Annotated in this window: 51 protein-coding genes, 1 tRNA gene and 3 riboswitches (2 of these 55 running past the window's edge); of the genes, 32 read left to right on the top strand and 20 right to left on the bottom strand. The window is 66.1% G+C overall.

Going from position 1 to position 56222, the window contains the following annotated elements; translation table 11 throughout:
- Positions 1-703, bottom strand: the 5' portion of a protein-coding gene (locus ARTSIC4J27_RS16410) for a nitrilase-related carbon-nitrogen hydrolase (protein ID WP_050056274.1). 326 nt of this gene lie to the left of the window's left edge; 703 of the gene's 1029 nt are visible here — the first part of the coding sequence; the start codon lies at positions 701-703; its stop codon lies off the left edge, out of view.
- A 214-nt stretch (positions 704-917) separates the two neighbouring features.
- On the opposite strand from ARTSIC4J27_RS16410, the gene ARTSIC4J27_RS16405 reads away from it, so the two are divergent.
- Positions 918-1397: a Dps family protein gene (locus ARTSIC4J27_RS16405; RefSeq protein WP_050056273.1), complete on the top strand. Its 480-nt coding sequence runs from the start codon at positions 918-920 to the stop codon at positions 1395-1397.
- A gap of 101 nt (positions 1398-1498) precedes the next feature.
- On the opposite strand, the gene ARTSIC4J27_RS16400 is transcribed toward ARTSIC4J27_RS16405, so the two are convergent.
- On the bottom strand, positions 1499-3079 hold the full coding sequence (locus ARTSIC4J27_RS16400; RefSeq protein ID WP_050056272.1) for an MFS transporter: 1581 nt from the start codon (positions 3077-3079) through the stop codon (positions 1499-1501).
- A 66-nt stretch (positions 3080-3145) separates the two neighbouring features.
- On the opposite strand from ARTSIC4J27_RS16400, the gene ARTSIC4J27_RS16395 reads away from it, so the two are divergent.
- The 5 genes from ARTSIC4J27_RS16395 to ARTSIC4J27_RS16375 all read left to right on the top strand — a co-directional run bounded on the left by ARTSIC4J27_RS16395 (position 3146) and on the right by ARTSIC4J27_RS16375 (position 10581).
- Entirely contained in the window at positions 3146-3685 is a 540-nt protein-coding gene (locus ARTSIC4J27_RS16395; protein WP_050056289.1) for a TetR/AcrR family transcriptional regulator, read from the top strand.
- A 91-nt stretch (positions 3686-3776) separates the two neighbouring features.
- A riboswitch (glycine riboswitch) is annotated at positions 3777-3875 on the top strand.
- Between the two features lie 174 nt (positions 3876-4049).
- On the top strand, positions 4050-7010 hold the full coding sequence (gene gcvP / locus ARTSIC4J27_RS16390) for an aminomethyl-transferring glycine dehydrogenase (protein ID WP_235436731.1): 2961 nt from the start codon (positions 4050-4052) through the stop codon (positions 7008-7010).
- 4 nt (positions 7011-7014) lie between these two features.
- On the top strand, positions 7015-8163 hold the full coding sequence (gene gcvT, locus ARTSIC4J27_RS16385) for a glycine cleavage system aminomethyltransferase GcvT (protein WP_050056271.1): 1149 nt from the start codon (positions 7015-7017) through the stop codon (positions 8161-8163).
- 549 nt (positions 8164-8712) lie between these two features.
- The gene (gene gcvH / locus ARTSIC4J27_RS16380; protein ID WP_050056270.1) at positions 8713-9096 is read left to right on the top strand and encodes a glycine cleavage system protein GcvH; all 384 of its coding nucleotides are present in this window, start codon (positions 8713-8715) and stop codon (positions 9094-9096) included.
- Between the two features lie 42 nt (positions 9097-9138).
- Positions 9139-10581: an L-serine ammonia-lyase gene (locus ARTSIC4J27_RS16375; protein ID WP_050056269.1), complete on the top strand. Its 1443-nt coding sequence runs from the start codon at positions 9139-9141 to the stop codon at positions 10579-10581.
- A gap of 33 nt (positions 10582-10614) precedes the next feature.
- Here the strand turns inward: ARTSIC4J27_RS16375 and ARTSIC4J27_RS16370 are convergent, their stop codons facing one another.
- Entirely contained in the window at positions 10615-11172 is a 558-nt protein-coding gene (locus ARTSIC4J27_RS16370; RefSeq protein WP_050056268.1) for a TspO/MBR family protein, read from the bottom strand.
- 125 nt (positions 11173-11297) lie between these two features.
- Here ARTSIC4J27_RS16370 and ARTSIC4J27_RS16365 point away from each other — a divergent pair, with 125 nt between their 5' ends.
- From ARTSIC4J27_RS16365 to ARTSIC4J27_RS16355, 3 genes are all read left to right on the top strand, one after another.
- Positions 11298-12431 (top strand): lipid II:glycine glycyltransferase FemX, encoded by a 1134-nt coding sequence (locus ARTSIC4J27_RS16365; protein WP_050056267.1) that lies wholly within the window; start codon positions 11298-11300, stop codon positions 12429-12431.
- Between the two features lie 126 nt (positions 12432-12557).
- Positions 12558-13874 (top strand): peptidoglycan bridge formation glycyltransferase FemA/FemB family protein, encoded by a 1317-nt coding sequence (locus ARTSIC4J27_RS16360; RefSeq protein ID WP_050056266.1) that lies wholly within the window; start codon positions 12558-12560, stop codon positions 13872-13874.
- 37 nt (positions 13875-13911) lie between these two features.
- On the top strand, positions 13912-15399 hold the full coding sequence (locus ARTSIC4J27_RS16355) for a threonine/serine exporter family protein (protein ID WP_050056265.1): 1488 nt from the start codon (positions 13912-13914) through the stop codon (positions 15397-15399).
- A gap of 54 nt (positions 15400-15453) precedes the next feature.
- On the opposite strand, the gene ARTSIC4J27_RS16350 is transcribed toward ARTSIC4J27_RS16355, so the two are convergent.
- On the bottom strand, positions 15454-16293 hold the full coding sequence (locus ARTSIC4J27_RS16350; protein WP_050056264.1) for a siderophore-interacting protein: 840 nt from the start codon (positions 16291-16293) through the stop codon (positions 15454-15456).
- 14 nt (positions 16294-16307) lie between these two features.
- Positions 16308-17078, bottom strand: a complete 771-nt coding sequence (locus ARTSIC4J27_RS16345; RefSeq protein ID WP_050056263.1) for a uracil-DNA glycosylase — start codon at positions 17076-17078, stop codon at positions 16308-16310.
- Between the two features lie 129 nt (positions 17079-17207).
- Here ARTSIC4J27_RS16345 and ARTSIC4J27_RS16340 point away from each other — a divergent pair, with 129 nt between their 5' ends.
- From ARTSIC4J27_RS16340 to groL, 5 genes are all read left to right on the top strand, one after another.
- Positions 17208-17537 carry a DUF3263 domain-containing protein gene (locus tag ARTSIC4J27_RS16340; protein ID WP_050056262.1) on the top strand — a complete coding sequence of 110 codons (330 nt, stop codon included), beginning with the start codon at positions 17208-17210 and terminating at the stop codon, positions 17535-17537.
- 51 nt (positions 17538-17588) lie between these two features.
- Positions 17589-18227 carry a LytR C-terminal domain-containing protein gene (locus tag ARTSIC4J27_RS16335; RefSeq protein ID WP_050056261.1) on the top strand — a complete coding sequence of 213 codons (639 nt, stop codon included), beginning with the start codon at positions 17589-17591 and terminating at the stop codon, positions 18225-18227.
- A 190-nt stretch (positions 18228-18417) separates the two neighbouring features.
- On the top strand, positions 18418-18624 hold the full coding sequence (locus ARTSIC4J27_RS16330; RefSeq protein WP_050056287.1) for a cold-shock protein: 207 nt from the start codon (positions 18418-18420) through the stop codon (positions 18622-18624).
- The gene (locus ARTSIC4J27_RS16325) at positions 18621-19901 is read left to right on the top strand and encodes an ABC transporter substrate-binding protein (protein WP_083435511.1); all 1281 of its coding nucleotides are present in this window, start codon (positions 18621-18623) and stop codon (positions 19899-19901) included. The genes ARTSIC4J27_RS16330 and ARTSIC4J27_RS16325 overlap by 4 nt, the downstream gene beginning before the upstream one ends.
- A 280-nt stretch (positions 19902-20181) precedes the next feature.
- A complete protein-coding gene (gene groL, locus ARTSIC4J27_RS16320; protein ID WP_050056260.1) occupies positions 20182-21810 on the top strand; it encodes a chaperonin GroEL in 1629 nt (542 codons plus the stop codon).
- Between the two features lie 86 nt (positions 21811-21896).
- On the opposite strand, the gene ARTSIC4J27_RS16315 is transcribed toward groL, so the two are convergent.
- Positions 21897-23207 carry an ABC transporter substrate-binding protein gene (locus tag ARTSIC4J27_RS16315; protein ID WP_050056259.1) on the bottom strand — a complete coding sequence of 437 codons (1311 nt, stop codon included), beginning with the start codon at positions 23205-23207 and terminating at the stop codon, positions 21897-21899.
- 279 nt (positions 23208-23486) lie between these two features.
- On the opposite strand from ARTSIC4J27_RS16315, the gene ARTSIC4J27_RS16310 reads away from it, so the two are divergent.
- Complete coding sequence (locus tag ARTSIC4J27_RS16310) at positions 23487-24641, top strand: ribonuclease HI family protein (RefSeq protein ID WP_050056258.1); 1155 nt, start codon at positions 23487-23489, stop codon at positions 24639-24641.
- Positions 24642-24653: 12 nt separating this feature from the next.
- Here the strand turns inward: ARTSIC4J27_RS16310 and ARTSIC4J27_RS16305 are convergent, their stop codons facing one another.
- The 7 genes from ARTSIC4J27_RS16305 to ARTSIC4J27_RS16275 all read right to left on the bottom strand — a co-directional run bounded on the left by ARTSIC4J27_RS16305 (position 24654) and on the right by ARTSIC4J27_RS16275 (position 32264).
- Entirely contained in the window at positions 24654-24941 is a 288-nt protein-coding gene (locus ARTSIC4J27_RS16305; RefSeq protein ID WP_050056257.1) for a WXG100 family type VII secretion target, read from the bottom strand.
- Positions 24942-25048: 107 nt separating this feature from the next.
- A complete protein-coding gene (locus ARTSIC4J27_RS16300) occupies positions 25049-26524 on the bottom strand; it encodes a sensor histidine kinase (RefSeq protein ID WP_050056256.1) in 1476 nt (491 codons plus the stop codon).
- A gap of 2 nt (positions 26525-26526) precedes the next feature.
- The gene (locus ARTSIC4J27_RS16295) at positions 26527-27237 is read right to left on the bottom strand and encodes a response regulator transcription factor (RefSeq protein ID WP_050056255.1); all 711 of its coding nucleotides are present in this window, start codon (positions 27235-27237) and stop codon (positions 26527-26529) included.
- Positions 27238-27325: 88 nt separating this feature from the next.
- On the bottom strand, positions 27326-27829 hold the full coding sequence (locus ARTSIC4J27_RS16290; protein WP_050056254.1) for a DUF427 domain-containing protein: 504 nt from the start codon (positions 27827-27829) through the stop codon (positions 27326-27328).
- Positions 27830-27876: 47 nt separating this feature from the next.
- Positions 27877-29523 carry a DNA repair helicase XPB gene (locus ARTSIC4J27_RS16285; RefSeq protein ID WP_050056253.1) on the bottom strand — a complete coding sequence of 549 codons (1647 nt, stop codon included), beginning with the start codon at positions 29521-29523 and terminating at the stop codon, positions 27877-27879.
- Positions 29524-29536: 13 nt separating this feature from the next.
- Positions 29537-32020 (bottom strand): helicase-associated domain-containing protein, encoded by a 2484-nt coding sequence (locus ARTSIC4J27_RS16280; protein ID WP_050056252.1) that lies wholly within the window; start codon positions 32018-32020, stop codon positions 29537-29539.
- Positions 32021-32030: 10 nt separating this feature from the next.
- Positions 32031-32264 carry a hypothetical protein gene (locus ARTSIC4J27_RS16275; RefSeq protein WP_050056251.1) on the bottom strand — a complete coding sequence of 78 codons (234 nt, stop codon included), beginning with the start codon at positions 32262-32264 and terminating at the stop codon, positions 32031-32033.
- A gap of 229 nt (positions 32265-32493) precedes the next feature.
- Between ARTSIC4J27_RS16275 and ARTSIC4J27_RS16270 the strand changes: the two genes are divergently transcribed.
- Both ARTSIC4J27_RS16270 and ARTSIC4J27_RS16265 read left to right on the top strand, forming a co-directional pair.
- A complete protein-coding gene (locus tag ARTSIC4J27_RS16270) occupies positions 32494-32877 on the top strand; it encodes a cold-shock protein (RefSeq protein WP_050056250.1) in 384 nt (127 codons plus the stop codon).
- Between the two features lie 6 nt (positions 32878-32883).
- A complete protein-coding gene (locus ARTSIC4J27_RS16265) occupies positions 32884-33558 on the top strand; it encodes a DUF3027 domain-containing protein (RefSeq protein ID WP_050056249.1) in 675 nt (224 codons plus the stop codon).
- Positions 33559-33633: 75 nt separating this feature from the next.
- On the opposite strand, the gene serC is transcribed toward ARTSIC4J27_RS16265, so the two are convergent.
- Positions 33634-34764 carry a phosphoserine transaminase gene (serC, locus tag ARTSIC4J27_RS16260; protein ID WP_050056248.1) on the bottom strand — a complete coding sequence of 377 codons (1131 nt, stop codon included), beginning with the start codon at positions 34762-34764 and terminating at the stop codon, positions 33634-33636.
- A gap of 277 nt (positions 34765-35041) precedes the next feature.
- Between serC and ARTSIC4J27_RS16255 the strand changes: the two genes are divergently transcribed.
- The 10 genes from ARTSIC4J27_RS16255 (at position 35042) to ARTSIC4J27_RS16210 (ending at position 46192) form a co-directional block, all read left to right on the top strand.
- Positions 35042-35749 (top strand): metal-dependent transcriptional regulator, encoded by a 708-nt coding sequence (locus ARTSIC4J27_RS16255; RefSeq protein WP_050056247.1) that lies wholly within the window; start codon positions 35042-35044, stop codon positions 35747-35749.
- 114 nt (positions 35750-35863) lie between these two features.
- Positions 35864-36093: riboswitch (cyclic di-AMP (ydaO/yuaA leader) on the top strand.
- 12 nt (positions 36094-36105) lie between these two features.
- Positions 36106-36927, top strand: a complete 822-nt coding sequence (locus ARTSIC4J27_RS16250; RefSeq protein WP_050056246.1) for a M23 family metallopeptidase — start codon at positions 36106-36108, stop codon at positions 36925-36927.
- A gap of 147 nt (positions 36928-37074) precedes the next feature.
- A riboswitch (cyclic di-AMP (ydaO/yuaA leader) is annotated at positions 37075-37237 on the top strand.
- A 70-nt stretch (positions 37238-37307) separates the two neighbouring features.
- Positions 37308-37997: a C40 family peptidase gene (locus ARTSIC4J27_RS16245; RefSeq protein WP_050056245.1), complete on the top strand. Its 690-nt coding sequence runs from the start codon at positions 37308-37310 to the stop codon at positions 37995-37997.
- 161 nt (positions 37998-38158) lie between these two features.
- A complete protein-coding gene (locus ARTSIC4J27_RS16240) occupies positions 38159-38923 on the top strand; it encodes an NlpC/P60 family protein (protein ID WP_050056244.1) in 765 nt (254 codons plus the stop codon).
- A gap of 249 nt (positions 38924-39172) precedes the next feature.
- Positions 39173-39673, top strand: coding sequence for an HNH endonuclease (locus tag ARTSIC4J27_RS16235; protein WP_050056243.1), 501 nt, complete (start codon positions 39173-39175; stop codon positions 39671-39673).
- 41 nt (positions 39674-39714) lie between these two features.
- Complete coding sequence (gene mobA, locus ARTSIC4J27_RS16230; protein WP_235436730.1) at positions 39715-40362, top strand: molybdenum cofactor guanylyltransferase; 648 nt, start codon at positions 39715-39717, stop codon at positions 40360-40362.
- A 15-nt stretch (positions 40363-40377) separates the two neighbouring features.
- Positions 40378-40671, top strand: a complete 294-nt coding sequence (locus tag ARTSIC4J27_RS22960; RefSeq protein ID WP_050056242.1) for a DUF6457 domain-containing protein — start codon at positions 40378-40380, stop codon at positions 40669-40671.
- Positions 40668-42047: a molybdopterin molybdotransferase MoeA gene (locus ARTSIC4J27_RS16220; RefSeq protein ID WP_050056241.1), complete on the top strand. Its 1380-nt coding sequence runs from the start codon at positions 40668-40670 to the stop codon at positions 42045-42047. Before ARTSIC4J27_RS22960 ends, ARTSIC4J27_RS16220 begins: the two co-directional genes overlap by 4 nt.
- An 82-nt stretch (positions 42048-42129) precedes the next feature.
- On the top strand, positions 42130-43014 hold the full coding sequence (fdhD, locus tag ARTSIC4J27_RS16215; RefSeq protein ID WP_050056240.1) for a formate dehydrogenase accessory sulfurtransferase FdhD: 885 nt from the start codon (positions 42130-42132) through the stop codon (positions 43012-43014).
- A gap of 148 nt (positions 43015-43162) precedes the next feature.
- Positions 43163-46192, top strand: a complete 3030-nt coding sequence (locus tag ARTSIC4J27_RS16210; RefSeq protein WP_050056239.1) for an alpha-mannosidase — start codon at positions 43163-43165, stop codon at positions 46190-46192.
- A 237-nt stretch (positions 46193-46429) separates the two neighbouring features.
- On the opposite strand, the gene ARTSIC4J27_RS16205 is transcribed toward ARTSIC4J27_RS16210, so the two are convergent.
- Both ARTSIC4J27_RS16205 and ARTSIC4J27_RS16200 read right to left on the bottom strand, forming a co-directional pair.
- Entirely contained in the window at positions 46430-47167 is a 738-nt protein-coding gene (locus ARTSIC4J27_RS16205) for a hypothetical protein (protein WP_050056238.1), read from the bottom strand.
- Complete coding sequence (locus ARTSIC4J27_RS16200; RefSeq protein WP_050056237.1) at positions 47164-47901, bottom strand: hypothetical protein; 738 nt, start codon at positions 47899-47901, stop codon at positions 47164-47166. The genes ARTSIC4J27_RS16205 and ARTSIC4J27_RS16200 overlap by 4 nt, the downstream gene beginning before the upstream one ends.
- Positions 47902-48145: 244 nt before the next feature.
- Here ARTSIC4J27_RS16200 and ARTSIC4J27_RS16195 point away from each other — a divergent pair, with 244 nt between their 5' ends.
- Entirely contained in the window at positions 48146-49789 is a 1644-nt protein-coding gene (locus ARTSIC4J27_RS16195; protein WP_050056236.1) for an ABC-F family ATP-binding cassette domain-containing protein, read from the top strand.
- Positions 49786-51699, top strand: coding sequence for an ABC transporter ATP-binding protein (locus ARTSIC4J27_RS16190; RefSeq protein ID WP_050056235.1), 1914 nt, complete (start codon positions 49786-49788; stop codon positions 51697-51699). Before ARTSIC4J27_RS16195 ends, ARTSIC4J27_RS16190 begins: the two co-directional genes overlap by 4 nt.
- A 61-nt stretch (positions 51700-51760) precedes the next feature.
- Here ARTSIC4J27_RS16190 and ARTSIC4J27_RS16185 read toward each other — a convergent pair whose 3' ends face one another.
- The 3 genes from ARTSIC4J27_RS16185 to ARTSIC4J27_RS16175 all read right to left on the bottom strand — a co-directional run bounded on the left by ARTSIC4J27_RS16185 (position 51761) and on the right by ARTSIC4J27_RS16175 (position 52727).
- Entirely contained in the window at positions 51761-52177 is a 417-nt protein-coding gene (locus ARTSIC4J27_RS16185; RefSeq protein ID WP_050056234.1) for an NUDIX hydrolase, read from the bottom strand.
- Positions 52174-52653 carry a DUF6314 family protein gene (locus ARTSIC4J27_RS16180; RefSeq protein ID WP_200900846.1) on the bottom strand — a complete coding sequence of 160 codons (480 nt, stop codon included), beginning with the start codon at positions 52651-52653 and terminating at the stop codon, positions 52174-52176. Before ARTSIC4J27_RS16180 ends, ARTSIC4J27_RS16185 begins: the two co-directional genes overlap by 4 nt.
- 1 nt (position 52654) lies before the next feature.
- A tRNA-Arg gene (locus ARTSIC4J27_RS16175) sits at positions 52655-52727 on the bottom strand.
- Between the two features lie 83 nt (positions 52728-52810).
- Here ARTSIC4J27_RS16175 and ARTSIC4J27_RS16170 point away from each other — a divergent pair.
- Positions 52811-53581 (top strand): DUF998 domain-containing protein, encoded by a 771-nt coding sequence (locus ARTSIC4J27_RS16170; protein WP_050056233.1) that lies wholly within the window; start codon positions 52811-52813, stop codon positions 53579-53581.
- Here ARTSIC4J27_RS16170 and ARTSIC4J27_RS16165 read toward each other — a convergent pair.
- On the bottom strand, positions 53578-54213 hold the full coding sequence (locus ARTSIC4J27_RS16165; protein WP_050056232.1) for a hypothetical protein: 636 nt from the start codon (positions 54211-54213) through the stop codon (positions 53578-53580). The genes ARTSIC4J27_RS16170 and ARTSIC4J27_RS16165 overlap by 4 nt on opposite strands.
- A 32-nt stretch (positions 54214-54245) precedes the next feature.
- Here ARTSIC4J27_RS16165 and ARTSIC4J27_RS16160 point away from each other — a divergent pair, with 32 nt between their 5' ends.
- Together ARTSIC4J27_RS16160 and pcrA are read left to right on the top strand one after the other, a co-directional pair.
- On the top strand, positions 54246-55076 hold the full coding sequence (locus ARTSIC4J27_RS16160) for an inositol monophosphatase family protein (RefSeq protein ID WP_050056231.1): 831 nt from the start codon (positions 54246-54248) through the stop codon (positions 55074-55076).
- Between the two features lie 94 nt (positions 55077-55170).
- Positions 55171-56222, top strand: partial view of a DNA helicase PcrA gene (pcrA, locus tag ARTSIC4J27_RS16155; protein WP_407681136.1) — the beginning only. The gene runs 1438 nt beyond the window's last position; the window shows 1052 of its 2490 coding nt (coding positions 1-1052); its start codon is at positions 55171-55173; its stop codon lies off the right edge, out of view.

The raw sequence follows: 56222 nt of genomic DNA, 5'->3' as shown, positions 1-56222 counted from the left end.
GCTGGGTGTCGAAGTCCGGGTGGTCCGGTTCGGAGCCGATCGCGGTGGGGTAGACCAGGATTTCCGCCCCGCCCAGGGAGTACAGCCGGGCAACCTCGGGGAACCATTCGTCCCAGCAGGTGGGCATTCCCAGCCGGGCGCCGCCCAGTTCCGCGGGAGCGTGGACTTCGTAGGCGTCGGTGGCTGCGGGCCCCTGGCGGAAGAACTTGTCCTCGTAGTATCCGGCGGTGACGGGGATGTGGAGCTTGTGCGTCCGGGCCAGGAGTTCTCCTTCAGGGGAGACCAGGATGGCGGTGTTCAAGCCCAGGCCGTCGTCCGTGCCGTCCGGGTCCACGGCACGCTGGTACAGGGACGCATGCACGGACACTCCGTGGCGGCGGGCAGCATCGGCGGCGAAGCGGAAGGTGGGGCCGGTGAGCAGGTCTTCGGCGGTGTCCGAGGGCCGGGTCCGGGTGGGACCCTCGGACGGGTCGTTGTGCGGGCGGGTGTCTGCCGGGTAGCGCGAAAGCGTCAGCTCCGGCAGGAAGACCACGGAGGCTCCCAGCCGGGCGGCCCGGCCGATGCCCTCGTCCAGTTCGGCTTCGACGGCGGCGTTGTCCGCTTGCCACCGGTGCTGGACCACGCCGACGCGCAGGGCGGGCCGGGCGGACGGCGTTGTCCGGGCCAGGGAAGCGGGTGCGCCGAGGCAGGAAATTTCAATCATGTTTGCTACTCCAGTGAGACGATGGTCACTAAATGAATGACGTTCATTTAGTATGAGGGGCGACGGGTCCTGATGCAAGGGTGAATATGAATCACGTTCTTTTATGTCGGCCGATCGGGAATTAGTAAGCTCACTGAGAAATTGGCGCGCGTCCCCCTGTTGCGCCCTGAAGGGCTGGTAGCGTCGGGATTACTGGACCAATCGAGGAGGATGCATGAAAGCTTCACCGACACTGACCAACAACCTGCAGGCTGTGCTCGCGGATCTGATTGAACTGCACATCCAGGGCAAGCAGGCCCACTGGAACATTGTGGGAACCAACTTTCGTGACCTTCACCTGCAGTTGGATGAGATCGTGGAGGCCGCCCGCCAGTTCGCTGACGATGCTGCCGAGCGGATGCGGGCACTGCACGCCCTGCCGGACGGGCGCAGCTCCACCGTGGCTGAATCCACCAGCCTCGCTCCTTTTCCCGAGGGCCTCATCAGTACCAAGGACGCGATCGAGCGCATTGTTGCCGCCCTTGAAGCTGCGGTAGGAACTATGCGCAAGGTCCATGACGAGGTGGATGAGGAAGACCCCACCACCGCGGACCTCCTGCATGAGTTCATTGCCAAACTTGAGCAGTTCGCGTGGATGGTCAATGCCGAGACCATGAAGGCCACCGCGAGCGTCACCGCCCCGGACGCGAAGTAGCCCGTTCCGGCACGCGTAGCCAGCCAGCGCCCGGCTCCGGACTTCCTGTCCGGAGCCGGGCGCTGCGTTTTGGCGGGAAGCATCCTTGCCGGCTCGCAGCCCTACCTGGCCTTGGGCACTTTCCGCAGGACGACGGCGGCAAGTACTGCCGCCGTCGCCATCAGTACCAGCCCGATCGCCGCAGTGACGTGCACGCCTGAGTCAAAGGCTGAGCCGGCAGCCTGCCGGACGGCATCCGCCAGGGGAGCAGGCAGTCCCGCTGCCAGCTCCATGGCCCCGGCCAGGGTTTCGCCGGCATGGGCGGTGCCCTGGCCGCCGGCAGCTTCCGCGACGCCAGCCGGCAAGTGCAGGTTGTGCTGGTAGGAGGCCGTAAGGATCGAGCCCAGCACCGCGGTGCCCAGCAGGGCGCCCACCTCGTACCCCGTCTCGGAGATCGCCGACGCCGCACCGGATTTTTCCGCGGGCACGCTGCCCAGGATGAGGTCATTGGAGATGGTCTCCGCGGTCCCCACGCCCAGCGCCAGGACCAGCAGCGCTGCGAGCAGGAGCGCGGGCCCGTTGGAATGGCTGCCGAAAGTCACCAGACTGTACCCCGCGGCGCTCATGCCGAGTCCGGCTCCCACCACGAAACCGGGACGGATCTTCCGGACCAGCGGCACCACGGCCAGGCCGGCCGCCACGGTAGCCACCAGGGCCGGAATCATGGCCATTCCTGCCGCCGAAGGGGACATCCCCTCAAGGAGTTGCAGGTGCTGGGCCAGGAAGAGGATAAAGCCGTTGAAGGAGAACAGGGCCAGGACGTTCGCCGTGATAGCCATGCTGAACACCCGGTTGCGGAACAGGGACATGTCCAGCAGGGGGCTGTCCAGCCGGTGTTGGCGGCGGACAAAGGCGGCGCCCATGACCAGCCCAAAAGCTACGCTTCCCAGCGCCAGCGGGCCCGGGCCTTCGGTGGCGTACTCCTTGATGCCGTACACCACCGGCACCATGGTCAGGAGTGAGAGCAGGATGCTCGGCCCATCCACCCTGCCCGGTGACGGGTCGCGGGATTCCGGAATGAACGCCGGGCCGAAGGCCAGCAGCGGCAGCATGATGGGCACCGCCACCAGGAAAACCGCTCCCCACCAGAACTGTTCCACCAGCCAGCCGCCGAAGATCGGGCCCAGGGCGGCGCCGCCGGAGAACCCGGCGGCCCAGATGGCGATGGCCAGCCGGCGGCGGTTGGGGTCCGGGAAGATGTTGCGGATCAGGGACAGAGTGGAGGGCATCAGCATCGCGCCGAAGAGGCCCAGGGCTGCACGGCCGGCTATTAGCCAGCTGGAGCCGGGGGCGAATGCCGTCGCGGCTGACACTGCCGCGAAGCCGATGCTGCCGATGATCAACAGCCGGCGCCGCCCGATCCGGTCACCCAGGCTTCCCATGGCCACGAGCAGTCCCGCCAGCACCAGCGGGTAGGCGTCCACGATCCAGAGCAGCTCGACGCCCGAGGTGCCCAGTGCGCGGGCAATCGCGGGCAGCGCAAACGTCAGTGCTGTGTTGTCGACGGCGACGAGGAGGACCGGGAACATGAGCAGTCCCAGCGCGATCCAGTCACGCAGGGTACCCCTTCGTGGAGCCGCCGGCTGGCTTGGTGCGGCGTCCAGGTGGGTGCGGTCTTGCTGGGGTGCGGAGGAAGCGGTCATGAAATAACTATACCGTCCAGACGGTATAGTTAAGAATAGCCGACCCGACCATGCATGATTGGAACCATGGCCAGAAAACCCGTGGCACGGGATGCAGTGCTCGATGCCTTTGAAGAACTCCTTATCGACGTGGGGGAACGTGCCGCCACGCTGGATGCGGTGGCGAAACGGGCAGGCGTCTCCAAGGGCGGGTTGCTGTACCACTTCCCCAACAAGGAAGCACTGATAGCCGCGACCCTCGAGCGGCTGGACCGCCTGGCGGGGGAGGACCTGGCTGCCATGGCAGCGGCGCCCGAAGGGGCTGCCGCCTATTTCATCCGGTCGTCGCTCTGGTCCGACACCCCCATGGACCGGTCCTTCGTGGCTGCGACGCGCCTCGCCGAAGTGGCGCACGAGGAGGCCCGGCGCCGCTTCGCGGCCATCCAGCAGCAGTGGCTGGAGCTCATTGGCAAGGATGTAGGTCCGGCTATGGCAAAAGCTGTGCTCTACATGGGGGACGGGTTGTACTTCAACGCCATGTGGGAAAGCGGGCCGTCCGGAAACGCCGGAAACCGCGAAGCGGATGTGAACGAACTGCTGGCCGCCGTCGAGCGGTTGCGGGGCTAGCCGTTCATTTGCCCCGGGGGCGGCGGCATAGGAGAATTGGACCGTTGCGGGCCGTCTTCGGCCCGCCGGCACAATCCAAATGAATAGCCTTTGATCTGCGGCGGGAGAGTTCTGCCAGAAGGTACAAGCAGGCGCCGTAGGAGCAATACCTCCCCAGGAATCTCACAGGCCCATGTACCGCCGCGGCGAGGCACCTCTGGAAAGCAGCAGGCAGTCCGCCCCGGTATCCGTCCGGATACGTGGACTGCCGCTCACCGACGGTGCAAGCGGGGCCGGCGAAAGCCGGTACCGCGGAAACTCTCAGGTCCAGTTACAGAGCGGGGAGGACCCGAATCGATGTGGCGTACCCTGCGCCGCCTTAGTTATGGAGTTCCTCGTGACTGTTATTCCGGCCTCCGCCTCCCCAGCCTCCGCCGTTCCAGCCTCTGCAATCCCGGCCGCTGTTGCTCCGGCTGCCACCTTTGTTGACCGGCACATCGGAGCCCGCCGCCAGGCCGACGTCGACACCATGCTCAAGGCCGTGGGCTATGACACCGTGGACGCACTCGTTGACACCGCCGTGCCCAAGGACATCCGCCAGGATTCGGCCCTGGAACTTGCCGGCGCCCTCAGCGAAGTGGAGGCGCTCGCAGAACTGCGCCGGCTCGCCGCGAAGAACAAGACCGCCGTGCAGATGATCGGCCAGGGTTACTACGACACCGTGACGCCCCCGGTGATCCGCCGCAACATCCTCGAGGGCCCCGCCTGGTACACCGCGTACACGCCCTACCAGCCGGAAATCTCCCAGGGCCGCCTCGAGGCGCTGCTGAACTTCCAGACCATGGTCCAGGACCTGGTGGGTCTGCCCATCGCCAACGCTTCCCTCCTGGACGAAGCCACCGCGGTCGCCGAGGCCGTGCTTATGATGCGCCGGGCGAATAAGGCCAAAGGCCAGAACGCAGACGCCCGGGACGGCAAGACGGTGCTGGACGCCGACTGCCTGCCGCAGACCATCGCCATCGTCAGGGGCCGCGCCGAGGCGCTCGGCTTTGAGGTGGAAGTCGCCGACCTCGCCAAGGGACTGCCGGACGGCGCCATCAACGGCGTTGTCCTCCAGCAGCCCGGCGCCTCCGGCCGGGTCTTCGACCACACTGCAGTCATCGCCGAGGCCAAGGAACGCGGCGCCCTGGTCACTGTTGCCGCCGACCTCCTGGCGCTCACCCTCATCACACCTCCCGGTGAGCAGGGCGCGGACATCGCCGTCGGGTCAGCCCAGCGCTTCGGCGTCCCGCTGTTCTACGGCGGCCCGCACGCCGCCTACATGGCGGTACAGAAGGGCCTGGAACGCTCCATGCCCGGCCGCCTGGTGGGCGTCTCCAAGGACAACGTCGGAGTACCTGCCTACCGCCTGGCCCTCCAGACGCGTGAGCAGCACATCCGGCGCGAAAAGGCCACCTCCAACATCTGCACGGCCCAGGCGCTGCTGGCCATCGTGGCCTCGATGTACGCGGTGTACCACGGCCCCGAGGGCCTGAAGGCAATCGCCCGGTCCGCGCACACCCACGCCAAAACCCTCGCGGCATCCCTCAAGGCCGCCGGCTTCGACGTGCTGCACACCAGCTTCTTCGACACCGTCACTGTCTCCGTTCCAGGCAAGGCCGCGGGCATTGTCGCCGCCGCCGAGGCCAGGGGCATCAACCTGCGCAGCATCGACGCGGACACAGTGGGCTTCTCGACGGATGAAACAACGACGCTGGCAATCGTCGCCGGGGTGCTGGAAGCTTTTGGCGCCTCCGCAGTTGAAGCCGGGGGTGACGCTTTCGCCCTGGACGCCGCCGTCGAACGTTCCTCCGACTTCCTGCAGCACCCGGTGTTCAACACGCACCGCTCCGAAACGCAGCTGCTGCGCTACATCCGGAAGCTCAGCGACCGGGACCTGGCCCTGGACCGCACCATGATCCCGCTGGGTTCCTGCACCATGAAGCTGAATGCCACCGCCGAGATGGAAGCCATTTCCTGGCCCGAATTCGCCTCCATCCACCCGTTCGCCCCCGACTCGCAGACCGAAGGCTGGCGCGAGCTGATTGCGGACCTGGAAGCACAGCTGACTGAAATCACCGGGTACGACCAGGTGTCCATCCAGCCCAACGCCGGTTCCCAGGGCGAACTCGCCGGCCTGCTGGCGATCCGCGGCTACCACCACTCCCGCGGGGACGCGCAGCGCAACGTCTGCCTGATCCCCGCGTCGGCGCACGGCACCAACGCCGCGTCCGCCGTGCTGGCTGGGATGAAGGTTGTTGTGGTGGCCACAGCGCCGGACGGCACCATCGACCACACTGACCTGTACGCCAAGATCGAGGCCAACAAGGACGCCCTGTCCTGCATCATGATCACCTACCCGTCCACCCATGGCGTCTACGACGCCGACGTCCGGGAAGTCTGCGACGCCATCCACGCCGCCGGCGGCCAGGTCTACATCGACGGGGCCAACCTGAACGCGCTCGTTGGGCTGGCACAGCCAGGCAAGTTCGGCGGCGACGTGTCCCACCTGAACCTGCACAAAACCTTCTGCATCCCGCACGGCGGCGGCGGACCCGGCGTCGGCCCGGTTGCGGCCAAAGCACACCTCGCACCGTTTATGCCCGGCAATGCGGCCACCTGGACGGAAGGCAACGACGTCCCGATCTCCGCATCCAAGTACGGCTCCGCGGGCGTGCTGCCCATCTCCTGGGCCTACGTGAAGCTGATGGGCGGCCAGGGACTCACCGAAGCCACCAAGTCCGCCCTGCTCGCCGCGAACTACGTCGCCGCCCGGCTGAACGACTTCTTCCCGGTCCTGTACACCGGTGAAGGCGGACTGGTGGCGCACGAGTGCATCCTCGACCTGCGCGAGCTGACCGCCAAAACCGGCGTCACCGCAGAAGACGTGGCCAAGCGCCTCATCGACTACGGCTTCCACGCGCCCACACTGGCGTTCCCCGTTGCGGGCACCCTGATGGTGGAACCCACCGAATCCGAGGACCTCGGCGAGATTGACCGCTTCATCGAGGCAATGATCTCCATCCGCGCCGAAATCGACCAGGTGGCACACGGCGAGTTCTCCGTGGCCGACAGCCCGCTGCGCAACGCCCCGCACACCGCGGCCGCCGCCATCAGCAGCGACTGGGACCGCGCCTACCCGCGCGAACAGGCGGTGTTCCCGGTGAAGTCGCTCAAGCAGGACAAGTACTTCCCCCCGGTGGGCCGCATCGACGGCGCAGCAGGAGACCGCAACCTGATCTGCTCCTGCCCGCCGCTTTCCGAGTTCGAGGTTTCGACAAGCTCAACCAACGGCTCGGAAGGCTGACCACATGACTGAGAAGTACACCGCTCTATACGAGGAGCACAAGAAACTTGGCGCCTCCTTTACCGACTTCGGGGGCTGGCAGATGCCCCTGAAGTACAGCTCCGAGCTCGCCGAGCACCACGCTGTCCGCAAGAGTGCAGGGCTGTTCGACCTCTCCCACATGGGCGAGGTCTGGGTGACCGGGCCGGAAGCTGCTGCATTCCTGGACTACGCGCTGGTGGGAAAGATTTCCGCCATGGCAGTGGGCAAGGCGAAGTACTCGCTGATCTGCAACGAAGACGGCGGCATCATCGATGACCTCATCACGTACCGCAGGCCCGTCGCTGCCGACGGCACCGACGTCTTCCTGGTGGTCCCCAATGCCGGCAACGCCTCCGTGGTGGCGGCTGAGCTGGCCAAGCGGGCCGCCGCATTCGACGTCCAGGTCAACGACGCCTCCGCCGCCACATCGCTGATTGCTGTCCAGGGCCCCAAAGCGCAGGAGCTGCTGCTCCGCCTGGTTCCGGCCGCCCGGCACAGCCTGGTGACGGAGCTGAAGTACTACGCCGCCGTGGAGGTCCCGTTCCTCGTAGGCGGCGCCGGACTGGAGCTGCTGCTTGCCCGCACCGGCTACACCGGCGAGGACGGGTTTGAAATCTTTGTGTCCAACGACGACGCCCCCGGGCTTTGGCAGGCGCTCGTCGCGATCGCGGAGGACGGGGAGCTGACCCCAGCGGGCCTGGCCTCCCGCGACTCCCTCCGCCTCGAGGCGGGAATGCCCTTGTACGGCAACGAGCTGTCTCTGCTGGGCGACCCCTTCGCGGCAGGACTGGGTGCCGTCGTCGCGCTGTCCAAGGAAGGCAACTTCGTGGGCAAGGCCGCACTCGCCGCCAAAAAGGAAGCCGGCGCAGGCAGCACTGCCGGACGCAGGCTCGTCGGGCTCAAGGGCTTGGGCCGCCGCGCCGGCCGCGCCCACTACCCGGTCCTCAAGGACGGCGATGTCGTCGGTGAGATCACTTCCGGCCAGCCCTCGCCAACCCTTGGCTTCCCCGTGGCCATGGCATACGTCGACGTCGAGTTCACCCAACCCGGCACGGCACTGGACGTCGATCTCCGCGGCAAGGCAGAGCCCTTCGAAGTCGTCGACCTCCCGTTCTACAAGCGCTCCCGATAACCACTTTCTTGGTTCCGTCCGGTCCCGCCGGACCGGACTTTTCACGCGTGCTGCTCCTTCGTCGCTTTGACGCACGCTTTCGAAAAGCCCGGCTCCGCCGTGCCCTCGTGGCCAAGTCGCCTGCGTGCATGGGCCCACGCCGTCCGGGTTCCCTGGCCGAGCTTGCGAGGTTAGGGAGACGGTGGGGAGCACGCTGCCGGAGGCCGCACCCGAAGGGCCGATAGGTCGCCAACCTCGGCGGCTGGGCCGGTCGGAACACTCTCGAGGGACGGTCTGCTCACCAACCTGGGCGGTTCAATCCCTCGAAACTGAGGGGTTCGTCCTGCCTTGGCCGTGGTTGCGCTTGTTGGGGACTGGACCCTGCGGCGCTCTGGTGACGTGTTTGTTTTTCGGGACTGTTGGCCTCGAAAACTGAACCTGCTTTGGCGGCTGTGGGGATTCCGGAAGCGTACGTCAGAGGCGAGGAACGAGCCAGTACGCGGAGGAATCCGCACAGCCGCACCCAACCCAGCCACAAGAGTTTTAGAACAAACAAGCAAAGGAAAACACATGGCAAAAGTTGCCGCTGACTTGCAGTACTCCGACGAGCACGAGTGGGTGGCCCGGGAGGGTGGAAACCTGGTTTCGATCGGGATTTCCGCTGTCGCTACGGAGGCCCTCGGCGACATCGTGTACGTGGACCTTCCCGAGGTGGGCGCTGCCGTGACGGCGGGGGAGACGTGCGGCGAGGTGGAATCGACGAAGTCGGTCTCCGATGTGTACTCGCCAGTGACGGGTGAGGTGGTGGAGATCAATACTGGAGTTGTGGATGATCCCGCCCTGATCAACAACGATCCCTATGGAGCCGGCTGGCTCTTCAAGGTAGCTGCCGAGTCTGAAGGACCCTTGCTGTCGGCGCAGGAGTACGCGTCCAAAAACGGCGGGGACCTTTAACCCCGTCAAGCAGCACCAAACCTCTATTAAGGATTTACGCACATGGCTGTTGGCGTCTTTGATCTCTTTTCCATCGGGATCGGGCCTTCGAGTTCCCACACCGTCGGGCCGATGCGGGCTGCTGCTGTCTTCGCCGAGGAGCTGAAGTCCTCCGGAGCCCTGGACCGTGTGGCGTCGCTGCGGGTGGACCTTTATGGTTCGCTCGCGGCGACCGGCCACGGGCACGGCACCATGACCGCGGTCCTGCTGGGGCTGGAGGGCTTCCACCCGGAACTGATCCTGCCGGAGGAAGTGGAGGAACGGCTGGCCGCAATCGCCGAAACCGGGATCCTGAAACTGGCCGGTGAGGTGCCCCTGCCGTACGGGGTGAAGGACATGGTCTTGCGGCCGTTGACCATCCTCCCGCGGCACACCAACGGCATGACGTTTACCATCTTTGATGCGGAGGACGAGATTCTCCACACCGCCACTTTCTTTTCGGTGGGCGGCGGGTTCATCGTCCGCGAGGGCGAGGAGGACGCGGCACAGCAGCAGTTGGAGGAGTCCAAAAAAGAACTGCCGCTGCCCTTCCGCACGGCTGCCGAACTGCTGGAGCACTGCCGGGAAACCGGGCTGGGCATCAGCGACGTGATGCGGATCAACGAGGAGGACAGCCGCACTCCCGAGGAGATCCGCGAGGGCCTGCTGCATATCTGGTCGGTGATGGAGGAGTGCGTGGCCACCAGCCTGAAGCGTGAAGGCGTGCTGCCCGGGGGTCTGAAGGTCCGTCGTCGTGCGCCTGACTGGTATGACCGGTTGAAGAAGGAAAGCTCTCGCCTGCAGCCGGATGAACCGGACGGCGAGGGCCAGGACCAGGATTTCCATGACCAGAAGTATTGGCAGGAGTGGGTTAACCTGATCGCGCTGGCGGTCAATGAGGAGAACGCGTCCGGCGGGCGTGTTGTCACTGCCCCCACGAACGGTGCGGCCGGGATCATCCCGGCGGTGCTTTTCTACGCGCTGAATTTCGCGCCGGGGATGGAGAACGCCTCACAGGAGGACCGCGATGACGTGGTGGTGAAGTTCCTGCTGGCTGCCGGCGCGGTGGGGGTGTTGTACAAGGAGCAGGCGTCCATTTCCGGGGCCGAGGTGGGCTGCCAGGGTGAGGTGGGTTCGGCGTCGTCGATGGCGGCGGCGGGCCTGGCCGAGGTGATGGGCGGGACCCCGGCGCAGGTGGAGAACGCAGCCGAGATCGCGATGGAGCACAACCTTGGCCTGACGTGTGACCCGATCGGCGGGCTGGTGCAGGTGCCCTGCATTGAACGGAACGCGATCGCGGCGGCGAAGGCGATCAACGCCGCGAAGATGGCGCTCTGGGGCGACGGTTCGCACCGGGTATCACTGGACGAGGTCATTGTGACCATGCGCGAGACCGGCAAGGACATGAGCTCCAAATACAAGGAAACGGCCATGGGCGGCCTCGCCGTCAACGTCGCGGTCTGCTGACACGCCCGCTCAACCTGGCAGTGGTGATGGACCTCAGTTGTTAAAGGCCGCCCACCCATTCAGTGTTGCGGCGAACACCAGCCAGGACATGTACGGCAGGAGAAGCAGGCCTGCGGTGCGGCTGATGGGGCCGAAGAACACCACCGTCACCGCGACGGCCACGATCAGGGCAAGGATGATGGCCAGCGCCAGCCACAGCGCAGCCCCGCCGATGGCGGGGTAGAGGCCGAAAAACACCGGGGTCCAGGCAAGGTTCAGGGCCAGCTGGACGCCGTAAACCTTCAAGGCGCGCGGCGTACCCGGTGCCCGCTTCCGCCACACCAGCCAGGCCGCTGCGGCCATCGCCGTGTACAGGAAAGTCCACACCGGGCCGAAGACACCGTTGGGCGGTGACCAGGGCGCCTTGTCCGCAGTGGCGTACCAGCCGTCCACGTTGTTGAAGGTGGCGAGGGACCCGAGGCCCGCGACCAGAAATGATGCAGCCAGGAAGGCTCCCAACGCCAGGACCTGCCTGCCGGTGCCCGGCCGTTCCGCGCCCTTCCCCGCGCTTCCCGCCAGGGAGGGGTCCAACTGTCCGGGATACGGCTGCATTCCTCCACCCTTGCCAAGACCCTTGCAGGAGTCAAGGCAACAGGGCCGTCGGCAGCAGGGCGGAAGGGCTCCGGCGCGCCATCCTGAAAAGCCCCGGTGCTGCCAGGCTTTAGACTTGAGGCTGCATGTCCGCACGCAGCCACGAGTACAGAACCGCGCACAACCCCCGATTGGACACGGCCCCTTTGCGAGAATTCACCGCACGTTTTGCCACAGCCGAGGAAATTGAAAACTGGGACAAGCACGTCACGGCCAACCCGAACGGCGGCAACATGCTGCAGTCCGCCGCCTACGCGGCGGTAAAAAACGGCGCCGGTTGGAAAGTCCGGTTCCTGGTGCTGGAAAGCCCCGGCTCTGCCAGCTACAACCTGGTGCTGGAGAAAAAGTTCCCGGTCATGGGCCGGCTCTGGTACCTCATCAAAGGCCCGGACCTGGCAGCTGCCGAGGACCTGAAAGCCGCACTCGAAGCCTGCGCAGCCTTTGTCCGCGGCAGGAAACTCAACGTCTTCACCATCAAGATCGAACCGGACATCGTGGACTCCGCCGATGCCCAGGCGCACCTGGCCGCCGCCGGGCTGGTGAAGGCGCCCAATATCCAGTCCAACGACTCCACCGCATTGCTGGACATTTCCGGCCCCGAAGAAAGCGTCTTCAAGGCAATTTCCTCCCGGGCCCGCAACGCCGTCCGGCGGGCCGAACGGGAAGGCTGCGAGGTGCTCCGGAAAGAACCCGGCCCCGAAACCTACCGCGCGCTCTATGACCTCATGGCGGACACGGTGAAAGCTAAGGGCTCCATGCCCCTCCGCAGCTACGAGTACTACGCCGCGTTCTGGGACGAGTTCTGCAACCGCGGCCAGGGCAACTTCTTCTTCGTCTACGAGGACGGCAAACCCAGCGTGGGCGCGTTTGTTATCAACTACGGCGCCAAGGCAACGTACAAGGACGGCGGTTCCACGCAGAACCGCAAACAGTATGGCGATTCACACCTGGTCCAGTGGGCAGCCATCCGGCGGATGCAGGAACTAGGCTGCACCGAATACGATTTCTGCGGCACACCGCCCGCCGCCCGGATCAAGGACAAGAGCCACAACCTGTACGGGATGGGGATGTTCAAGACCAGCTTCACCAAAACCGTCACGGATTTTGTGGGCTGCCACGACTACATCCTTTCCCCTCTCCGCCACCGCCTCTGGGTCAACGGTGCAGAAAAGGTCTTCCGCCGGATCGAAACGGCGCGGACCGGCCAGCAGTTCTACTGACCTCAGCCCCGGCGCCGGCTTGGTCCCCGGGCTGAACTGCCGCAGTTGCACCAGAGCCGCGCCTCAACACCCGTCCCTGATCCAGCGGCTAACCAGTTGGCCGCACACCGTGAATAAGGAAATGCCTTGAATCCAGTCACCACCGGCACCGATCTTGAATTTGCCATCCTCAGCGACCCAGAGTTCGAGGCCTTTGCGGTTAAGCACCCGCAAAACAGCTTCCTCCAGTCCGTTGACTTCGCCCGCTTCCAGCGCGCCCGCGGCCAGCAGGTGGAGCTCTTCGGCATCCGGCGCAGCGGCGAACTGGTGGCTGCCGGGAAGCTGAACTACACCACCACCCGCCTGGGATACACGGTGTGTGAATGCGCCAAGGGCCCCGTGATGGACTACACGGACCTCGGGCTGGTGCGCGACGTCGTCGGCCTCCTCCGCCGGCGCGCGGCCGAACGCAAAGCCGCCGAGCTCCGGATTTCACCCAACCTCAAATACATCGCCCGGGACGCTGACGGCGCTGAACATCCCGAAGTCGAGGACAACCGCCCGCTGGTGGCCCGGCTGTCCGGGCTGGGCTTCCAGCACCAGGGACTGGACATGAACTTCGTCAACGTGAACTGGATGTTCATCAAGAGCCTGGAAGGCGTCAAGGACGCCGAAGAGCTCATCATGGGCACCAGCTACCGGACCCGGAAGGCCATCCGCAAAGCGGAGAAGAACGGCGTTTTCCTGGAACAGGCCACGCTGGAAACCCTGGACGAGTTCTACGGCGCCCTGAGCAAAGCCGGGAACGAAAAGGGGTTTGTCTACCGCGAACGCGCCTACTACGAGCACCTGCTCCGGACCACCTCCACGGAGTTCACCAAACTCATGATGGCCAAGATCGATATCCCGGCCTACCGGAAATCCATCACGGAGCGGATGGCCGCGGAATCGGCCACCGCGGCCGAGCTGCGCCGTGAGGTGGAAGAGACAGGCAGCAAGAAAAAGGCCAACCGGCTCAAGGTGGTCCAGGACCTCGTGGACAGCTACGAGCGGAGCCTGAAGGACATCGAGCGCTTCCCCGACTCCGTGGGTGTTGCCACCGTGGCCGCCATCCACTTTGTCTGCTACGGGGACGAGGTGGTGTGCGTCATCGGCGGCACCGTGCAGGACTACATCTACTTCAACGGCGCCACGTCCCTGTACTGGGGCATGATGCTGCACGCGCTGGAAAAGGGGTACCCGCGGTACAACTTCTACGGAACGTTCGGCATCTCCGGGCAGGACGAGGAAGGCCATGGCGGCTACGAGTTCAAGAAGGGCTTCGGCGGAGAAGTGGTCCAGCTGGTGGGTGACTTCGTGATGCCGGTCCGGCCCGCCGTCTTCCACGCCAACCGCCTGGCCCGGGCCGCGGTGGCCGCAGCCCGCACAGTGCTGGGCAAGCTGCCCCTGAGGCGTTCCGCCTGAAAGACTGGCCACAACACCGCACTGGGAGGAGGCAACCATGACTGACCGGCCGGAGTACCCCGGGCGCAGGCCGCAGACGGACGGCCTGCCCAAGACCGAACCACTGACCCCCTCCCAGCTGCGCCAGAATGCCGCCGCGAAAAGAATGCTGCGGCGCCTGGTGCAGGGCGAAAGCCCGCCCACCGCCCCCTTGAGCATCGTGGACCGCCTCACGGGCAGCCCGTACGCGAATCCAATGATCCAGGTGGGCGGCGTTGACACCTCTGCCCGGAAGACCCTCGACTTCGTCCTGCACCTGGCGGAGACCATGTTCCGGTATGGGGCCGGCGCGCTGGAGGTGGAAACAAGCATCATCGCCGTCACCGCGGCGCTGGGACTGAAGAACATCGAAGTGGACATCACCAACCAGTCCGTCGGCATCAACTACGCTCCCAAGGACCAGACACCCATCGCGCTGCTGCGCGTGGTCCGCTCCTGGACCAATAACTACGCGGGCCTGGCCAAGGTCCACCAGCTGGTCACGGACATCGTGGCCGGGGGAGTGGGCCGTGACGAGGCCATCCGACGGCTGGATGAGGCCATCACGAGCCCCAAGCCGTTCCCGCGGTGGCTGGTCACGGTGGCGTTCGGGACCTTCGCAGCCGTTTTTGTGGGCGTCCTGGGCGGCGGACCGGTCTCCTCGGCCATCGCCTTTGTGGCCAACATCGGCATCAGCCTGCTGGCCCGCCAACTGGGCCGGTGGCGGGTGCCGGACTTCTTCATCACCGCCAGCTGTTCATTTGTGGTGACACAGCTGGCGCTGGTGCTGTGGCAGTTCGGGCTGACAACATCGCCAGCCATCGTGGTGGTGGGCGGCATCCTCCTCCTCCTGCCCACAGGGCGCCTCGTCTCCTCGGTGCAGGATGCTATCAACGGCTTCCCCGTCACCGCTGCGGGACGGTTCCTGTCCACGCTGCTCACGTTCGGCGCCATCGTGGCGGGCATCGCCGTCGCCTTTGTCGTGGGGGAGCTGACGGGCATGCAGCGGATCGACGTCACGGAGACCTTCCCGCCCGCTTACGACCTCTGGGTCCTGGTGCTCTTCGTGGCCGTGGCCGTGATGGCCATCGGGATTACGGAACAGACCACCTGGAAGCTGCTGCTGCCCACGGCGGGGGTGGGAGTGGCCGGCTACTTCGTCCTGCTCGCAGCCAACCAGCTGGGGGTCGGAGACCGGTTCTCGCCCGCGCTCGCCGCGGTGGTGATCGGTTTGCTGGCCCGCGTGGTCGCCCTGCGGATGGGGGCGCCGCAGCTTGTGGTGGCCGTACCGGCAGCTCTGATCCTGCTGCCGGGCCTGACGATCTTCCGGTCCATGTACGTGCTCACCATCGAGGAAGCCGAGATCCTGCTCGGCGCCGGCGGCATGCTGAATGCCGGAGCGATCGTGCTCGGAACGGCCGGCGGGATTGTCCTGGGTGACACCCTTGCGCGGCCGCTGACCAGGAGCCTGGCAAGCAACGAGCGGCGCCGCGCCCGCCGCCGCTGATCGGTCCGGGCGGCCCCTGCCGGGCAGGATGCCGCCCGGCTCGAAAGTCCCCGGCTAGATCTGGCCGACCGGCAGCTTCTTCTCCGCCTGGAACACGTCCTCCACACGGCCCTTGGCCCAGTAGCCCGAGAGCGAGACCTGCTTGCGGTCCAGGCCGCGCTGCTTGAAAAAGACGTCGCGCAGGGCCTTCATGTAGCCGCGCTCGCCGTGCGCGAACACGTCCACCCGGCCGGCAGGCCACTCGGCGTCCGTCACGGCCTGGACCAGGAGGTCGCTGTCGCCGGCGGGGACGCCGTCGCGGGTGAGCCAATGGAGTTCCACTCCGGCGGGGGCCGCGATCGCCTGGATGTCGGCGTCGGAATCCACCTCAAGGAATGCCAGGCCGGCGGCTTCAGCCGGCAGCGACTCGATGACTGCCGCGATGGCCGGCAGCGCAGCCTCATCCCCGGCGAAAAGGTACCAGTCCGCATCGGGTGCGGGATTGTAGGCGCCGCCCGGGCCGGTGAACGTCAGGGTCTCGCCCGGCTGAGCCGCCGCTGCCCAGGGACCTGCCAGGCCCTCGTCGCCGTGCACCACAAAGTCGATGGCCAGTTCGCGGGCCGCTTCATCCACCCAGCGCACGGTGTAGGTCCGGGTGAAGGGCCACTGTTCCCGCGGCAGGGTCTCGCGGATGCTCCACAGATCCAGCGGGGAGGGGTACTCGACGCCCGGCTGCGGGAAAACAAGCTTGACGTACCGGTCCACAAAGTCGTTGTTGGTGAAGTCCGCGAAGCCGTCCCCGCCGGCAACGATCCGGACCATATGCGGGGACAGTTGTTCCCTGCGGACCACGGTGAGGTTGACCTGCGGACGGCTTTTTTTGGTGGCGCTGGTGGCGGCGGGCATGATGCTCATAAGGCAAGCCTAAGCTAAGGGACTGGCGGGAGTTCCCAGGTTACGTCCGGCGCACCCTGGCCGCGCAAGAGTTCGTTGACCCGGCTGAAGGGGCGGGAGCCAAAGAAACCGCGGGACGCGGACAGCGGGCTGGGGTGGGCACTCGTTACTGCGGGGGCGCCGTCCAGGAGCGGCCGGACGCTTTCCGCGTCCTTGCCCCACAGCACGGCAACGAGGGGCTGCCGTGACCCGTCCGGACGGCGCCGCCGCGCGACGGCGGTGACGGCCGCCGTCGTGATCTTCTCCCAGCCTTTGCCGCGGTGCGAGCCGGCGGAGCCCGCCCGCACCGTCATCACGCGGTTCAGGAGCAGCACGCCCTGGTCAGCCCAGGCGGACAGGTCCCCGTGCACCCGCGCCGGGACTCCGAGGTCCGCTTCCAGCTCGCGATAGATATTCGCAAGGCTGCGCGGAATGGGCCGCGTGGTCGGCGCTACCGAAAAGGACAGTCCCACCGCGTGGCCGGGGGTGGGGTAGGGGTCCTGCCCCACAATCAGCACCTTGACGTCCGCGAGCGGCTGCCGGAAGGCGCGCAGGACGTTCGACGGCGCCGGCAGGACCTGGTGACCCGCTGCCACTTCGCCGGCAAGGAAGGAGAGCACGTGGCGGAGCTCCTTTTCCACGCCCGCCAGGGCTGCAGCCCAATCGGGGGCCATCAGCTCGTCCAGCGGGAGCGCCGCCAGTTCGGCGAAACCGCGTGCGTCCACCGGTTCCTGTGCCAGGTCGAACAGGGCATCTGATTCAAACACCGTCCCATTCTTGCAGGGGCCGCCTCCGGCCAAGGAGCCTGATCCGCCCGTCGCTCCAAATGACATTGGTGTTATTCGCCCGTAGCATGGGGGTCAGACAATTTTCGCAACCAGCAGGAGGAGTGTGCAGTGGCGGAGCCAGCTCGGGAGCACCTGCCGGAGCAGGAACCACAGCACCCGCTCCTGGCCGATTTCACGCTGCGTGACTCGCCGTTGAGCGAGCGGGAGCAGCAGATGCTGGCGCTGGAGCGGCAGTGGTGGAAGTACGCCGGCGCCAAGGAACAGGCCATCCGGGAGCTCTTCGACCTGTCCGCAACCCACTATTACCAGCTGCTGAATGCCCTCATTGACACCGAGGATGCGCTGGCCCATGATCCCATGCTGGTCAAGCGATTGCGTAGACTACGTACGTCGCGCCAGCGTGCACGTACCGCACGGCGCCTGGGGTCCGACGCGTAAGACGCTCGCGCTGTCCCCTCCAGCAGCAAACCAACAAGGATGTCATCCACCATGACCAGATACGCCCGCGATGAATTCGACAAGGTCCCGGAGTCTGCTTCGCGACAAGGTGTCCACCGTACGGCTTCGGGCCCAACACGGGTGCGGCTGTGGCCGATCCTCGCTGTAGGCGTAGCCGCACTGGTCATCGGACTGGTGTCCTTCCTGATCCTTCCCAAACTCGGGTTCAACACCGCCGGCAGCCAGGCGTCAGTCAGCCAGGAGGCAACGCCGCTGGCCGGCACCGGCTCCACCCCCTCGGCGACTCCGGACGCATCCCCCTCCGCTGAGGCGCAGCCGTCCGCCCCGGCTGAACCGGAACCCAGCGCCGAGCCCGAGCCCGAACCGACCGCATCTTCCGAGGCCCCGGCAGTCATTAACAAGGCGCAGCCCGTTGCCGTCTACAACGCCGCGGGCACTGCAGGCCTGGCCAGCCGGGTGGGCGGTACGCTCCAGGCTGACGGCTGGACGCTGGGGCAGGTGGGCAACTGGGCCGGTTCACCGCAGCAAACCTCTATCATCTTCTATTCGGGTGCCGGCCAGCTCGCCAGCGCCCAGGCCCTGTCGGAGCTCCTCGGCATCCCCACGCTGGTGAACAGCACCGAATTCCAGGTGCCCCTGGTTGTGGTGCTGGGCCCCGGCTACCGGTAGAACAGCACCTGGTTTTACCGGTAAACAGCGCGCCGTCCCGGCTGTTACGCCTGAATAACTATTACTGCCCGCCCGGGAGCCGTCCCGTCCCGCCGGCGTGGAGTTGGCTAGAGTGATTTTCAGGTTCGGTCCGGGCCACCCGGAACACAGCGGTGTGGACGCCCGGACGCAACGGAAAGAGTGGTCGGACATGGCACTGGGAACCGTCAAATGGTTCAACGCGGAAAAAGGCTACGGCTTCATCACCGTGGACGGCACGGGTGATGACATCTTTGTCCACTGGTCCGCAATCCAGGGCGAAGGCTACCGTGCCCTCGACGAAGGCCAGCGCGTGGAGCTGGAAGTCGGCGAAGGCGAGAAGGGCCCGCAGGCCGAAAGCGTCCGGCCGGCCGGGTGAACAGAACTCTCCTTCGTCCCGCGGCCATCCGCCGGACGCTCATCACAGCTGCCGCCTGCTCAACCCTCGCCCTGACCGCCTGCTCCGGTGTCACCGGCAACGCCCGGGTGGAACCGGCGGAGGCGTCCGGGGACGGCACCCTGCGGGTCGGGCTGATCCTGGACAGCACCGGGGATAACGCCTTCCTGAACGCACCCCAGCTGGCTGCCGTCAAGCTCGCCTTGCAGGAGATCAACGCCGCCGGCGGCCACAAAGGCAAGCCGGTGGAACTCCTCCCTTCCCAAACCGGGCAGGATGCGGCCGGGCAGGCCCAGGCACTCGTGGCCGCAAAGGCTGACGTTGTTATCGGCCCCACGGATTCCGGCCACGCCGAGGCTGCCATCGACATCCTCTCCCGCGCCCGGACCCCGCTGATCTCACCGGCCAACACGGCTGCCGGCCTCAGCACCTCCAACAGCGGCGGCTACTACTTCCGGACCGCAGCTGCCGACGTCGCGCAGGGCCCCGTCCTCGCGAAGCTCGCCAAGGACGCCGGCGCCGCCACCGTGGCGGTGCTGCGCCAGGAAGGCTCCTATGGCACTGACGTTTCAGGCGCCGTCGCCACCGCTGCTGAACAGGCCGGAATGAAAGTGGCTGCTACCGCCGATTTCTCGCCGGGCGGGGCGGGCATTGCCGCCGCTGCCTTGGAGAAGGCCGCCGCGGATGCGGTTATTGTCATCGCCCGGGACGGTGCCCAGGGCGCCCTGGCTGAACTGGCCAATGCCGGCGTGGACGGGAAGCGGATCATCCTCAGCGACGGCGCCTTCGCGCGCTACGGTTCCCGCCTGCCCGCGAAGTTCCTCGACGGCGCCCGCGCGGTGGTTGCCGGGCAGCTTCCCGATGCCGACTTCCAGGCCAGGCTGCTCACGGTGGACCAAGGTCTGAAGGACGTATCGTTCGCCGCAGAGGCCTATGACGCCGTGACCGTTGCTGCCCTCGCCGCCGCCCGCGCGCAGGATGACGCGGGCCGCTCCATCGCCGCCAACCTCATTGCTGCCTCCGGCGGAGCGGTGGAAGGATCCGCCGGGGCACCGGCTGCCGAAGCCTGCGTTACCTATAAGGACTGCCGGGCAGGGCTGATGACCCGCCCCGATATTAATTACGACGGCGAATCCGGCCCGATTGCCTTTGACACCAACGGGGACATCACCAGCGCCACCTTCACCGTCTACACCTACGGGGCTGACAACAACCCGGCGCCCAGCGGCCGGGAGACCGCCGGACGGGCAGCGGGCTGAGCTTCGCCGTCGGCTAAACGGGGCAAAGCAGGGTCTTATTCGCTTGCACTCTCACGTGGGGAGTGCTAATTATTGAGTTAGCACTCTGACGTACCGACTGCTAAAGCAAAGCTGGTTCCGGCCCGCGGCGCGGTGCACCGGTCGAGGAGCGAAGAAACACCTAACTGGAGTGAGATCCCCAGCCGGAGGCATACAGAGGCCGAAGGTGAAGGATCGTCCGTCGCGGGCACTGCAGCGAAGGTTCATTCTTAACGACTGTCCCGAAAGGACTACTGCCGTTATGGCCAAGATCATTGCATTTGATGAAGAGGCACGCCGCGGCCTTGAGCGGGGCCTGAACATCCTCGCCGACGCCGTTAAGGTCACCCTCGGCCCGCGTGGACGCAACGTCGTCCTCGAGAAGAAGTGGGGCGCCCCCACGATCACTAACGATGGTGTTTCCATCGCCAAGGAGATCGAGCTGGACGATCCTTACGAGAAGATCGGCGCCGAGCTGGTCAAGGAAGTTGCCAAGAAGACGGACGACGTCGCCGGCGACGGTACCACCACGGCAACCGTGCTGGCACAGGCGCTGGTGAAGGAAGGCCTGCGCAACGTTGCTGCCGGCGCCGACCCGCTGTCCCTCAAGCGCGGCATCGAGAAGGCTGTTGAGGCCGTCACTGCCGAACTGCTGAACTCCGCCAAGGAAATCGAAACCAAGGAAGAGATTGCCGCTACGGCATCCATCTCCGCCGGTGACGAGGAAATCGGCGCCCTTATCGCCGAAGCCCTGGACAAGGTGGGCAAGGAAGGCGTCATCACGGTCGAAGAGTCCAACACCTTCGGCCTGGAGCTTGAGCTCACCGAGGGCATGCGCTTCGACAAGGGCTACATCTCCGCCTACTTCGTCACCGACGCCGAGCGCCAGGAAACGGTCCTCGAGGATCCGTACATCCTGATCGTCAACTCCAAGATCTCCAACGTCAAGGAACTGGTTGCTGTCCTTGAGAAGGTCATGCAGTCCAACAAGCCGCTGCTGATCATCGCCGAAGACATCGAGGGCGAGGCCCTGGCCACCCTGATCGTCAACAAGATCCGCGGCACCTTCAAGTCCGTTGCCGTCAAGGCTCCGGGCTTCGGTGACCGCCGCAAGGCACAGCTCGCCGACATCGCCGTCCTCACCGGCGGCCAGGTCATCTCCGAAGAAGTTGGCCTCAAGCTGGAGAACGCCGGCCTGGAACTCCTGGGCAAGGCACGCAAGGTTGTTGTCACCAAGGACGAGACCACCATCGTCGAAGGTGCGGGCGACGCCGACCAGATCGCCGGCCGCGTGGCCCAGATCCGCGCCGAGATCGAGAACTCCGATTCAGACTACGACCGCGAGAAGCTGCAGGAGCGCCTGGCCAAGCTGGCCGGCGGCGTGGCAGTCATCAAGGCCGGTGCCGCAACCGAGGTTGAGCTCAAGGAGCGCAAGCACCGCATCGAAGACGCAGTGCGCAACGCGAAGGCTGCTGTTGAAGAAGGCATCGTCGCCGGTGGCGGCGTGGCCCTCATCCAGGCCGGTGCCAAGGCATTCGCCAACCTGCAGCTGTCCGGTGACGAAGCAACCGGTGCGAACATCGTCCGCGTTGCCATCGACGCCCCGCTGAAGCAGATCGCCTTCAACGCCGGCCTGGAGCCGGGCGTTGTGGTTGACAAGGTCCGCGGCCTGCCCGCCGGCCACGGCCTGAACGCCGCAACCGGAGAGTACGTCGACCTGCTGGCTGCCGGTGTGAACGACCCCGTCAAGGTGACCCGCTCTGCCCTGCAGAACGCGGCCTCCATCGCCGGTCTGTTCCTCACCACCGAAGCAGTTGTGGCCGACAAGCCCGAGAAGAACCCTGCCCCGGTTGGCGGCGGCGACGACATGGGCGGCATGGGCGGCTTCTAAGCCCTTCCTGCCGGACCTGGTCCCGCGAATACCTAAATGCGGCCCCCTCCTTGGAGGGGGCCGCATTTGTTGTGTCCAGCAGGAGTTTACTTCCTTGCGCTGGCCAGCATTCCTTCAACTTCCTTTTTGAACGCGTCGGCAGCTGCCTGCGGCGTCAGGCGGTCATAAAGGACTTCGTCGGTGTACCGCTTGATGACGTTCTGCACGCTGCCGGCACCCACCGGGGGAACCGGCGGAGCATCCTTGATGTCCGTGCCGAGATCCTTCAGGAAGCCGACCACCGTAGTGTCCGCAGGCTTGAGGGTGGCCCTGATGCTTTCGACGATCTCCGAATTGGTGGGGACACCGCGGTCAGTCATCAGGATCGCTCCGGCTTCGGGGCTGTTGGCCAGGTAGTTGATGAACGTGGCGGCGGCTTCCGGGTGCTTTGTGCGGGAGGATGCGGACCAGAACATGCTGGGCTTGTAGTACATGCCGTTCTCAGCCGCAGAGCCCTCCGTGCTGGGTGCCCGGAGCATCTTAATACTGCTGCCGGTAGTAGCCTCGAGGGAGCCGAGCTGATTGGTCCACCACCAGGCCATGCCAACCCTGTTGGTGCCGAACAGACTTTCCTCCAGCCCCGCGCCGGCGTCTTCCGTGGCGACGGTGGCCGGCGGGCTGGCCTTCAAGTCACGCTGTTCCTTGAGGCGTTCCCAGAAGGAAGCAGCCGTTGACGTTTCAAAGTCCAGCTTGCCGTCCTCTGAATAGAGGTTCTCACCGTGCTGCCGCAGCCAGATGATCAGGTCAGCTTCGTTGGTGCCGTAGGCTGCGCCGTAGTTCTTGCCATCGCCGGAGGCGCTGATCTTGGCGGCCGTGGCCATGAAGTCATCCCAGGTCCACTTCGTGTCATCCGGGAGGGGAACGCCCGCTGCCTCGAAGACTTTGGTGTTGGCCATGATGACGTAGGCATTCTGCCCTGTGCTGATGCCGTACTGGGCGTCCTCGTACTGGCCGGAAGCCAAGCCCTCCTTGTCCAGCTTGGAGGTATCGATTCCCTCCTGCTTGGACAGGTCCAGGAGGGCTCCGCGTCCGCCGTATTCGGCGATGTACTTCTGGTCCATCTGGATGACATCGGGTGCGTCGTTCGCAGCAGTCTTGGTGGCGAGCTTGTCCCAGTAGCTGGCCCACTCGCCAGGCTCGGACTCAATCTTGATGTTCGGGTGTTCGGCTTCGAAAGCGTCAATGACCTTTTCGGTCTGCGCATTGAGGTACTCATTGCCCCACCACGCAAACCGCAGAGTGACTTCCTCATTGTTGCTGGAACCGCCGGACGCGCCGCAGCCCGTTCCGAGGAGGGAAAGGGCCACAGCCACTGCACCGAGCTGGAATTTCTTCCGCCTGCCGGTTGGAATCGTCATTGATATACCTTCCTTGTCCTGGTGAGCACGCAGTCTCCTCTCACAGCTGGCCTCTTCGCCTGCTCGGAGTGTGAGAGAAAACGCTTTCTCGTATGACATCCGATTGTGCCGGTGTACGGATACCTCCGTCAAGGGATTTCGGTAAACGCTTTCCTGAGACTTCCACTGCTCCTTTCATTGCTCCTTCTGCCACCAGCGCAGCCACCGATGCAGCAGCGGCCCGGGCGCGGGGGAAGGTCGGGGCACCGCTTTGTCGGTGTCTTCTGGCAGGATGGACCGGTGACGATTACAGCAGCGGCCGACGGTTCGGCCTTGGGAAATCCGGGCCCCGCAGGTTGGGCCTGGTATGTGGATGACGACTGCTGGCGCGCAGGCGGATGGCCGCACGGCACCAACAACCAGGGCGAACTGATGGCTGTCCTGGATCTGTTGCGGGCCACTGCGCACCTTCCCGGCGAGGACCTGCACATCCTCTGTGACAGCCAGTACGTCATCAACTCGATTACCAAGTGGATGCCGGGCTGGAAGCGCAAGGGCTGGCGGAAGGCCGACGGCAAGCCCGTACTGAACGTTGACCTGCTCAAGGAACTGGACCGGGAACTGGCAGGGCGCAAATACAGGTTCGAATGGGTCAAGGGGCACGCCGGGCACCACCTGAACGAAGCTGCCGATGAGCGGGCCCGGGCTGCCGCCACGGCTTACCAACAGGGTGTGGCCGCCCGCTCAGGCCCCGGCTTTCCCGGCGCACACCACCCCGGCGGTTCGGGAGCCCGCGCCGCCGGCGGCGCTCCGGCCACTGGTCAACCGCCGGCAGCAGTACCCCGTGAGGACGACCTCTTCAGCCAGCAGGAGCTGTCCCACCAGGAAGTGACCGGGCAGGAGCTGACTCAATGGGATGCCCCGGAGCGGAAGAGCCCGGAACCGGTCCTTCCCCGCCATGGCGCGGGCCGGCACGGCTCCAGCCAGCAGGACCCCAGCCAGCAGGACCCCAGCCAGCAGGACCCCAGCCAGCAGGACTTTACCCAGTTGGACTTCGCGCAGCTCGGTGAGGGGGCTTTTGACCTCGACGGTGCCTCCGGCCAGGCCGAAACCGCTCCGCCGGAGGCGTTGGTGGAAGAGCTGGAGCGGGAGCTGCTGGGCCCCCTGGTCCGCGGGGATATGGGCAGGACGGCCGTCCTCCTGCACCCTGACTTCCTGGAAATCGGCAGCTCCGGCCGGGTCTGGACCCGGGACGCCATGATGATGGCACTGGAAGAAGATCCAGGCGAGCGGACCGATATCGAAATCCTCGGCTCCGACCGTATTGGCCCCGGCGCCGTCCTGCTGACCTACCGGAATTTCGCGCGCTCCGGCACAACGCTCCGAAGCTCGCTGTGGGTGCTCGACGGTGAGCGCTGGCGGCTGCGGTTCCACCAGGGCACGCCCGAGGCCTGAGAATCGTGCGGCCTAGCTAAACCGCTGAGTGTTGCCCTGCTCTGCCTGGGCGTAGGTGGCCGCCGCCGACGCCAGCGCCATATTGATGGACGCCAGCGATGCCTCCACCCTGCCCTGGGTGATGGTCCATTCCGTAACAAGCGCCTGGAAGTTGGTGGCGGCTGATCCGCGCCAGGATCCCTGGAGCTCATCCAGTCCCCGTTTCATGGCCTGGACGTCCGCGCTGATCCGGTCCACCGTGGCCTGGACGTTGGCCGACTTGAGCTGCAGGAGTTCGGTATCGACGGAGATGATGCTCATGGCAATGCCTTTCGCAGTAGCGGGCAGCGTTCGCTCCCATGCCCGGCTGGTCCGGGCAACTGCAACGAGCCTACGGAAGCGCCCCGTCCCGGGGCCACGGCCGGAACCTACATGTGGATAACCTCGTCGCTGCCCTCGGCTTTGGCCTCCAGCGGCACGTCCTCGCGCTTCGGAAGGCTGACCACCAGCGTGGCCCCGCCGCCGTCGGTATTCTCCACCCGGACCGAGCCGCCATGGGATCCCACAATGGCCGCCACGATGGCCAGGCCCAGCCCGCTGCCGCCCGTCTCCCGCGTGCGGGACGTGTCTGCACGGTAGAAGCGTTCGAAAACCTTGGAGGCATCTTCCTCCGAGATCCCCGGCCCGTGGTCCCGGACCTCGATAACGGACCGCTCGTGCCCGTCCGCGGAGGAACGGACACCAACGGCCAGCTCGATGGGGGTGTCCTCGGGCGTGTACCGCAGGGCGTTGCCCACCAGGTTGCCTACCACCTGCCGGAGTTTGGCCTCGTCACCCAGCACAGGCGCGGGAGCTGCAGGGCCGCCGTCGAGCCCCACCAGGGAAATGACCCGTGAACGGGAACTCGCCTGCGTATCCACCACCGAATCGTGGGCGATCAGCTGGAGGTCCACGGGCTTTTGCTGCAACGGCCGTTGCTCATCGAGGCGGGCCAGCAGCAACAGGTCCTCCACCATGGAGCCCATGCGCTTGGCTTCGCTTTCGATCCTTCCCATGGCCGTGGCAACGTCTTCGTCAGTGGTCAGGGCTCCGTGCCGGTACAGCTCGGAGAAGCCGCGGATAGTCACCAGCGGGGTCCGCAGTTCATGCGAGGCGTCGGCAGCGAACCGGCGCATCTTCGCCTCCGAAGCCGTGCGGGCAGCGAACGCCGTTTCAATGTGGGCGAGCATCGCATTCAACGAACTGCTCAACCGGCCCAGTTCGGTACCGGGATTCTCCACCTCCACGCGGCGCGAGAGATCACCGGCGGCAATGGCGGCTGCAGTCTTCTCCACCCGCGCCAGCGGCCGGAAGGAACGCGACACGGTCCAGCTGGCGATCAGGGACGCGAGCAGCAGCGTCAGCAGGCCAACTCCGGTGACCACCAGCGAGGCGTGCTGCAGCACGTCGTCCACGTCCTGCAGCGACAGCCCGATGACCACCACGGCCGTGGTCTGGTTGGTCTGCACTGCTACCGCAACGACCCGCCAGTTCTCCCCGTCGGTACCGCGCACCTGGTAAGGGACGCCGCCGCGCGCCTGGGCCTGCTCCACGCTGATGGAGTTGATGTCCGGATGCTTCTCGGGGTCGCCCCCGAACGGGTAGGGGTCCTCGCCGGGGACAAAAAGTATCAACGAATAGTCGGTGGGAACCGACGGATTCGGCGCCTGGAGCTGCGTGAAGGAGCGCTGCTTGCCCGCCAGGTCGACGGCGGCGTACAGCTTCTCGTCCATCTGCCCCTGCAGGTAGCTGTGAAGCAGGGTCAGGGTGCCCGCCCCGGTCACCGTCAGGGCAATGATGAGCAGGGCCATGGTCATGGCCACCAGTTGCGTCCTGAGCGAGGCCGACTTCCAACGCTGCAGCAAGGTCAGCGCTTTTCTGCCGTCCGAAGCACGTACCCCACGCCACGCTTGGTCTGGATCAGGGCAGGAGCTTCAGGGTCGATGTCCACTTTCCGGCGAAGGTAGGAGATGTAGGACTCCACGATGGAGGCGTCGCCGTTGAAGTTGTACTCCCAGACGTGGTCCAGGATCTGCGACTTGGACAGCACCCGGTTGGGGTTGAGCATGAGGTAGCGGAGCAGCTTGAACTCGGTGGGGGAGAGTTCGATGACGGTGCCGCCGCGGCGGACTTCGTGGGCGTCGTCGTCGAGTTCGAGGTCGTCCACACGGATAACGGCGTCATCGTCGAGCATCGGTTGCGTCCGGCGGAGGACGGCGCGGATCCTGGCCACCACCTCGTCCAGGCTGAAGGGCTTGGTGACGTAATCATCGCCGCCGACAGTGAGGCCCGTGACTTTGTCCTCGGTGTCGTCCTTGGCCGTCAGGAACAGGACGGGGAAGTGCTTGCCTGACGCACGCAGGCGGCGGGTGACGGTGAACCCGTCCATGTCCGGGAGCATCACGTCCAGAACGGCGAGGTCCGGCGCGTGCAGGTCGGCAGCGGCGAGGGCGTCGCGTCCATTGGCCGCGGAGACGACTTCGAATCCGGCGAACCGCAGGGACGTGGAGAGCAGTTCGCGGATGTTGGGCTCATCATCCACCACAAGGAGCTTCGCTTCAGGGCCGTTCTTGTTCATGTTCCCATCATGCTCCCAGACTCTGGGAGTTGTCTGGATATTTGTTGGAAGGCCGTTGTGAAGGAAAAGTGCCGGCAGGAGGGGCGATTTACCAGAACGCCGTTCCTTGTTCCCCCTTGAACGGGCCCACCACCTTGCTGGTGATCCATCCGCCGTAGAACGAGCCGGCCTGGGGTCGCACCCGCTCGCCGTCCACCTCGCAATAGTCCATCCGGCCGGGGTACAACCCCACGTAGCCAGCCAGTGCGGTGTATCCCGGCGACGGTTCCGGGTAGAACCATGCTGCCGCACCGGCCACCGCGCCGCCACCGCCCAATACGTTCAGGTAGTGTGCAACCCCCTTGAACTCGCAATAGCTGCTTCCCGGCGCCGGCTCCAGCGTGCCGGCCCCGAAGGCTTCCCGGCGGAAGTAGTAGACCGGCGGGTGGCTGGTCTCCAGCACGCGCAGTGACTCCGAGGCCTCAAGGATGAGCTCACCGCCAAGGACGATCCGGATCCGTTCTTCACTCGGCTCCACGCGCGGAGGCCGGGGATAGTCCCAGGCAGATTCCTGGCCGGGCCCCGGTACAACGGGTTCCACAGGGCGTCGCATGCTTCCAGTATGCGGTGTGACGCAGGAAGCCAGTGGGGCGAACAGCGCTACTCCGCCGTTTCCACGTCCTTCGCGTCCATGATCCTGTACGCGTAGCCCTGCTCGGCGAGGAACCGCTGGCGTTTAGCGGCGAAATCCTGGTCCAGGGTGTCCCGGGCAACCAGGGAGTAGAACCGGGCGGCCCGGCCGTCCTTCTTGGGCCGCAGCAGCCGGCCCAGCCGCTGTGCCTCCTCCTGGCGCGACCCAAAGGACCCGGACACCTGGATGGCCACCGACGCTTCCGGCAAGTCAATGGAGAAGTTGGCCACCTTGGACACCACCAGCGTCTGGAGCTCGCCGGCCCGGAAGGCATCAAAGAGCTTCTGGCGGACCTTCACGGAGGTGTCACCCTTGATGACGGGCGCCTGGAGGCGCTCGCCGAGCTCGTCCAGCTGGTCGATGTACTGGCCGATGACCAGCAGCTGCTCTCCGCTGTGCCGGGCCACGAGCTGCTCCACCACCTGCGTCTTGGACTCGGACGTCGCGCAGAGCCGGTACTTGTCGGCGTCCTCGGCCATCGCGTAGGCCACGCGCTCGTCCCGCGGCAGGTCCACACGGACCTCCACGCAGTCTGCAGGCGCTATGTAGCCCTGGGACTCGATGTCCTTCCACGGCGCGTCGTAGCGTTTCGGGCCGATCAGGCTGAAGACCTCGCCCTCGCGGCCGTCTTCGCGCACCAGTGTTGCGGTGAGGCCCAGCCTGCGCCGGGCCTGCAGGTCCGCTGTCATCCGGAAAATCGGGGCCGGCAGCAGGTGGACCTCGTCGTAGATGATCAGCCCCCAGTCGTGCCCGTCCACCAGTTCCAGGTGCGGATAGAGCCCGCCGCGCTTGGTGGTGAGCACCTGGTAGGTGGCGATGGTCACCGGGCGGACTTCCTTCAAAGCCCCCGAGTATTCACCGATTTCGTCCTCGGTGAGGGACGTGCGCTTGAGCAGCTCGTCCTTCCACTGCCGGGCGGCCACGGTGTTGGTCACCAGGATCAGGGTGGTGGTGGAGCCGGTTGCCATGGCGGCGGCGCCCACCAGGGTTTTGCCCGCCCCGCAGGGGAGCACCACCACGCCGCTGCCGCCGGCCCAGAAATTGTCGCTGGCCATCTGCTGGTAGGGCCGCAGTTTCCAGCCGTCCTCGTTCAGCGCGATCAGGTGCGGGGTGCCGTCCACATACCCGGCCAGGTCCTCGGCCGGCCAGCCGATTTTGAGCAGGAGCTGCTTGAGCTGCCCCCGCAGGGACGCGTGCACCACCACGGTCTCGCCGTCGATCCGCGGACCCAGGAGGGGCTGGATCTTTTTGGACCGGATCACTTCCTCAAGCACCGGGTAATCGTCCGTCCGCATCACCAGCCCGTGCTGCGGATCTTTTTCCAGCCGCAGCCGGCCGTACCGGGACATCGTTTCCTCGACGTCGATCAGCAACGAATGCGGCACGGGGAACCGGGAATACTTCAGCAGCGTGTCCAGGACCCGTTCGGCGTCCAGTCCGGCGGCGCGCGCGTTCCACAGTCCCAAAGGCGTCAGCCGGTAGCTGTGGACATGCTCGGGCGCCCGCTCCAGCTCCGCGAATGGCGCGATGGCGTGCCGGGCTTCGGTGGCGAGCTCATGGTCCACCTCGAGGAGGATGGTCTTGTCGCTCTGCACAATCAGGGGTCCGTCGTTCACGCGGGGAAGTCCTTCACTGGCGCAGTTCCTCTGCAGCCTCAATATCAATAATGCGGTGGATGGACAGCACCCGTTCGGTATCCTTCGCGGGGTCGAAGACCCGGACGCGCCCGCCGCTCACTGAGAGTGGAACAACAATCTCCAGGTTGGCATTCCCCATGCCGTCCACCACGTTCATGCTGATCCGCTGCTTCAGCCGGATGGCCCTCTGCAGGGCCTCCAGGCCCAGCTGGGTGGCTGCCTCGGAACCAAAGTCCGCCTGCTCCGCATGATGGCTTACGACGGCGGCAGGGCGGTGCCGCAGCACGTCCAGTTGGGCCTGGACATCCTCCGCTTCCGGTGCCGTCCGCGGGGCGGTATACACCGGCCGCGAGGGAGCGTGCGGTGCAGGCAGGCGCCGGAGCCGGAGAACGGGCTGCTCTGACTCATCGAGCGAGGGGGAAAGCCCCAAACTGCGCAGCACCTGCGCCGTTTCCCGCGGGGGAGCGGAGGAAATGAGCACGCTGGGAGCAATCCGGACCAGGCCGAGGCCCTCGGCTTTGGGCCCCCGCAGCAGTTCAAGCAGGGCCGGCTCATCCTCGCTCTGGATGAAGCTGGCCGCCGCGCCCACGCGCAACCGGCCGTGGCGCGCTGCCGTATCCTCCACGAGGTACTGCAGCGGTTGCGGCACGGCCGTAGCTGAGTGCTCGCGCAGGAACTCCAGCAAGGCCGCGGCATCGTGCCCGGCGTCCAGGGCGCGGCGGATGGAACCGGCCGAGAACCGGTAGATGGTGGCTGGCCCCTGGCCTTCGGCGTCCGCCATGAGCAGCAGCTTCCGGGTAAGCTCCGGAGCAAGGTAGCCGGGGGCAACAGCGGTGAGGTCCGCCTGGAGCAGCACGTGGTTCAGTTCAGCCGGCAGGTGCTCGCCCAGGATGGTCAGGGCGGCATCGGGGTCATCGCCCGCGATGGCGCTTCCCAGTTGGCTTAGGGCACCGGAGCCCAGCAGGCCGAGGGTTTCGGCTTCGGCCAGCACTCCGCGGATCAGGGAGCTGAAGCGCCGGGCCATCCGCGGCTGGGCCCACTCGGCCCGCTGGAGGACTGCGGCCGCGTCAAGCACGGGGGCAGTTCCGTCCGGGGCTTCGGCTTCCCGGGTGAGTTCGTTGAGGATTTCCAGGATCCGCCTGCGCACCACCGGGGCGTCAGGCCGCTGTGCCTCGGCTGACAAGGCAATGACCGTGCTTCCCGATGCAGCGCGGTGCCCTGCCGCTGCTCCGGGCGTCCCGCTGATGGGCTGGCCCACCATGGACGGTACGCGCTCGCTGGCCAGCCAGGCGTTCACCAGCCAGAGCCACTGTTCCTGCCGGGGCAGGACAAGCCACTCCAACTCCGGCGGCTGCACCCAGGACGACGAGTCAACGTCCAGCCGGATCAGGCCGGCCAACCCGCACAGTTCCAGGAGCAGCCCGACGCGCAGCTGGTCGATCCGGAGCACATCAGCGAGCCGCCTCATCTCCCGGACGCCCACGCCTCCGCTGCGGAGCGTAGCCAACGGCTGTTCCTTCACCGCATGGAGGATCTCGCCCACCAGCCGAAGGGTTTCTGCGATGGCGCCGAGCGCGGCATTCCTGCGCAGTGCAGCGCTGGTGCGGCCCAGCTCCGGGACCGGCGGCGACAGGGCGAAGTCATTGATGATGGCGCCGCCGCGCAGTGAAAGTCCTACGCTGTGCGGCAGCTCCACATGGGCGGCGTCCAAGGGCACCAGCAGGCCGCGGGCCAGCAGCCAGTCAACCGGCCCGACGTCGGACCCCTCGCTGGTGATGGACGCCTTGCGTTGCGCCTGGGGGACAGCACCCATGGCCCAGTTCCGGAATTTGGCGAGCAGCGTGGTGGTCCGTTCCGGGGCAGTGGACAGGATGTCCTGCAGGGCCTCCGGGGAGGACGTCCAGTGCTGCAGCGCCAGCGCCGCCTCCATGGGCGTGGTGGCGCCATGGATGGCGACGCCGCTGCGGTGGAGTTCGGTAACAAGCTGGACGGCCCGCTGCGCGAACGCGGGCTGGAGGCGCACCAGTTCGGTGTAGCTCCGCCCCAGCCCGGCGGGATAGATCCCCACCACGTCCTTGAGGCTGCCCACCGGAAGGTAGTAGCGCTGCTTGCCGGCCGGAGTTCCGTGCGGGGGTTCGGCGCGGTGTACCAGCGCGAGTTCCTGCAGCGATGCCAGGATCCGTTCCACGGCCGCAAGGGTGGACCCAGGAATCATTTTCCGCAGCCCCGCGGCCGACGCGCTGTGTTCCGTATCAGTGTTCGTACACAGGTGGAGGGTTTCCAGGACCTGCATCTGCGGCCGGTTGAGGCGCTCCAGCGCACGCTGGACGCTGACCCTCCCGCTGGCCCGGGCAGCGAGGGCGGCGAAATCGGGAACGGCGGGGGAGATGAGGTCCGGCCGCGCGTCAAACAGCGACCGCAGCGAGTCATCGCTGCGGGCCTCCAGGTCCTTGCTGAGCGCGCGAATAAGGGACATCAGTCCAACGTTACCGCCCGCCCGGTTTTCCTGCCCGGCGGCGCCCGGCGACGCTGTCCAGGACAAGGAACAGCATCAGGAGGAACGCCAGCGGCAGCCCGTAAAGCGCGGTGTAGGTGACCCAGGCCGGAGCCACCGAGCCTGCGAAGGCAAAAGCCATAACGGCAGCCACCGCCGCCAGCGAGAGCACGGCAATAACCGCGGCGAAGATCGTCAGGGGCCGCCGGTAACGCGAGGGTGTCATGGACGTAACGCTAACAGCCCGGCCCGACAGCGCAGGCATGCGCTCTCGGGAGGCTGGGAGATGGGTGGGGAAGAGTCGTGGAAAGCGGGATTAGGGCATGGGGCAGGATAACCTTGAGGGATACAGACCAACACGGTCTTCAGCCGTCATACCCTGAACCCGCACAACAATGCGGATGCGGTGAGGGCTGGCCGTGTCTCAAGACGTCAGAACGAAGAAGGTTGATTACGTGCCTACCGGCAAGGTCAAGTGGTATGACAAGGACAAGGGCTTCGGATTCCTTGCGGGCGAAGACGGCCAGGAAGTGTTCCTGCCCAAGTCCTCGCTGCCCGAAGGTGTAACGGAACTGAAGGCCGGCACCCGGGTTGAATTCGGGGTCGCAGACGGCCGCAAAGGTGCCCAGGCCCTGGGGCTGCGCGTGCTGGACAAAACGCCGTCCATCGCCAAGGCAAAACGGCCCAGCGCACGGGACCTCGCCCCGTTGGTCCAGGACCTGGTGACCGTGCTGGACAACCTGTCCGGAACCCTCTCCAAAGGCAAGTACCCGGAAGGCAACAAGGGCAAGGCCATCGCCGCCGCCCTGCGTAAGGTTGCCGACGAGCTGGACGTTTAGGCCCTGATGATTTCGGAAGCTGATCAGCCGGAGCCGGCAGTGCAGCCGCAGGAGCCTGTTTCGCCCGCCGCCGCCTCGCCCGCCCCGGTGCCGCCGGCACGGGCAGCAAAGCCGCGCGCCGGCGTCCCGGTATGGCGGACCGGCAAGCCCGACGCTTTCCTTGCCGCCGCCGTGGACACTGCCCGGAGCGCAATCGAGGGCATTACGGCAGCATCGGATATCGGGCGGCACCTGGCAGCCAGGAGTGAAGGCGACCGCCTGGTGACGCATCTGTTTGAGTCCCGGCTGCCCGGCTACGCCGGCTGGCAATGGTTCGCGGTACTGACCCGGAATTCACGCTCCAAGGTGGTAACCGTGAACGAGCTGGGCCTGCTGCCGTCCGAGGACTCCATCCTGGCCCCGGAATGGGTGCCGTGGGCGGAGCGGGTCCGGCCCGAGGACGAGCAGGAAGCTGAGCCGGAACGGGACCAGGAAACGGCGGAGGCCGGGCAGGAGAGCGCGTCTCCGGAAGCCGCTGCGGCTGAGGATGCGGTTGCGCGGCCTGCCGGCCAGGACGATGAGGCAGGTGCCATGGAAGCGGGTGCCTCTGAAGCGGGTGCCTCCGACGCCGAAGAGCCGGAACAGTCCGCCGCCGACGACGCCGGCACCACCTCGCCGGACGCTCTTCAAGAGCGCTCCTGAAGACAAAATAAGACAAACAAACGGCGCCGCCCGGGAAGAACCCGGGCGGCGCCGTCGTACGTTAAGGCGTCCTGCCTACTTGCGCAGCTCGCCCACCACGTAGTCGATGCTCTCCAGCAGGGCCGAAACGTCCGCAGGCTCGATGGCCACGAACGTGGCGATACGCAGCTGGTTGCGGCCCAGCTTGCGGTACGGTTCGGTGTCCACAACGCCGTTGGCGCGCAGGATCTTGGCAACCACAGAGGCGTCCACTGACTCATCGAAGTCGATGGTGGCGATGACGTTCGAGCGCTCATCCGGGTTGGTGACGAAGGGGGTGGCGAACTCCGAGGCGTCAGCCCAGCTGTAGATGCGGCCGGCAGAATCCGCGGTGCGCTTGGACGCGAAGTCCAGGCCGCCGTTGGAGTTCAGCCACTGCACCTGCGCGTCCAGCGTCACCAGCGTCGACAGTGACGGGGTGTTGTAGGTCTGGTTCAGACGTGAGTTGTCGATGGCGGTCTGCAGGTCCAGGAAATCGGGGATCCAGCGGTCGCCGGCCTTGATCCGGGCTGCCCGTTCCAGTGCCGCAGGGGAGAACAGGCCAAGCCACAGCCCGCCGTCGGACGCAAAGTTCTTCTGCGGGGCGAAGTAGTACACGTCGCTTTGTGCCACGTCGACGTCCAGGCCGCCGGCGGCCGAGGTGGCGTCCACGAGGACCAGCGCGCCTTCGTCGGCGCCGGCAACGCGCTGTACGGGGGCTGCGACGCCTGTGCTGGTCTCGTTCTGCGGCCAGGCGTAGACGTCCACGCCCGCCTCCGCCTGCGGTGAGGGGCGGGTGCCCGGCTCGGACTTGATGATGGAGGACGCATCAAGGAACGGTGCCTTGTTTGTGGCTGCGGCGAACTTGGAGCCGAATTCACCAAAGGAAAGGTGCTGGGCCTTCTTCTCCACCAGGCCAAAGCTGGCAATATCCCAGAACGCGGTGGAGCCGCCTACGCCAAGCACCACTTCGTATCCTTCAGGTGCACGGAAGAACTGGCTCAGGCCTTCGCGGACAGAGCCCACCAGGTTCTTGACCGGCGCCTGGCGGTGGGACGTGCCGAGGATGTTCTTTGACGCGGCTGACAAAGCATCGATCTGCTCCTGCCGGACTTTGGAAGGCCCGGCGCCGAACCGTCCGTCCTTGGGCAGGAGGTCGGCGGGAATAGTGATGCTGGTTTCGCTCACAGGTGCTCCAATTTCGGCGTGGACGTAACTTTTGTCCGGACGGGTGTTGGCGGCCGGCAGTCGGCGGTGACTGCAACCAGGGCCTTCCTCATTCTGCCTGAAGCGCTGTTTCGGCGGGAAACCGGACCGTCATAGTCCAGCTAATGAGACGCCCGAGCGGCAGGGGCCGAACTATTCGGACAAAGTCAAAATAGGCTAAGCTTTTCCACGGACTACGTCGCAGTGAAGGCGATACGGTGGGACAACGCAAGGTACTGCGCTCGAGGAGCTGAGCTGGATGACGGATCTGATCGACACTACGGAAATGTACCTTCGGACCATTCTGGAGCTTGAGGAAGAGAACATCGTTGCTCTTCGTGCGCGCATCGCAGAGCGGCTCCGGCACTCCGGGCCCACTGTTTCACAGACCATCGGAAGGATGGAGCGCGACGGCCTGGTGGTTGTCTCCGGCGACCGGCACCTGGAGCTCACTGAGACCGGACGGAAGCGCGCCACCGAGGTCATGCGCAAGCACCGCCTGGCCGAGCGGCTGCTCGCCGACGTGATCGGCCTGGACTGGGCTTATGTCCATGACGAGGCCTGCCGCTGGGAGCATGTGATGAGCGAGCGGGTGGAGCGGCGGATCTACGAGATGCTCAACCACCCCACGGAATCTCCCTACGGGAATCCAATTCCCGGTCTGGCAGCCCTTGGGGGCGCGCCGTCGCCCGGTTTCGCCGACGGGGCCATCAGCCTCCTCGAAGCAATGAAGTCATACGGGCCCGCATCGCAGGTGACGGTGAGCCGGCTCGCCGAGCCCATCCAGGTAGAGCCGGAGCTGCTGTCCCAGCTCGATGAGGGCGGTATCCGTCCGGGCGCCGCCGTCTCGCTGGAACGCGTGGGCGATTACATTTCGGTGCGGGTTCCAGGCATTGAAGGGGCGCTGGAACTGCCGCCCGAGGTGGCCGCGCACGTGTTTGTCGCGATCAGCCAGCCTGCGGTCTAACGCGCGGGCTACCCGATAGAGGGCCGTTTAGGCAAAGATAACGGAATTGTTACTAAGGGGCTTAAGCCCCTATAGTTGAACCAAGCGTTGATATTAAAGCGTTACCTGATCTGGAGCCGAGCTCTGCCAGCGGATCGGGAGCACGAGTCGTAACTGGCAGAGGCGGGGGAACCACAACCGGCAGCGGGGGACTGCCTTGGGGTGAAGTCCGTCAGCAGCAAGCCTCTTCCAGCGAAGGATCCTTACCGGGATATCTCTGTGCCGAAGCTTGCTTACGGCGGACCGGGTCTTTGAACTCTCTGACCCGAATCCGACAGCTAACTTCGCAGGCTTTCCAGAGAGGACCCTTCTTGACCATGCAGAATTCCAGGGGCCGCCGCCGGGCGGCGAGCCCTGCTTCGACGCCGCGCGTTGTCGAAGTCATCACCTCGGAGCGCCCCCGCGACCTCCACCGTGATGCCCGCCGTCGCCGCGGACCCCTCCGCCAGATCACCGAGTTCGCCTCGGCCAGCGGGATCGGCCAAAAAGCCGGCATCGCCCTTGCTGCCACCGGCCTGGTCCTCACCGTGACAGTGCCCGCCACCAGCCCCGTGATGGCCACCGATGCCGCAGGCATTGCGCCGGTTGCTGCTTCCGCCGTGACCCCGCAGCCCCAGGTTTCCGCCGAAGCGGGAGCCCAGATCGACTTCAGCCGCTCCGCCGTGGTCACTCAGGCTGACCCGGACGGCAAGCTGAAGCAGCTGCTCAGCGCCCAGTCTGCAGGCGCCATCAGCCGCGCCGCCTCGGCCGGCAGCCTTGGCGCCCCCCTGGCTGTGATGTCCACCGCATCACCGTTCGGCTACCGCGTGAGTCCCATCACAGGGGGCTCCGGCGATTTCCACCGCGGCCAGGACTACGTGGCCCAGTGCGGCACGTCCGTGGTGGCAGCTGCTACCGGAACCGTGACCTTTGTGGGCTGGCACCAGTACGGCGGCGGGAACCGCGTGGTGATCGACCACGGAAACGGCCTGGAAACCACCTATAACCACCTGTCGTCCTTCAGCGTGAAGGAGGGGCAGACCGTGTCCCGCGGCGAAGTTGTCGCACTCAGCGGCACTACGGGAGCTTCCACCGGCTGCCACCTGCACTTTGAGGTGCAGGTTAACGGCGAAGTGGTTGACCCCACTGGCTGGCTCTAGTCAAGTGACGGTCAACTCTCAGATGAACGTGACTCGTCGTGATCTGAATGTGACATTCACTCAAAACTGCTGTACCGTCTAACTCGCGTCAACTTTTCCGAAGTTGACGCTCTTGTGCGGATTGCCTAGCTCTGCCACCGCTCAAGGTCCGTTCGCATGACATCGTCTGGCAGGGGCGGGGGAACCAATTTTGGCCTTTCCAACTGGAAGGGCCTTGGGGTTAAGTCGCAAAGCTTCCTTGGAAGCAGCGCGGCCGGGTGACTCCCATCCGAATCCGACAGCTCACCTCGCAGGCATTGGGAGAGGCTACCTTCGTGTCTTCACGCCATAATTCTGCGCGCCACCGTGCGCAAACGGTTCGTACCAACCCCCTGGACACTGTGTCCAAGGCTGTTAGTGCCAATGCCGGGACAGTTGGTCGCCAGGCTGCCGTTATCGCAGCTGCCTCGGGCCTGATCCTGAGCATGGGCCTGCCTGCCACCGCCGCAGACACCACCGCCGGGGTGTCTGCCTCCACCGAATCCGGGTCAGCGCAAAGCGCCCTTGCCGTTACTGCAGCACCCACGGCCACCGTCTCCTTTGAGCGCCCTGTGGTCAAGACCACTGCCGCTCCCAAGGTGCAGACCGTACGTACCCAGTCCACGGATTCAGCTGATCGAACCGCTGCCACCGGAACCGCTGCCGCCGGAACTGCTGCATCCGCCACGGAGAAGCTGGCCGAAACCGTATCCGCTGCCTCCACCTCGGGCATTGCTGCCATTGCCTACACCGGCATCGGCCGTTCGTACGTATGGGGCGGCACCAGCCCCGTCACCGGCTGGGACTGCTCCGGCTTCACCCAGTGGGTCTACGCGCAGGCCGGCATCAGCATCCCGCGCACCAACGCCTGGACTGCCATGAAGCCGACTTCCACCCCGCAGCCGGGTGACCTTGTTATGCAGAACGGCGGCGCGCACGTTGGCATCTACGTCGGCAACGGCATGATGATCAGCGCCCTGAACCCCTCCCAGGGAACGCTGCTGCACGCGGTTGCCGCTACCGGCTCCTCCGCGTTCTTCACTATGAACTAGTTCTTCGACCTCCGGGTCCAAGGGCTTTTTCTTTGCCCACAAGCTTTTCGCTAAATCACACATCCCCGTTCGGGGCGTGCCGGCGTACCCCCAAGATGCCGGCACGTCCAAACCCCCCTGTCTGCCTACGAGGTGACAGGGGAAAACGAAAGAGAGAACTGATGACTACTCGTGCAACCGCACGGCATCGTGCCGAGGTCACCAAGACCAATTCGTTCGCCATCATTGCCAAGGCTGTTGGCGACAACGCCGGCGGCGTCGGCCGCCAGGCAGCGGTGATCGCTGCCGCTTCCGGCCTGGTCCTGACCAGCGGCCTGGCAGCCAACGCTGCAGACACCAATGTCCAGCGTGACTCCGCTCCTGCCTCCAACCTGGAAGTTGAATCAACGGTTGAGGCCCCGATTTCGGCTGCGTCCACCATTGCCATTTCCTTCGAGAAGCCGGCAGTGACCACCACTCCGGCTCCCGTTGTGGAAGCCCCGGAACCCGAGGTCGAGGTCCAGGAAGCAGCCGCCCCGGCCGCCCAGCCGGTTCTTGCCGCCAAGGTGACCGCTTCGGCTCCGGCCGCAGCTCCCGCCGCCCCGGCAGCTTCCGCATCCGGTAAGGGTGCCGCCATCCTCTCCGCTGCCTACGCGCAGCTTGGCGTGATGCAGGACTGCACCATGCTGGTCACCAACTCCCTGGCCGCCGTCGGAATCAACTTCCACGACTGGCCCGCCGGCTACCTGTCCCTCGGCCGCACCGTGAGCGCCGCCGAAGCGCAGCCCGGCGACCTGATCTACTACGCCGATGGTGGGGCCGGCATGGCCCACATCGCTGTCTACGCCGGAAACGGCCAGGCGGTGCACGGTGGCTACAACGGCAACCAGACCGTTGTGTTCAGTGCCAACGTTGGCTCCGGACCGGTCTTCATCCGCGTCAACTGATACCTCCGGCCCGCTGATAGCGGGCTGACCAGGATCGCCAAGACAACCCCTGCCTTGCGGCAGGGGTTGTCTTCGTTTAATCGGGCGCGGCGGGGCTTCGCGTGGAAGCGGATACGGCGGGTCCGGTCCCGGCATTAGCTGATAGCGCACTTCTTTGTTTACTCTTGTGGTGTCGATCCATAGCCCGGACATGCCGAGGGCAGCCGGCCCTCGTGCCCCTGACGGGTGCGGCCGTGAAGAGGTACGTGCATGCGCACTCTCGTTCTGAATGCTGGATATGAACCGCTGGCGGTTATTTCTTTCCGCCGGGCGCTGGTGCTTGTGCTGACGAACAAGGCGAGCGTCGTGGCCGAAGGGGACGATCCCGTAGTGGGTCCCCAGGAGATACTGGGCCGCCCGTCCGTGATTCTCCTGAACCGCTACATCCGCCCCAGATACAACCAGTCAACGGCTGTGAGCAGACGCGGCGTGCTCCGACGCGACGGGCACAAATGCGCCTACTGCGGAAAAGCCGCCCACACCATCGACCATGTCCACCCCAAGTCCCGCGGCGGCGCGGATTCATGGGAGAATCTCGTGGCTGCGTGCCTTCGCTGCAACAACGCGAAGGGTGATCACACCCCGGCGGAGATGGGCTGGAAGCTGCGCTTCGTGCCCGAACCTCCGCGTGGCGCCATCTGGCAGATCAAGGAACTCGAGAAGCCCACACCTGCGTGGGATCCGTTCCTGCTGCCGGAGCGCGCTGCCTGACCGGCGGGTCCGGTTGCTCTGCTCCCCAGTAGGCTGGGGGAGTGGAGCAGAACAGTTTGGACTTCGATGCCCTGATCCTTGCCGGCGGGCGGTCGTCCAGGCTGGACGGAGTACCCAAGCAAGGGCTGGTAGTTGCCGGCGCCACCCTGTTGGAGCATTCGCTGGCGGCATGCTCCGCAGCGTCCCTCACAGCAGTGGTGGGTCCGGATCCCGGGCCGTTGCCTGCCGGCGTCCTCGCCTGCCGCGAGGAGCCGGAGTTCGCTGGTCCGGCGGCTGCGGTGGCTGCCGGGCTGGAAACACTGGGACGGGCAGGCGGCGGACGCGGCTTCACCCTTGTGCTGGCCTGCGATATGCCCCGGGCGGCCGGCGCCGTGCAGGTACTGGCGGAGTCCCTTGCCGCACGTGGAAACAAAGGAGACGGAGTGATGGCGTGTTCCGAAGAGGGGACCGCCCAAATGCTGGTGGGTTTTTACCGCACGGACGGGTTAAAAAAGGCCGTTCAGGAGCTGGCCTCACGGGAGGCCCTAATCAACGGTTCCATGCGGTCCCTCCTTGCTAGTCTTGACGTGCAGCTTGTCACCGTCCCCGCCGGTACCACAGACGATGTGGATACCTGGGATGATGCCGCCGCATTAGGAGTAGACGCCGGGCAGCCGGACGTGCGCCAGGACCGGCGCGGCAGCAGTTGAATTGGGAGGCAAAGAGTGAAAAGCCAGGATGAAACGCTGGAGGAATGGTGCAGGTCGCTTCTCCAGGCCTATGAGCTTGAGGACGTCCAGGTGGACGTCAATGCCATCCTTGCCCTCGCAGGGGTTGCTGCCCACTCCGTAGTGCGGCCTGCGGCGCCCCTCACCACCTTCATCGCCGGGTACGCCGCCGGCCTTGCTTCGGGTTCCGGGAAAAACACGGAGGCTTCTCCGATGGAAGATGCCTTGGCCGTGGCGCGTTCCCTGGCTGCCGATTACGATGCCGAAGCCGCCGGGGCTCCCGGGGAATGACTGAAGAACCCGGGAAAGAACGGAGCTCAGCAGACCCGCCGGAGAAGGCCCGGCACGCAGCCCATACGTGGGAGGAAGCCCGGCAGGCGGCCTTCGACGCGGCAACGCCTATTCCCGCCGGGCCGGTGCCACTGCACCTGGCCCTTGGCCGCATCCTGGACCAGGACGTTGTGGCACTGCAGGACATGCCGCACTACGCGTCCTCGGCCATGGACGGCTGGGCGGTGAACGGGACCGGGCCGTGGATCCTTGTGGAACCAGGCACGCGGCTGGCCCCGCACCAGGCAAGCCCCATTGTGACCGGCGGGCTCATTCCCCCCGGTGGAAAAGGCGTGCTTCGGAGCGAGAGCGCGGGCTTGGGCAAGGATGAGGACGGGCTGCCCGTCCTGATGACCGGCGGCAGCGCCCGGCCCGGTGAGCCACGCACCGGCCAGCACATCCGGAAAGCCGGGGAGGAAGCCCTGGAAGGGGACATCCTGGTGAAGGCGGGGGCGCAGCTTAACCCCGCACACCTGGCCCTGGCCGCCCTCGCGGGCTACGACGAGCTGCCGGTCCAGGGCAAACCCGTGGTCCGGCTGCTGCTGACCGGCTCCGAAGTGATCGGCGAGGGCATCCCGGTTCCCGGCCAGGTGCGGGACACTTTCGGTCCGCAATTGCCGGCTGTGGTGACCATGCTGGGCGGAATCGCCGGCGGACAGCAGCGGATCGGCGACTCCTACGAAGAGTGGCTTGCCGCGCTCGAAGACGTGGTTCCGGAGGCGCCCGGAGCGCCGGACCTGCCAGCCGACGTCGTGATCACCACCGGCGGCACCGGGCGGTCCGGCACGGACCACCTACGCGATGCGGTGGCTGAACTGGGTGGCCGGCTGGTCATTGACGGAATCGCGATGCGGCCGGGTCACCCCGCAGTCCTCGCCGAGCTGCCCGACGGACGCTTTGTGCTTGGACTGCCGGGGAATCCGCTCGCCGCGATGATGGCGCTGTCCACTGTGGGGGCGCCGCTGCTCGCGGCCTTGGGCCACGGCAGGCTCCCGGACATTCAGGAGGTGCCCTGCGGAAGCATCATCGAACCTGATCCGGGGCGTACACGCCTGATGCCGTTCCGCCTCCTGTACGGCATGGCTTCACCGGCCCAGCACACCGGTCCCGGCATGATGCGGGGACTCGCCTCCGCCGACGGCGTGATGGTGGTGCCGCCGCACGGGGTCCAGCTCGGGGAACTGGTGCCGGCCTTTGCGCTGCCCTGGGGGCCGCCCATACCGGCACCCGCGGCGCCGGGTTCAAAGGCGAAACCGAGGAACGCGGCCCGGCCCGGGCGGACGGCCGCCAAAACGGCAGCCAGCGGCCCGGTGGACTGGAGCGCGCTGCTTGGCTGACAATCGCCGAACCAGGCTGGTCCCGGCTGGTATCCGGCTCCGGCAGTTGTCATGATGGACCTATGAACACACAGGGGTGCCCATGGGCCGAGTGACCCAGCGCCGCAGGGTGCACAAGTACGTCCTCGATGGGTCGCCCAAGGCCCTCGAGTTTCCGGTGCGGCACCGCGAGGACGTCCTGGCGGTGGAGGAGCCGCTGGAGATCCGGCTGGGACAGCTGTCCTTTTCGGTGACCATGCGTACTCCGGGCGACGACTTCGACCTGGTGGCCGGGTTCCTCGTGTCGGAAGGCATCATCTGGAGCGCCGAGCAGCTGGTGTCGCTGCGCTTCTGCGCCGGCGAGGACGAGAACGGTGTGCAGACCTTCAACGTGGTGGAGGTCCAGTTGCGGCCGGACGTCACCATTCCCTCCATCGGGCGGCACATCTACACGTCCAGCTCCTGCGGCATTTGCGGGACAGACTCGGTGGAGTCGGTGCGGAAGTCCTCGCGCTACGACCTGGACGAGGATCCCCTGAACATCGACGCCGAACTCCTGGCATCGCTGCCGGGACTGCTGCGGAAATCCCAACGGGTCTTTGAGGACACCGGGGGAGTGCACGCCGCCGGCCTGTTCAAGATCAACGACGGCGGTGCGGACCTTCTCTGCCTCCGGGAGGATGTGGGGCGCCACAACGCCGTGGACAAGGTAGTGGGCTGGGCCCTGCGTGAAGGTCTGCTCCCGCTGCGCGGGACCGTCCTGCAGGTATCAGGCCGGGCCTCCTTCGAGCTGGTGCAGAAAGCCGCACTGGCCGGAATCCCCGTGCTGGCTGCCGTCAGCGCGCCCTCAAGCCTTGCCGCGGAACTCGCCGAAGCCAGCGGCATGACACTGGCCGGGTTCAGCCGGGGAACAAGCCTCAACATCTACACCGGGGACCAGCGGATCATCAGGCCGGCTGTGCACGTTCCCGCCGGCGCACTTCCCTGATCCGGCAGGGGCGTCCCCGCAGATCTTCCACAAACCGCTTCCTGGTTGTTCCCCGCCTGGATGTTGGCTTGTAAGCTACCTGTGAGTAGTTTCATCCACCGAATGGACGCTTTAGGTCCACATTCCCCAGCGCTGAAGAGGGCCACCATTGCATGACGACCGCCGGATCACGGAAGTCCGCCTCGAAAGGTTCGTCCGCGAACGTATCATCCCCGCCGTCTACAGCCGGAGCCTGCCCCTGGCCTTGAGCAGCTGGGACGTTCCCGACGAGCCGGTCCCGGCCCTCGAAGCAATGCGGCAGAACTTCAAGCCGCAGGACCACGGTGCACCGTGGGGCAAGCCATGGGGCACCAAATGGCTCCGCCTTCAAGGCGAGGTGCCGGAATTCTGGGGCGCCGCGCCGGACACCACAGTTGAAGTGGTGGTGGACCTCGGCTTCACCACCGAAGTCCCGGGTTTCCAATGCGAAGGGATAGCCTGGCGGGCCGACGGCACCATCATCAAAGCGCTCTCGCCCCGCAACCAGTACATCCCGCTGAAGCTGCTCGGCGGCGGGATGGCGGTGGACTTCTACGTGGAGGCGGCCGCCAACCCCGACGTCGCCCAGGGCTGGACCTTCGCAGCCACCCCCTATGGGGACAAGTCCACGGCGGGAACGGCGCCGCAGTACCGCCTGGGAACCATCGCCATCGCGGAGCTGAACCAGACCGTGTGGGAACTCCAGCAGGACATCTGGACCTTGTCCGGCCTGATGGCTGAGCTGCCCTGGGCGCAGCCCCGGCGGCACGAGATCCTCCGTGCCCTCGAGCGGATGATGGACCTGATGGACCCCGATGACGTTCCCGGCACGGCCGCAGCCGGACGCGAAGCGCTCGCCGAGGTGCTGGCGAGGCCGGCGTATGCATCTGCGCACCGGCTGGTGGCCACCGGCCATGCCCACATCGACTCCGCCTGGTTGTGGCCCGTCCGGGAGACCATCCGCAAATGCGCCAGGACGTTCTCGAACGTGCTGGCCCTGATGGATGAATACCCGGACTTCGTCTTTTCCTGCTCCTCCGCGCAGCAGCTTGCCTGGATCAAGGAGTACTATCCCGAACTTTTCGGCCGGATCCGGGAAAAGGTGCGGGCCGGCCAATTCGTCCCGGTCGGCGGCATGTGGGTGGAATCCGATACCAACATGCCCGGCGGGGAGGCCATGGCCCGGCAGTTTGTCGAGGGCAAGAGCTTCTTCCTGGCCGAATTCGGGGTGGACTGCCAGGAAGCCTGGCTGCCGGACTCCTTTGGGTACTCCGCAGCCCTGCCGCAGATCGTCAAAGCCGCCGGCAGCAGGTGGTTCCTCACGCAGAAGATCTCGTGGAACCAGACCAACAGGATGCCCCATCACACCTTCAACTGGGAAGGTATCGACGGCACCCGGCTCTTCACGCACTTCCCGCCGGTGGACACCTACAATTCCCAGCTCAGCGGGCGCGAACTGGCCCATGCCGAGCGCAACTACCGCGACCACGGCCGCGGCACGGTCTCGCTGGTGCCGTTCGGCTATGGTGACGGCGGCGGCGGGCCTACCAGGGAAATGCTTGCCGCCGCTGCCAGGACGGCGGACCTGGAGGGCTCGCCGAAAGTGCGGATCGGATCCGCGAAGAGCTTTTTCGAGCAGGCGGAGGCGGAGTATCAATCCCTGCCGGTCTGGGTGGGCGAGATGTACCTCGAACTGCACCGCGGCACGTACACCAGCCAGGCCCTGACAAAGAAGGGCAACCGGCGCAGCGAGCACCTCCTCCGCGAGGCGGAATTGTGGTGTGCCACCGCCGCTGTCCGCACGGACTCGTTCGCTTATCCGGCCGCCGAGCTCAAGCGGTTGTGGCGGCTGGTGCTGCTGCAACAGTTCCATGACATCCTGCCGGGCAGCTCCATCGCGTGGGTGCACCAGGATGCTGGACGCAATTACCAGGCCATTGAGGGTGCCCTCGAAGCCCTCATCGCCGAGGCAGCCGCAGCCGTGCTTGGCAGCGGGGAGCGGACCTTCCTGCTCAACGCCGCCCCGCACCCGCGGGCGGGAGTCGAGGCGCTTGGAGCGGGGGAACCGGCCATGCCGGCGCTGCCCGTCCGGGCTGCTGAACAGGAGGGCGGCTACGTCCTGGACAACGGCATCATCCGTGCCGTGGTGGATGCCGACGGGCTGATCAGCTCACTGCGGGACTATGCGAGCGGCCGCGAAGCGATCGCCCCGGGGGAGCGCGGCAACCTGCTCGAGCTGCACCGGGACACGCCCAACGAGTGGGATGCCTGGGACATCGACGAGTTCTACCGGCGGAACGTCACACCGTTGACAAGCGCCCAGTGCGTCGGGCTGGATGAGCGCGGGGATGAAGTGGCCGTGGTAGTGGAGCGGCTGGCAGGATCCTCGGCCATCACCCAGCGGATCAGCCTTGCCGCCGGAAGCCCATCACTGTCCATCACCACCTTTGTGGACTGGCAGGAGCGGGAAAAGCTGCTGAAGCTTGGGTTTGCCCTGGATGTACGGGCTGACCGGTCCGCCGCCGAGACTCAGTTCGGGCACGTCTTCCGCGCCACCCACACCAACACCTCCTGGGAGGCAGCCAAGTTCGAAATCTGCGCCCACCGGTGGATCCACGTGGCGGAGCCGGGCTATGGCGTGGCGGTTTCCAACTCGTCCACCTACGGGCACGATGTCGGCAGGAGCATCAGGGAGGCCGACGGCGGCACCACCACCACAGTGCGCTTGTCACTGCTGCGTGCCCCCAAGTTCCCGGACCCGGACGCGGACCGCGGGCAGCACGAACTGACAGTCACCATCAGGCCGGGCGCTGACATCGCCGACGCTGTCCAGGAGGGCTACCGGACCAACCTTGCCCCTCGCCTGGTCAGCGGCGGCTCTCCTGTGGAGCCACTGTTTTCCGTGTCCAACCCGGCTCTTGTCATTGAGGCAGTGAAGCTTGCGGAGGACGGCTCCGGTGACGTGATCGTGCGGCTGTACGAGTCCTTGGGCCAGCGTTCCGCCGGAAGGCTTACAGCCAACTTCCCCATCCGGGCCACCAGTGCCGTGGATCTGCTGGAGCGGCCCGTCGAGGCCCGTGGGGTGGAAACCGGTTCCGATGGCGCCGGGCTGCTGCTGCGGCCGTTCCAGTTAGTGACGTTGCGCCTTGTCCGCCGGTGACGTGCGCTGGGCCGGCAGAAGCCGACCGTACGCGGGACAACGGGCTAAAACGTCCTTAAATGGCTGAGTGGGGGCGGTCCCCAACGGCCGCCACCACTCATCCCCCCAAAGCGTGCAAAGGCCCCCGGGAGCTGCAACGTTCAAGAAATTATCCCCGTTCGTAAACGCCCCGCAACTCCCGCCTTCACACATCCATGATTATTCCACATTCTAATGAATATGTGAAAGTAAGGGAGGTTACTTTTCGGTAGATGTCCTTCGCGCTTCTGCGCCCCTTTTGTTTCTCACCCTGGCAGCCCAAATCAAGGCCAGGCCAAGCACGAAGCAGAGCACGGCCGTGTAGTTGACGATGAATTCAATAGCGCCGAATTCCGGGGGCACCACAGGGAACAGCAGGGTCAGGGCGATGGCCACCCCGCCGACCGCCAGGAGCCCGGCGGCGAGCCGCACCAGCACGGGCAGCCGGCTGCCCACGGCACGCACCATGGCAGGCAGCAGGACGAGGGATACGTACGAGGGGTAGGCGCGGCCGGCAGCTCCGTAGTACTCCACCAGGACCGAATTGCGTTCACTCTTGCCTGAGGTTGCCGACAACCCTGCTGATGATCCTGCGGTATCCATCAAAAAGAACAGGCCTGTCATGATCAGCGAGATAACCAGCAGGACGATCATTCCCGTTCTGCCGGTGATGAGCCGGTAGGCGTAGTCCGCACCGAAGCCGCGGGTTACCCGGATGCCCACGAAGTAGATCGCCCCGAAGATGATGAAACGCAGGAGCAGGTTGGCGAGGTTAATGCCGCCCAGGGCCTTGTCCACGGCAACGTAGGGTGCCTCGATACTCAACAGGATCGCGGCGGTCATTAGGGCGAAGATATAGAAGAGCGACCGGTTCTCACCGCGAAGCGCACTGGGCACCCGGGCCGCAGCGATAAGGGCGCAAATGGCCAGCGTTGACCACTGAAGTATGTCGATCATCCCAGGTTCTCCCAGATCTTTTCCGTTTGCGCCTGGTCCTGCTCCTGGCGCCGCAATACCTTGCCCAAAGCCTGCAGCCGGTCACCGGCCAGGACCGCGAGGTCCCCGTCGGACAGGCTGTCCAATGCTGCGTGGCGGGCGCCAGGGGCCCAGCCGGCCTCATCTTCTGTGACGAGTCCGGTGGCCACCAGGCCGCTGGTCAAGGCAACACCGGCCGCCCGGGCCGTGGCCACCGCCAGCTCGGCTGTCAGTCGGTTGGCTGTCAGCTGGGCTGAATAATTCTGTGGGGCGATGCCAGTGGCGGCAGATACGCGGTGCCGCACCTCGCCGTCGTCAATCGCGTCAACCCAGTTTTTCACCGAGGTGGCATGCGGCGCCGGTGACAGGTCAGGCGGTTCAGCCCCGGCTTTCCGCCTGGGGTCCATCGCCGGGCGCGTCAGCATCGCCTGCAGCAGGTCCGCAGTGGAGATCTGGCTGACCAGTTCGAAGCGCGTGGGCGGCGGCTGGGGATCGGCCAGCTCCCGGTAAGCATCGAAATCGGCCAGCGCCGACACCGGGTTGATGCCGTAGGCACGGCTGATGCTGACAACTGTGGTGACAGATACTTTCCCACGGACCAGCTGCTGGGCCAGGGTGGTGCGCTTGATCCCGGAGACCCTGCAGACGTCGGCCGTGCTGGCCTCCGGCGCAACACCGTGCAGCCAGCGCTGGAACGCCTTGGCGGGGAGGGTCATGGAGGGCTCTCTGCAGAACGGATGATCTGTCGATTTTAGCCTGCCGGAATCCCGCCGGTTTTACCCGCGCTCCAGTTTCGACTATGCTTGATGGTCGAGCCCGTTGGTCCGTACACCCCCCAAGTCCGGACCAGCGGGTTCTTTTATGTCCGCCGATCCGGGCGCCCTCCCTTTCGCCAAACAGCGGGGCAACCGCGCGCCGGACCGATGCCGGCTGCTGACGCTCCGGTGAAAGGATGGATCAATGACTGCGACCCTTGTTGCCAAGGACGTTTCCGGCGGTCACGACCACCGGCAGCTCTTCTCCCGGCTCTCCCTGACCGTTGCACCCGGCGACGTGGTGGGCGTTGTGGGTGCCAACGGTGCCGGCAAATCCACCCTGCTGCGGCTCCTGGCCGGCGTCGACCAACCGCAGGACGGAACCGTCAGCCTCGCCCCGGCAGATGCCTTCGTGGGCTGGCTTCCGCAGGAACACGAGCGCGTTCCGGGTGAAACCGTAGGCGGCTACATAGCCCGGCGGACCGGTTGCGCCGAGGCGACCGCCGAGATGGAAGCCACCGCCGAGGCCCTGGGTTCCGGCGCTCCCGGGGCCGATGACGCCTACTCCCGGGCATTCGACCGCTGGATGGCCTCAGGTGCCGCGGACCTTGACGAACGTATTCCTGCCGTCCTGGCCGAGCTGGGCCTTGAAACAGGTGCGGATGCCGTGATGACCGGCCTGTCCGGCGGACAGGCCGCCCGGGTGGCGTTGGCGGCCCTGCTGCTCAGCCGGTTCGACGTGGTGCTCCTGGACGAACCCACGAATGACCTGGACCTGGCCGGCCTGGCGAAGCTGGAGGATTTTGTCCGCGGCCTGCGCGGCGGCGTTGTGCTGGTCAGCCACGACCGGGAGTTCCTGGCCCGCTGCGTCACCACCGTGGTGGAGCTGGACCTGGCGCAGAATTCGGTGGCAGTTTACGACGGCGGCTACGACGCCTTCCTGGAGGAACGCGCCGTTGCCCGGCGGCATGCGCGCGAGAAATTCGAAGAGTTTGCCGCCACCAAGGCGGACCTGGTGTCACGGGCAAGGACCCAGCGCGAATGGAGTTCGCAGGGCGTACGGAACGCCATGAAGAAAAACCCGGACAACGACAAGATCCGCCGGGCAGCCAGCACCGAGTCTTCCGAGAAGCAGGCCCAGAAGGTCCGGCAGATGGAATCGCGGATTGCCCGGCTGGATGTGGTGGAAGAACCCCGCAAGGAATGGCAGCTCCAGTTCTCCATCGGCCAGGCCCCACGCTCCAGCTCCGTGGTGGCCACCCTGCGGGACGCAGTGGTGCGGCAGGGCAGTTTCACCCTGGGCCCGGTGAACCTCCAGCTCAACGCAGGGGAGCGCATCGGCATCACAGGCCCTAACGGGGCCGGCAAGTCCACCCTGCTCCGCCTCTTGCTGGGCAGCATCGAGCCGGAGTCCGGCAGTGCTGCGATGGGTGCCTCGGTTGCCATCGGGGAAATCGACCAGGCGCGCGGACTCCTGGCCGGCCATCTTGCGCTGGCGGATGCGGTGGAAACGGTCCTGGTGGACCTGACCCCTGCGGAGGTTCGGACGCTGCTGGCCAAGTTCGGCCTCAAGGCGGACCACACAGCCAGGACCATTGATTCGCTGTCCCCGGGCGAACGCACCCGGGCCGCCCTGGCCCTGCTGCAGGCGCGCGGGGTGAATCTCCTTGTCCTGGACGAGCCAACCAACCACCTCGACCTGCCGGCCATCGAGCAGCTCGAGGAAGCGCTGGAAAGCTACGAGGGCGCCCTGCTGCTGGTCACGCACGACCGGCGGCTGCTCGAAAACGTGCGGCTGGATGTACGTTGGAATGTCGAGAACGGAAAGGTAGAGGAGCAGCAGCAATGAGCATGGAAGGGGTGGCCTGGAACTCCCTGTACAAAATCACCCGGGCCAAAAGCGGTTCCCAACCCTTCTCCAGGGCCACGCTGAAGCGCGTCCTGGGCTTTGCGCGGCCGCACCGCGGCAGGCTGCTGGCCTTTGTGGCGTTCTCCATCGTGATGGCGTTCCTGGCGGTGGCAACCCCTGTCCTGGCAGGGCAGGTGGTGGACGCGATCGTTGCCAAGGCCGGCGTGGAGGAAGTGGCGCGCCTCGCGGTGCTGATCGCCGTCGTCGCTGTTGCCGAAGCAGGCCTGGGGCTGGTGAGCCGCTGGCTGTCCTCCACTATCGGCGAAGGCGTCATCGTGGACCTGCGCACCAAGGTCTTCGACCATGTGCAGAAAATGCCTATCGCGTTCTTCACCCGGACCCGCACGGGCGCCCTGGTCAGCAGGCTGAACAACGATGTCATCGGCGCGCAGTCCGCTTTCGCCGGCACCCTCTCCGGGGTTGTCAGCAATGTGGTGGCGCTGATCCTCACGCTCGTGGTGATGCTGGGGACTTCCTGGCAGGTAACCGTCCTGGCCATGATCCTGCTGCCGGTGTTCCTCATCCCTGCGCGGCGGATGGGCTCAAAGCTGGCTGACCTGCGCCGCGAAGCCGCCGAACACAACGCCGCCATGGGCACGCAGATGACCGAACGGTTCTCCGCCCCGGGCGCCACGCTGGTGAAGCTCTTCGGCCGGCCCGACGAGGAGTCCCGCGAATTTGCCGTCCGCGCCGGCCGCGTCCGGGATATCGGCGTCCGCACCGCCATGCTGCAGTTCACCTTCGTGACAGCCCTGACGCTGGTCTCCGCGCTCGCCCTGGCCCTGGTGTACGGACTGGGCGGCTGGTTTGCCATTACCGGGCAGCTGGCGGCCGGCGACGTGGTGGTGCTGGCACTGCTGCTCACCCGGCTCTATGCTCCGCTGACGGCCCTGTCCAACGCCCGGGTGGAAATCATGAGTGCCCTGGTCAGTTTTGAACGGGTTTTTGAAATCCTGGACCTCAAGCCGCTGATCCAGCAGAAGCCGGACGCTGTGCCGGTTCCGCCGGGCCCGGTCTCCGTGGAGTTCGACGACGTCCGCTTTGCCTACCCTTCGGCGGACAAGGTGTCGCTTGCCTCGCTGGAGGAGGTGTCCACGCTGGACACCCGCGGCGGCGAAGAGGTGCTGCATGGCATCAGCTTCCGGGTTGAGCCGGGGCAGACGGTGGCGCTGGTGGGCTCTTCCGGCGCCGGAAAATCCACCATTGCCCAATTGCTTGCCCGGCTTTACGACGTCGATTCCGGCGCCGTGCGCCTGGGGGGAACCACGGCGGGCGCCGGCCTTGATGTCCGCGACGCCACCTTCGATTCCCTCCGGGATACCTTGGGCATGGTGACGCAGGACGGACACCTCTTCCACGAAACCATTGCCTCCAACCTCCGGCTGGCCAAGCCCGGCGCCACCGAGGAGGACATGTGGGAGGTCATCCGGCAGGCCCGGCTCGAAACGATGATCCGGTCACTGCCTGACGGGCTGGACACGATGGTGGGTGAACGAGGCTACCGGCTCTCCGGCGGGGAACGGCAGCGGCTGACCATCGCACGGCTTCTCATCGCCCAGCCCCGCGTTGTCATCCTGGACGAGGCGACCGCTGCGCTGGACTCCACCAATGAGGCGGCCGTGCAGGCGGCCCTGGGCGCGGCGCTCGAGGGGCGCACCGCCGTCGTCATCGCCCACAGGCTGTCCACCATCCGTGCAGCCGACGCGATCCTGGTGGTGGAAGACGGCCGGATTGTGGAGCGCGGCACGCACACCGAACTGCTGGCCGCCGAAGGCCGGTATGCCGAGCTCTACCGGACGCAGTTCGCCGAAGCCACCGCAGTGGTGCAGGAAGCAGTTCCGGAGTTTTAGTTTTCCCGCGGCTTTTTCAGCACCGGACCGTCAGGCCTGCGGCCTCGGGCCTGGCGCGCATTCAGGCCAGGCGGGCCAGTTCGGGCAGGATATGGTCCGTCAGCAGCGGGGCAAGGTCGCCGGGCAGCTCAGCGCCGCCGTCCAGGGCAGCCAGGTCCAGCCACCGGATCTCCGCGATCTCGGCGGAGGGGTGGGCGTCCCACGTGCCCGGAGCCATAAACACGGTCGCCTCGATATCCGTCGCTGCCTCATTGGCGGCTTCGGCGATCCAAACGCCCATCAGCTGAAGTTCGCCGGGATCAAGGATGATGCCCACCTCCTCAGCCAGCTCCCGGGCAGCGGCCTGGACGGCGCTTTCGCCGGCCTCGGGTTTGCCGCCGGGGTGCATAAACATGGCGGTCCCGCGTTTCCTGACAGTCAGGAGCCGGCCGGCGTTGTCAAAGACGCAGACGGCCGAGACCACGATGCGGTTCTTCATTCTTCCCGCCCGTGCCGCCGGAGGAGCCGTGATGTCAGCAGGAGGTCCTTCCGCGGGCCGGTGACGTCCCAGCTGTAGCTGAAGCTGTTGGCATCCCCGAAAGTGTAGGCAACGCGGTAGGTGTCGGGATCGCACCAGTGTTGATCCAGGTTCGCCGCCGGCGTGAAACTCATGCTGTGGAAGGGGCGGGCGTCCGGGAAGAAGACGTCCAGCGTGTCAGGGCGGGCCGTGGATTTCAGCACGTATTCGCGGGTGGCCGGGCCGGTAAAAGCAGGCCAGCGCATGGTGCCTTCCTCACGAAGGGTCAGGCCGCCGTCGTCCCCGGGAACAAAATGGACGACGCCGGCGAAGGTTCCGCGGGTGCCGGTGGCGCGGTCCAGCAAGTCACGCTGGACGGTCCACAGGCCTGGTTTCCGGGCAGTACCCGGCCCCAGCAGGTAGGTGCGGAGTTCGAACTCCGGGGGAGGAACGTTCAAGTGCCCTCGATTGGAATCGAACCAACGACACCGGCTTTAGGAGAGCCGTGCTCTATCCACTGAGCTACGAGGGCGCGCGTCCGTTGGATCGGCAGGGCCGGCCGGGCTGGACACGGATACAAGCATACAAGGTGCGGAGCCGTACTACGCTCAAGGCATGAGTTCAGCGCCGTCCACATCGTCAGCCGCTGCCGTTATTCCGGACACCACCTCCACGCGGCAGTACATCGGGGCGTGGTCGGTGCTCAGCGTGCTGCAGTATTTCGCGGCGGAGGCTGCCGTGATCCTGGCCTGGGCAGGCCCGCAGCCCTACGACCTGCGCACGGGTTACATCAGTGACCTTGGTGCCTTGCACTGCGGTGTCTTTGACGGCCGCGCGGTGTGTTCGCCGCTCAACTGGCTGATGAACGCCTCCTTTGTGGTCCAGGGACTCGGGATGCTTTTGGGCGCGATCCTGCTGAGTTCGGGCTTGTTGTGCGTGGCCGCCTTGGCCGGGGCCCGGGTGCAGGCGGGGCGGCGGCGACCGTGGCTCGCGGCTGCCTGGGTGCGCCTGCTGACCGGAACCGCCGGGGCCGGGACTGTCATCGTGGGGCTCGTACCGGAGGACGCCGGGTCCGGCTGGCACTACACCGGTGCCCTGATGTACTTCATCGCCGGGGCGGCGGCACTGCTGGTCCTGGGGTTCCTCTGGCTGCGGAAAACCGCCATGGCGTGGTTCATCCTGGCCTGCGGTGCTGTTTCGCTGGCAGCCTTGGTAACCGGCGGGCTGACCCGGATGGTTGTGCCGGAACCTGGCACGCTGGAACGGCTTATGGGCTACCCGGTCACCGTGGGCATGGCCGCGGCCGGTCTGGTCATCGCCCAGCGCGTGCACCGGCACCGGAAACAGGTCCGCGCCGCAGCCGCGCTGGGGTCGGGGCCGCTCTAGGCTTCGGTTGCTTTGGGCTTCCGCGTCCTGAGGAGCACGGCGGCTGCGCCGGCGAGGAGGCTCAGGACCAGCAGGACCCAGCCGGCTACGGTGAGGCCGGACGCGAGGGCCACCTGGCCGGCGTCGGGGTTTCCTGACGCCAGCACGCCGTCGATGGCCACGTTGGCCCAGAGCCGGACCACAACAAAAAGCAGCGGAAGCGCCCACAGCGCCCAGCGCAATGCCTTCCTGGCAACGCTTGTCCCGATCAACAGCAGCCAGGTGAACCCGAAGATCAGCGGGAACAGGGTGCCGGCCGTTTTGTGGACGTAGTTGAGCTGGCCGCGGGCATCCGTATCCATCTCCGCCTGCAGCTGGCTGATGTACGCGGGATCGAAGCCGCCGATGAGCGAGTCCGGCATAGCCAGGCTGCCCGCGGTGAGCTGCCGCAGCTGGTCCAGGGTGAGCAGGTGCAGGTACCAGAACAGGAACAGGCTGGCCACCACGCCGGCGATCAGGATCAGGGTGCCGTTGTTCTCCGCCTTCTGCGGGGTGCGGCTGGTGGTGGGATTCACCACGGGCGGAAGGTGGTGCTGCGGTACAGCCGCCTTGGCGCCGTGCTTCTTGATCCGCTGGGCAGGGGTTTTGGCCATGGCACCATTATCCCGCCCCATAAACTGAAGCCATGACCATTGGCCGGCACAGTGCTGTTGAACTTGACCCCTCCCTGGACGACTACGACCTGGCGGCGGCCCTGGTCCGCGAAGCCGGGCAGCTGGCGTTGCTGATGCGGATGGCGGGCCTGCAGTCCGAACAGAAGACGTCAGTGTCAGATGTTGTGACAGCTGCCGACCACGCGGCCGAGGCCTACGTGCTGGAGCAGCTGCGGCGTTGCCGGCCGGACGACGGCATTCTGGGCGAGGAAGGCGCGTCGGTCCAGGGGACCAGCGGCCGGACCTGGGTGATTGATCCGGTGGACGGCACCTACAATTTCCTCCATGGCTCAACCTATTGGTGCTCGGCAATCGCCCTGAAGGATTCCTCGGACGTGCTGCTCGGAGCCATCTTCCAGCCGGAGGAGGACAAGCTTTGGCTTGGTGGCAGGGCACGCCCGGCCACGCTGAACGGCGAAACCCTCAGGGTGTTCCACAACGACCGGGGTGCGCGCAACAGCACCGCCGTGGCGGAGCTGGGGGCCGCAACATACATCCACCCGAGCTGGCTGATGGATCCGCTGTGTGCCATGCCCTGGCACGCTGCCGCCACGTCCGCCGCCGCGCTGCGCATGCTCGGTTCGGGTTCCTGCGACCTGGGCCGTGTGGCAGACGGGGCGCTGGGATGCTGGTTCCAGCACAGCTGCCCGGAGTGGGACTGGCTCCCGGGCAAAGCGATCGTCCGGGCCGCCGGCGGTGCGGTGGACACCGTCCGCGTGAACGGCCTGGAGTGGTTCTTGGCCGGCGGAACGACGGCGGTACGGGAGTTGCGTGCCGCCCTGGAGTCGGGCTCGGTGGCATAGCCTTTTTCCCGGTCCCCCTGTGGATAACGTCCCGTAATCCACAGGCTGGAGCTGGCTGTCGGTCCCACCGCCTAGACTTGTAGGCACCATGGATATGTTGTTTGACCCGTACTCTGACGGACCCTTCAAAGCCGCTCCCACCGCCGCTGCCCGCACTAAGTCGCCTTCCGAGGGCGCAGCTGCGGCTCCGGGGACGGGCGGCAGCGTCCGGATGGACCGGGCGCCGGAAGGGCAGGCACATCGCGGCCACCGCATGGATCCTGCCAAGCTCCTGGAGGGGCTCAACCCCCAGCAGGAGGAAGCCGTCAAGCACGCCGGTTCCGCGCTGCTGATCGTCGCCGGCGCCGGTTCGGGAAAAACCCGGGTGCTCAGCAACAGGATCGCCTACCTGATCGCTACCGGCCGGGCGCACCACGGCGAAATCCTGGCCATCACCTTCACGAACAAGGCCGCCGCGGAAATGCGGGAACGCATCGAGAAGCTCGTGGGCGGCCGGGCCAAGATCATGTGGATCTCCACCTTCCACTCATCCTGCGTCCGCATCCTCCGGCAGGAGGCGGCCAATGTGGGGCTGAAATCGAACTTCTCCATCTACGACTCCGCCGACTCCCTGCGGCTGGTCACCCAGGTCTCCAAAGCCCTTGATGTGGACCCCAAGAAGTTTGCGCCGAAGGCGATCCAGCACAAGATCTCCGCGCTGAAGAACGAACTTGTCGATGCCGATTCGTTCGCCTCCGCCGCCAACTACAACGATCCTTTCGAGCAGGCCGTTGCCGATGTCTTCAAGGGCTACACGCAGCGCCTGCGGCAGGCGAACGCCATGGACTTCGACGACCTCATCGCCGAGACCGTTTACATGTTCCGCGCCTTCCCTGCCCTCGCTGAGTCCTACCGTCGCCGGTTCCGGCACGTGCTGGTGGACGAATACCAGGACACCAACCACGCCCAATACTCGCTGGTCCGCGAAATCGTGGGGGAGGGTCCCGGGGCGTCCGAGCTGACCGTGGTGGGTGACTCGGACCAGTCCATCTACGCCTTCCGCGGCGCGGACATCCGCAACATCGTGGAGTTCGAAAAGGACTACCCCGAGGCACGGACCATCAAGCTGGAGCAGAACTACCGGTCTACCCAGAACATCCTCAGCGC

Source organism: Pseudarthrobacter siccitolerans (assembly GCF_001046895.1).
GTDB lineage: Bacteria > Actinomycetota > Actinomycetes > Actinomycetales > Micrococcaceae > Arthrobacter > Arthrobacter siccitolerans.
Note: the sequence above shows the minus strand (reverse complement) of the source record. Positions and strands in the feature narration are given on the sequence as shown.

Coding starts and splice junctions, on each gene's coding strand:
- ARTSIC4J27_RS16405 (WP_050056273.1), top strand. CDS start 918: ATGAAAGCTTCACCGACACTGACCAACAACCTGCAGGCTGTGCTCGCG.
- ARTSIC4J27_RS16400 (WP_050056272.1), bottom strand. CDS start 3,079: ATGACCGCTTCCTCCGCACCCCAGCAAGACCGCACCCACCTGGACGCC.
- ARTSIC4J27_RS16395 (WP_050056289.1), top strand. CDS start 3,146: ATGGCCAGAAAACCCGTGGCACGGGATGCAGTGCTCGATGCCTTTGAA.
- gcvP (WP_235436731.1), top strand. CDS start 4,050: ATGGAGTTCCTCGTGACTGTTATTCCGGCCTCCGCCTCCCCAGCCTCC.
- gcvT (WP_050056271.1), top strand. CDS start 7,015: ATGACTGAGAAGTACACCGCTCTATACGAGGAGCACAAGAAACTTGGC.
- gcvH (WP_050056270.1), top strand. CDS start 8,713: ATGGCAAAAGTTGCCGCTGACTTGCAGTACTCCGACGAGCACGAGTGG.
- ARTSIC4J27_RS16375 (WP_050056269.1), top strand. CDS start 9,139: ATGGCTGTTGGCGTCTTTGATCTCTTTTCCATCGGGATCGGGCCTTCG.
- ARTSIC4J27_RS16370 (WP_050056268.1), bottom strand. CDS start 11,172: ATGCAGCCGTATCCCGGACAGTTGGACCCCTCCCTGGCGGGAAGCGCG.
- ARTSIC4J27_RS16365 (WP_050056267.1), top strand. CDS start 11,298: ATGTCCGCACGCAGCCACGAGTACAGAACCGCGCACAACCCCCGATTG.
- ARTSIC4J27_RS16355 (WP_050056265.1), top strand. CDS start 13,912: ATGACTGACCGGCCGGAGTACCCCGGGCGCAGGCCGCAGACGGACGGC.
- ARTSIC4J27_RS16350 (WP_050056264.1), bottom strand. CDS start 16,293: ATGAGCATCATGCCCGCCGCCACCAGCGCCACCAAAAAAAGCCGTCCG.
- ARTSIC4J27_RS16335 (WP_050056261.1), top strand. CDS start 17,589: ATGACCAGATACGCCCGCGATGAATTCGACAAGGTCCCGGAGTCTGCT.
- ARTSIC4J27_RS16330 (WP_050056287.1), top strand. CDS start 18,418: ATGGCACTGGGAACCGTCAAATGGTTCAACGCGGAAAAAGGCTACGGC.
- groL (WP_050056260.1), top strand. CDS start 20,182: ATGGCCAAGATCATTGCATTTGATGAAGAGGCACGCCGCGGCCTTGAG.
- ARTSIC4J27_RS16315 (WP_050056259.1), bottom strand. CDS start 23,207: ATGACGATTCCAACCGGCAGGCGGAAGAAATTCCAGCTCGGTGCAGTG.
- ARTSIC4J27_RS16305 (WP_050056257.1), bottom strand. CDS start 24,941: ATGAGCATCATCTCCGTCGATACCGAACTCCTGCAGCTCAAGTCGGCC.
- ARTSIC4J27_RS16295 (WP_050056255.1), bottom strand. CDS start 27,237: ATGAACAAGAACGGCCCTGAAGCGAAGCTCCTTGTGGTGGATGATGAG.
- ARTSIC4J27_RS16290 (WP_050056254.1), bottom strand. CDS start 27,829: ATGCGACGCCCTGTGGAACCCGTTGTACCGGGGCCCGGCCAGGAATCT.
- ARTSIC4J27_RS16280 (WP_050056252.1), bottom strand. CDS start 32,020: ATGTCCCTTATTCGCGCGCTCAGCAAGGACCTGGAGGCCCGCAGCGAT.
- ARTSIC4J27_RS16275 (WP_050056251.1), bottom strand. CDS start 32,264: ATGACACCCTCGCGTTACCGGCGGCCCCTGACGATCTTCGCCGCGGTT.
- ARTSIC4J27_RS16265 (WP_050056249.1), top strand. CDS start 32,884: ATGATTTCGGAAGCTGATCAGCCGGAGCCGGCAGTGCAGCCGCAGGAG.
- ARTSIC4J27_RS16255 (WP_050056247.1), top strand. CDS start 35,042: ATGACGGATCTGATCGACACTACGGAAATGTACCTTCGGACCATTCTG.
- ARTSIC4J27_RS16250 (WP_050056246.1), top strand. CDS start 36,106: ATGCAGAATTCCAGGGGCCGCCGCCGGGCGGCGAGCCCTGCTTCGACG.
- ARTSIC4J27_RS16240 (WP_050056244.1), top strand. CDS start 38,159: ATGACTACTCGTGCAACCGCACGGCATCGTGCCGAGGTCACCAAGACC.
- ARTSIC4J27_RS16235 (WP_050056243.1), top strand. CDS start 39,173: ATGCGCACTCTCGTTCTGAATGCTGGATATGAACCGCTGGCGGTTATT.
- ARTSIC4J27_RS16220 (WP_050056241.1), top strand. CDS start 40,668: ATGACTGAAGAACCCGGGAAAGAACGGAGCTCAGCAGACCCGCCGGAG.
- fdhD (WP_050056240.1), top strand. CDS start 42,130: ATGGGCCGAGTGACCCAGCGCCGCAGGGTGCACAAGTACGTCCTCGAT.
- ARTSIC4J27_RS16205 (WP_050056238.1), bottom strand. CDS start 47,167: ATGATCGACATACTTCAGTGGTCAACGCTGGCCATTTGCGCCCTTATC.
- ARTSIC4J27_RS16200 (WP_050056237.1), bottom strand. CDS start 47,901: ATGACCCTCCCCGCCAAGGCGTTCCAGCGCTGGCTGCACGGTGTTGCG.
- ARTSIC4J27_RS16195 (WP_050056236.1), top strand. CDS start 48,146: ATGACTGCGACCCTTGTTGCCAAGGACGTTTCCGGCGGTCACGACCAC.
- ARTSIC4J27_RS16190 (WP_050056235.1), top strand. CDS start 49,786: ATGAGCATGGAAGGGGTGGCCTGGAACTCCCTGTACAAAATCACCCGG.
- ARTSIC4J27_RS16185 (WP_050056234.1), bottom strand. CDS start 52,177: ATGAAGAACCGCATCGTGGTCTCGGCCGTCTGCGTCTTTGACAACGCC.
- ARTSIC4J27_RS16170 (WP_050056233.1), top strand. CDS start 52,811: ATGAGTTCAGCGCCGTCCACATCGTCAGCCGCTGCCGTTATTCCGGAC.
- ARTSIC4J27_RS16165 (WP_050056232.1), bottom strand. CDS start 54,213: ATGGCCAAAACCCCTGCCCAGCGGATCAAGAAGCACGGCGCCAAGGCG.
- ARTSIC4J27_RS16160 (WP_050056231.1), top strand. CDS start 54,246: ATGACCATTGGCCGGCACAGTGCTGTTGAACTTGACCCCTCCCTGGAC.